General features: G+C 37.2%; 56 protein-coding genes, 1 riboswitch and 2 other annotated features (1 of these 59 running past the window's edge). Of the genes, 3 read left to right on the top strand and 53 right to left on the bottom strand.

Translation table 11 applies throughout. The annotated features are described in order from the left end of the window. From DW761_RS05415 to DW761_RS05395, 5 genes are all read right to left on the bottom strand, one after another. Positions 1-1,747, bottom strand: partial view of a RelA/SpoT family protein gene (locus DW761_RS05415; RefSeq protein WP_117516664.1) — the 5' portion only. Its footprint begins 455 nt before the window's first position; the window shows 1,747 of its 2,202 coding nt (coding positions 1-1,747); it begins with the start codon at positions 1,745-1,747; the stop codon falls past the left edge of the window. Positions 1,748-1,788: 41 nt separating this feature from the next. Continuing rightward, positions 1,789-2,304: an adenine phosphoribosyltransferase gene (locus DW761_RS05410; protein WP_117454579.1), complete on the bottom strand. Its 516-nt coding sequence runs from the start codon at positions 2,302-2,304 to the stop codon at positions 1,789-1,791. Positions 2,305-2,357: 53 nt separating this feature from the next. Next, positions 2,358-3,968, bottom strand: coding sequence for a single-stranded-DNA-specific exonuclease RecJ (locus DW761_RS05405; protein WP_117516661.1), 1,611 nt, complete (start codon positions 3,966-3,968; stop codon positions 2,358-2,360). A 93-nt stretch (positions 3,969-4,061) separates the two neighbouring features. Then, on the bottom strand, positions 4,062-6,347 hold the full coding sequence (secD, locus tag DW761_RS05400; protein ID WP_117454581.1) for a protein translocase subunit SecD: 2,286 nt from the start codon (positions 6,345-6,347) through the stop codon (positions 4,062-4,064). Continuing rightward, positions 6,344-6,634 (bottom strand): post-transcriptional regulator, encoded by a 291-nt coding sequence (locus DW761_RS05395; RefSeq protein WP_117454582.1) that lies wholly within the window; start codon positions 6,632-6,634, stop codon positions 6,344-6,346. The genes secD and DW761_RS05395 overlap by 4 nt, the downstream gene beginning before the upstream one ends. A gap of 196 nt (positions 6,635-6,830) precedes the next feature. Here DW761_RS05395 and DW761_RS05390 point away from each other — a divergent pair, with 196 nt between their 5' ends. Then, positions 6,831-8,132, top strand: coding sequence for an oligosaccharide flippase family protein (locus DW761_RS05390; protein WP_117516659.1), 1,302 nt, complete (start codon positions 6,831-6,833; stop codon positions 8,130-8,132). Here the strand turns inward: DW761_RS05390 and DW761_RS05385 are convergent. After that, positions 8,113-8,775: a DUF421 domain-containing protein gene (locus DW761_RS05385; protein WP_117454584.1), complete on the bottom strand. Its 663-nt coding sequence runs from the start codon at positions 8,773-8,775 to the stop codon at positions 8,113-8,115. The genes DW761_RS05390 and DW761_RS05385 overlap by 20 nt on opposite strands. Before the next feature lie 51 nt (positions 8,776-8,826). Between DW761_RS05385 and DW761_RS05380 the strand changes: the two genes are divergently transcribed. Next, on the top strand, positions 8,827-9,192 hold the full coding sequence (locus DW761_RS05380; RefSeq protein WP_233513030.1) for a TIGR04086 family membrane protein: 366 nt from the start codon (positions 8,827-8,829) through the stop codon (positions 9,190-9,192). Here the strand turns inward: DW761_RS05380 and ruvB are convergent. From ruvB to DW761_RS05290, 18 genes are all read right to left on the bottom strand, one after another. Then, entirely contained in the window at positions 9,189-10,202 is a 1,014-nt protein-coding gene (ruvB, locus tag DW761_RS05375; protein WP_117454586.1) for a Holliday junction branch migration DNA helicase RuvB, read from the bottom strand. The genes DW761_RS05380 and ruvB overlap by 4 nt on opposite strands. A 3-nt stretch (positions 10,203-10,205) precedes the next feature. Next, positions 10,206-10,787 carry a Holliday junction branch migration protein RuvA gene (gene ruvA / locus DW761_RS05370; protein ID WP_117454587.1) on the bottom strand — a complete coding sequence of 194 codons (582 nt, stop codon included), beginning with the start codon at positions 10,785-10,787 and terminating at the stop codon, positions 10,206-10,208. 16 nt (positions 10,788-10,803) lie between these two features. Further along, a complete protein-coding gene (locus DW761_RS05365; RefSeq protein WP_199485594.1) occupies positions 10,804-12,198 on the bottom strand; it encodes an MATE family efflux transporter in 1,395 nt (464 codons plus the stop codon). A gap of 76 nt (positions 12,199-12,274) precedes the next feature. Further along, a complete protein-coding gene (locus DW761_RS05360; protein ID WP_117516655.1) occupies positions 12,275-12,841 on the bottom strand; it encodes a hypothetical protein in 567 nt (188 codons plus the stop codon). Next, the gene (locus tag DW761_RS05355; RefSeq protein ID WP_117516653.1) at positions 12,838-13,428 is read right to left on the bottom strand and encodes a hypothetical protein; all 591 of its coding nucleotides are present in this window, start codon (positions 13,426-13,428) and stop codon (positions 12,838-12,840) included. Before DW761_RS05355 ends, DW761_RS05360 begins: the two co-directional genes overlap by 4 nt. 75 nt (positions 13,429-13,503) lie before the next feature. After that, on the bottom strand, positions 13,504-14,061 hold the full coding sequence (locus DW761_RS05350; protein ID WP_117516651.1) for a nucleotidyltransferase family protein: 558 nt from the start codon (positions 14,059-14,061) through the stop codon (positions 13,504-13,506). Further along, the gene (locus DW761_RS05345) at positions 14,051-16,327 is read right to left on the bottom strand and encodes a xanthine dehydrogenase family protein molybdopterin-binding subunit (protein ID WP_117516649.1); all 2,277 of its coding nucleotides are present in this window, start codon (positions 16,325-16,327) and stop codon (positions 14,051-14,053) included. The genes DW761_RS05350 and DW761_RS05345 overlap by 11 nt, the downstream gene beginning before the upstream one ends. Beyond that, on the bottom strand, positions 16,324-16,788 hold the full coding sequence (locus DW761_RS05340; RefSeq protein WP_117454592.1) for a (2Fe-2S)-binding protein: 465 nt from the start codon (positions 16,786-16,788) through the stop codon (positions 16,324-16,326). Before DW761_RS05340 ends, DW761_RS05345 begins: the two co-directional genes overlap by 4 nt. Beyond that, positions 16,779-17,549 (bottom strand): FAD binding domain-containing protein, encoded by a 771-nt coding sequence (locus DW761_RS05335; RefSeq protein WP_394336549.1) that lies wholly within the window; start codon positions 17,547-17,549, stop codon positions 16,779-16,781. Before DW761_RS05335 ends, DW761_RS05340 begins: the two co-directional genes overlap by 10 nt. A 5-nt stretch (positions 17,550-17,554) precedes the next feature. After that, positions 17,555-18,325: an ABC transporter ATP-binding protein gene (locus tag DW761_RS05330; protein ID WP_117516645.1), complete on the bottom strand. Its 771-nt coding sequence runs from the start codon at positions 18,323-18,325 to the stop codon at positions 17,555-17,557. Continuing rightward, a complete protein-coding gene (locus tag DW761_RS05325) occupies positions 18,322-19,290 on the bottom strand; it encodes a FecCD family ABC transporter permease (RefSeq protein WP_117516643.1) in 969 nt (322 codons plus the stop codon). The genes DW761_RS05330 and DW761_RS05325 overlap by 4 nt, the downstream gene beginning before the upstream one ends. Before the next feature lies 1 nt (position 19,291). Next, entirely contained in the window at positions 19,292-20,290 is a 999-nt protein-coding gene (locus DW761_RS05320) for an ABC transporter substrate-binding protein (protein ID WP_117516642.1), read from the bottom strand. Next, entirely contained in the window at positions 20,287-20,805 is a 519-nt protein-coding gene (locus DW761_RS05315; RefSeq protein ID WP_117516639.1) for a nucleoside-triphosphatase, read from the bottom strand. Before DW761_RS05315 ends, DW761_RS05320 begins: the two co-directional genes overlap by 4 nt. Beyond that, positions 20,795-22,114 (bottom strand): uracil-xanthine permease family protein, encoded by a 1,320-nt coding sequence (locus DW761_RS05310; RefSeq protein ID WP_117516638.1) that lies wholly within the window; start codon positions 22,112-22,114, stop codon positions 20,795-20,797. Before DW761_RS05310 ends, DW761_RS05315 begins: the two co-directional genes overlap by 11 nt. Positions 22,115-22,170: 56 nt before the next feature. Next, positions 22,171-22,272: riboswitch (purine riboswitch) on the bottom strand. A gap of 30 nt (positions 22,273-22,302) precedes the next feature. Further along, positions 22,303-23,055, bottom strand: a complete 753-nt coding sequence (gene xth / locus DW761_RS05305; RefSeq protein WP_117454599.1) for an exodeoxyribonuclease III — start codon at positions 23,053-23,055, stop codon at positions 22,303-22,305. Between the two features lie 115 nt (positions 23,056-23,170). Further along, positions 23,171-23,767: a DUF4352 domain-containing protein gene (locus DW761_RS05300; protein WP_117516636.1), complete on the bottom strand. Its 597-nt coding sequence runs from the start codon at positions 23,765-23,767 to the stop codon at positions 23,171-23,173. 91 nt (positions 23,768-23,858) lie between these two features. Then, a complete protein-coding gene (locus tag DW761_RS05295; protein WP_117516634.1) occupies positions 23,859-24,566 on the bottom strand; it encodes a protein kinase domain-containing protein in 708 nt (235 codons plus the stop codon). Positions 24,567-24,663: 97 nt separating this feature from the next. After that, positions 24,664-25,719, bottom strand: coding sequence for a serine/threonine protein kinase (locus tag DW761_RS05290; protein WP_117516632.1), 1,056 nt, complete (start codon positions 25,717-25,719; stop codon positions 24,664-24,666). A 65-nt stretch (positions 25,720-25,784) separates the two neighbouring features. Between DW761_RS05290 and DW761_RS05285 the strand changes: the two genes are divergently transcribed. Then, positions 25,785-26,204, top strand: a complete 420-nt coding sequence (locus tag DW761_RS05285; protein ID WP_117454603.1) for a hypothetical protein — start codon at positions 25,785-25,787, stop codon at positions 26,202-26,204. A 39-nt stretch (positions 26,205-26,243) separates the two neighbouring features. Here DW761_RS05285 and DW761_RS05280 read toward each other — a convergent pair whose 3' ends face one another. The 29 genes from DW761_RS05280 to mnmA all read right to left on the bottom strand — a co-directional run bounded on the left by DW761_RS05280 (position 26,244) and on the right by mnmA (position 57,544). After that, complete coding sequence (locus DW761_RS05280; protein ID WP_117516631.1) at positions 26,244-28,010, bottom strand: DUF885 domain-containing protein; 1,767 nt, start codon at positions 28,008-28,010, stop codon at positions 26,244-26,246. A gap of 98 nt (positions 28,011-28,108) precedes the next feature. Beyond that, positions 28,109-29,398 carry a GTPase ObgE gene (gene obgE, locus DW761_RS05275; RefSeq protein WP_117454605.1) on the bottom strand — a complete coding sequence of 430 codons (1,290 nt, stop codon included), beginning with the start codon at positions 29,396-29,398 and terminating at the stop codon, positions 28,109-28,111. A gap of 60 nt (positions 29,399-29,458) precedes the next feature. After that, a complete protein-coding gene (rpmA, locus tag DW761_RS05270) occupies positions 29,459-29,743 on the bottom strand; it encodes a 50S ribosomal protein L27 (protein ID WP_117454606.1) in 285 nt (94 codons plus the stop codon). Positions 29,744-29,745: 2 nt separating this feature from the next. Next, on the bottom strand, positions 29,746-30,060 hold the full coding sequence (locus tag DW761_RS05265; RefSeq protein ID WP_117516630.1) for a ribosomal-processing cysteine protease Prp: 315 nt from the start codon (positions 30,058-30,060) through the stop codon (positions 29,746-29,748). Between the two features lie 3 nt (positions 30,061-30,063). After that, positions 30,064-30,375, bottom strand: a complete 312-nt coding sequence (gene rplU, locus DW761_RS05260; RefSeq protein WP_117454608.1) for a 50S ribosomal protein L21 — start codon at positions 30,373-30,375, stop codon at positions 30,064-30,066. Positions 30,376-30,388: 13 nt separating this feature from the next. After that, positions 30,389-30,463, bottom strand: a sequence feature (ribosomal protein L21 leader region). Positions 30,464-30,571: 108 nt separating this feature from the next. Next, on the bottom strand, positions 30,572-31,051 hold the full coding sequence (locus DW761_RS05255) for a GNAT family N-acetyltransferase (protein ID WP_117516629.1): 480 nt from the start codon (positions 31,049-31,051) through the stop codon (positions 30,572-30,574). A 6-nt stretch (positions 31,052-31,057) separates the two neighbouring features. Further along, positions 31,058-34,129 carry a DNA polymerase III subunit alpha gene (gene dnaE, locus DW761_RS05250; protein ID WP_117516628.1) on the bottom strand — a complete coding sequence of 1,024 codons (3,072 nt, stop codon included), beginning with the start codon at positions 34,127-34,129 and terminating at the stop codon, positions 31,058-31,060. Between the two features lie 50 nt (positions 34,130-34,179). Beyond that, positions 34,180-34,830 carry an HAD family hydrolase gene (locus tag DW761_RS05245; protein ID WP_117454611.1) on the bottom strand — a complete coding sequence of 217 codons (651 nt, stop codon included), beginning with the start codon at positions 34,828-34,830 and terminating at the stop codon, positions 34,180-34,182. Between the two features lie 49 nt (positions 34,831-34,879). Beyond that, entirely contained in the window at positions 34,880-35,827 is a 948-nt protein-coding gene (locus tag DW761_RS05240; protein ID WP_117516627.1) for a DHH family phosphoesterase, read from the bottom strand. Continuing rightward, entirely contained in the window at positions 35,827-37,023 is a 1,197-nt protein-coding gene (locus DW761_RS05235; RefSeq protein WP_117516626.1) for an acetate/propionate family kinase, read from the bottom strand. Before DW761_RS05235 ends, DW761_RS05240 begins: the two co-directional genes overlap by 1 nt. A gap of 14 nt (positions 37,024-37,037) precedes the next feature. After that, complete coding sequence (ylxM, locus tag DW761_RS05230) at positions 37,038-37,352, bottom strand: YlxM family DNA-binding protein (protein ID WP_117454614.1); 315 nt, start codon at positions 37,350-37,352, stop codon at positions 37,038-37,040. Then, complete coding sequence (gene ftsY, locus DW761_RS05225; RefSeq protein WP_117516625.1) at positions 37,345-38,322, bottom strand: signal recognition particle-docking protein FtsY; 978 nt, start codon at positions 38,320-38,322, stop codon at positions 37,345-37,347. The genes ylxM and ftsY overlap by 8 nt, the downstream gene beginning before the upstream one ends. Then, a complete protein-coding gene (locus tag DW761_RS05220; protein WP_117516624.1) occupies positions 38,322-41,264 on the bottom strand; it encodes a chromosome segregation protein SMC in 2,943 nt (980 codons plus the stop codon). Before DW761_RS05220 ends, ftsY begins: the two co-directional genes overlap by 1 nt. A 165-nt stretch (positions 41,265-41,429) precedes the next feature. Then, positions 41,430-41,933: a flavodoxin family protein gene (locus tag DW761_RS05215; protein ID WP_117516623.1), complete on the bottom strand. Its 504-nt coding sequence runs from the start codon at positions 41,931-41,933 to the stop codon at positions 41,430-41,432. Positions 41,934-41,949: 16 nt separating this feature from the next. Further along, positions 41,950-43,152 (bottom strand): L-serine ammonia-lyase, iron-sulfur-dependent, subunit alpha, encoded by a 1,203-nt coding sequence (locus tag DW761_RS05210; RefSeq protein ID WP_117454618.1) that lies wholly within the window; start codon positions 43,150-43,152, stop codon positions 41,950-41,952. A 2-nt stretch (positions 43,153-43,154) separates the two neighbouring features. Then, complete coding sequence (gene holA / locus DW761_RS05205) at positions 43,155-44,114, bottom strand: DNA polymerase III subunit delta (protein WP_117454619.1); 960 nt, start codon at positions 44,112-44,114, stop codon at positions 43,155-43,157. Positions 44,115-44,159: 45 nt separating this feature from the next. Beyond that, a complete protein-coding gene (locus DW761_RS05200; RefSeq protein WP_233513029.1) occupies positions 44,160-45,947 on the bottom strand; it encodes a ComEC/Rec2 family competence protein in 1,788 nt (595 codons plus the stop codon). Between the two features lie 185 nt (positions 45,948-46,132). After that, positions 46,133-46,597: a ComEA family DNA-binding protein gene (locus DW761_RS05195; RefSeq protein ID WP_117516621.1), complete on the bottom strand. Its 465-nt coding sequence runs from the start codon at positions 46,595-46,597 to the stop codon at positions 46,133-46,135. Between the two features lie 80 nt (positions 46,598-46,677). Beyond that, on the bottom strand, positions 46,678-47,157 hold the full coding sequence (gene greA / locus DW761_RS05190; RefSeq protein ID WP_117454622.1) for a transcription elongation factor GreA: 480 nt from the start codon (positions 47,155-47,157) through the stop codon (positions 46,678-46,680). 29 nt (positions 47,158-47,186) lie between these two features. Further along, positions 47,187-47,819 carry a uridine kinase gene (gene udk, locus DW761_RS05185; RefSeq protein ID WP_117454623.1) on the bottom strand — a complete coding sequence of 211 codons (633 nt, stop codon included), beginning with the start codon at positions 47,817-47,819 and terminating at the stop codon, positions 47,187-47,189. Positions 47,820-47,828: 9 nt separating this feature from the next. Continuing rightward, positions 47,829-48,899, bottom strand: coding sequence for an endolytic transglycosylase MltG (gene mltG / locus DW761_RS05180; protein WP_117454624.1), 1,071 nt, complete (start codon positions 48,897-48,899; stop codon positions 47,829-47,831). Next, on the bottom strand, positions 48,877-49,137 hold the full coding sequence (locus DW761_RS05175) for a DUF1292 domain-containing protein (RefSeq protein ID WP_117454625.1): 261 nt from the start codon (positions 49,135-49,137) through the stop codon (positions 48,877-48,879). Before DW761_RS05175 ends, mltG begins: the two co-directional genes overlap by 23 nt. Before the next feature lie 41 nt (positions 49,138-49,178). Further along, positions 49,179-49,592 (bottom strand): Holliday junction resolvase RuvX, encoded by a 414-nt coding sequence (gene ruvX / locus DW761_RS05170; protein ID WP_117454626.1) that lies wholly within the window; start codon positions 49,590-49,592, stop codon positions 49,179-49,181. Further along, on the bottom strand, positions 49,592-49,849 hold the full coding sequence (locus tag DW761_RS05165; RefSeq protein WP_117454627.1) for an IreB family regulatory phosphoprotein: 258 nt from the start codon (positions 49,847-49,849) through the stop codon (positions 49,592-49,594). The genes ruvX and DW761_RS05165 overlap by 1 nt, the downstream gene beginning before the upstream one ends. Before the next feature lie 59 nt (positions 49,850-49,908). After that, positions 49,909-52,536: an alanine--tRNA ligase gene (alaS, locus tag DW761_RS05160; RefSeq protein ID WP_117516620.1), complete on the bottom strand. Its 2,628-nt coding sequence runs from the start codon at positions 52,534-52,536 to the stop codon at positions 49,909-49,911. 36 nt (positions 52,537-52,572) lie between these two features. Continuing rightward, positions 52,573-52,773, bottom strand: a binding site (T-box leader). Between the two features lie 33 nt (positions 52,774-52,806). Next, positions 52,807-53,922, bottom strand: a complete 1,116-nt coding sequence (locus tag DW761_RS05155) for an AI-2E family transporter (RefSeq protein WP_117516619.1) — start codon at positions 53,920-53,922, stop codon at positions 52,807-52,809. A gap of 22 nt (positions 53,923-53,944) precedes the next feature. Then, the gene (locus tag DW761_RS21150; RefSeq protein WP_178695204.1) at positions 53,945-54,121 is read right to left on the bottom strand and encodes a hypothetical protein; all 177 of its coding nucleotides are present in this window, start codon (positions 54,119-54,121) and stop codon (positions 53,945-53,947) included. Between the two features lie 43 nt (positions 54,122-54,164). Next, the gene (locus DW761_RS05150; RefSeq protein ID WP_233513028.1) at positions 54,165-56,339 is read right to left on the bottom strand and encodes an ATP-dependent RecD-like DNA helicase; all 2,175 of its coding nucleotides are present in this window, start codon (positions 56,337-56,339) and stop codon (positions 54,165-54,167) included. A gap of 50 nt (positions 56,340-56,389) precedes the next feature. After that, complete coding sequence (gene mnmA, locus DW761_RS05145) at positions 56,390-57,544, bottom strand: tRNA 2-thiouridine(34) synthase MnmA (RefSeq protein ID WP_117516617.1); 1,155 nt, start codon at positions 57,542-57,544, stop codon at positions 56,390-56,392. Positions 57,545-57,671 lie beyond the last annotated feature (127 nt).

Here is a 57,671-nt window from a genome sequence, read left to right as displayed (position 1 = left end):
GTTTACGATCCTGTCGGTTAAACATACGCTGTAATTCTTCATTATCAATAGGAACACTTGTTTTGTGTTTTACCAAACGATCAATAACAGCTGGCAAAGATACCTGTTTTACCCCAATCGCAAACATCAGATCCTGATAAGAATTAAAGCTTAAGCTTCCGGCGATACTTTCTACTTTCTTTTGATCGGTATAAGTTTCTACATCAAGATTACGTTTTTTCAGTTCATCCTGAAGCATTTCTTCCCCTTTTTTGATATCCAGATTGCGTCGTTCATTTTCCTGTTTTTGGAAGAAAGAGCGTATCTTATTTCTGGCATGTGCACTTTTAACAATTTTGATCCAGTCTTCACTTGGCCCAGGTGATTGTTTACTTGTACGAATGGATACAACATCGCCTGTTTTTAATTTGGTATTTAAAGGTAACAGCACTCCATTGATGGTTGCGCCAACGGTATGATGCCCCACCTCTGTATGTACACGATATGCGAAATCAATCGGTGTAGAACCATTTGGCAAAGCAATTACTTTTCCTTTTGGTGTCATACAGTATACATTCGCTTCAAAGATATCCTTTTGTAGAAGATTCATATACTCCATAGAATCATCATTGACATCATCACTCATCACACTGAAATCTTTCAGCCAGTGCAATTGTTCTTCGATTTCTGACTGGTTGACTTCACGTCCGCCATTCATATTTTCCTTGTAACGCCAATGTGCAGCAATCCCTTGCTCCGCTACTTCATCCATCGATTCTGTACGTATCTGTATTTCAAATATATTGCCATCATCCGCAACGATGGTACTATGTAAGGATTGATACATATTCATCTTCGGCATAGCGATATAATCTTTGAAACGACCAGGTATCGGGCGGTATTTCGCATGTATATACCCTAATATTTCATAACATGCCGTATCACTGTCTGTAATGATACGAATCGCCAATAAATCTAGAATTTCTTCAAACCGTTTATTTTTAGTATTCATCTTTTTATAAATACTGTAAAGATGTTTACTACGTCCAAAGATACGATATTGAATATGATGATCATCCAGCAGATCACTGATTTCTTTGATCATCCGCTGTACCTGTTCATCACGCTCTGCTTTACGTTTTTCTACCAATCGCGCAATTTCATAGTATTTCTCTTTATTTAAGTATTGGAATGATAAATCCTCCAGCTCATTTTTGATATCGCTGATACCTAGACGATGTGCAATTGGCGCATAGACATCTAATGTTTCTGCGGCAATCTTTTTCTGTTTTTCCGGCGTCATATATTGTAATGTTCGCATATTGTGCAAACGATCTGCCAATTTAATCAAAATGACACGCACATCTTTTGCCATCGCAATAAAAATCTTTCGATGGTTGCTGGCAAGATATTCTTTTTCATCCTTAAATTTAAGATTCCCTATTTTTGTGACAGAATCCACTAAAGATGCCACTTCATTTCCAAACATCTCTGTGATTTCTTCTAGTGTAACATCGCAGTCTTCCACCACATCATGTAAAAGACCAGCCGCTATCGTTCTAGGCCCTGTCCTTAACAACGACAAAATGTACCCGACTTGTATCGCATGGATAATATATGGTTCTCCACTTTTACGATATTGTCCGGTATGATTCTTCTCAGCACATAAATATGCCCGTGTGATCAGATCGATGTTTTCTTCTTTTTTGATGTACTTTTTAACTTCCGACATCATTTCGTCAAAAGTTACCACCTGACTACTTACCATACACTTATCACCCACATTCTAAAAAAGGGGAACACCCCTTCTTATTCGTAAGACATCAAAGCAAATACAGGATATTCCTTTAAATGCTCTCTGCCGTTTAATCCAGCCAGTTCTATCAAAAAGGCACATCCGGCAACGACACCACCCAGCTCTTTTACCATCTGAATGGTTGCATCCACAGTACCACCGGTTGCAAGCAGATCATCAACGATCAACACACGCTGTCCTTTTTTGATACTGTCTTTATGTACCTGCAGCTCATTGCTGCCATATTCCAGATCATAAGAAACACTGACTGTTTCTCTTGGAAGCTTTCCTGGTTTACGAACAGGAACAAAACCGATTCCAAGTTCATAAGCAACCGGACATCCAAAGATGAATCCTCTTGATTCAGGTCCAACCACAACTTCTGCATTTACTTCTTTTGCGAATGCAATGATTTCATCACATGCTTTTTTAAATACATCACCATCTGCCATTAATGGTGTTACATCACGAAATAAAATGCCATCCTGTGGAAAATCTGGAATATCCGCAATATAATCTTTATAATTCATAAAGTAATAGCCTCCTTAAAATACTTCTTCATTATAGCAAATTTAAAAGGCATTTAAAATGCCTCTCTTACAAAAATATTCACTTTTTTCTTTCCCATGAAACGATTTATGGAAATTGTTCCAATAAAATTCATAGATTTTCTTTCAAAAAATGTATCATATGCTGTCTTATCATGAAACAATACTGCTTCTACTGTTTCATTGATGACCCATTTGACATGCTCTCCATTTCCCATTGGCTTGATTTGTTCAACCGCTACATTTTGAAGATAGAATAATGGTTCATCAAAGCCATGGCCAAAGGGTGCTAGTTTCTGCAGGCTTTCTACCTCCAGAATACTGACCTCCTGAATTGTTAAAGGAATGACTTCATATTCATCTTCACAAGGTGTGATACAGGTTTTGGCTTTTTCATTTAAATAATCCTGTACATCCTGTTTATTTTCAATTCGAAAGCCAATACCAGCTGCTGCTTTATGTCCTCCATAACTGTCTAATACATCCATACATTCATCAAAAAATGTGGTTAGATCCAGATACCCTTGTGATCGGATACTGCCTTTTAATAATTCTTCATGTCTGCTTAATACCATGACCGGCTTTTTGATCTCTTCTGAAAGTTTTCCTGCCACAAGGCCTACAATACCTTCATGGAAACTGTCATGATACAACATCTGAAAATCATATTCGGGATGAATTAATGATTTAGCTGTTTCTACCATTTCATCACTCATTTTTTTACGATGTTCATTTAACTGCTGGATTTGTTTGGACACACGCTGTATTTCTTCTGCATTTTGAAGCAGTAAATATCTGACCATATTATTCACATTGACCTTATCTGCTAAACGCCCCATGACGTTTAATTTTGGTACGACCTGAAAAGCAATCAATGTTTCATCCCATTTGGGATAACGATCATTTGCTAATGCCTGAATTGGTTTACAGACACCCTGTTTTAAATACTGGATTCCAATACGTACAATATCTCGGGTTTCATTTTTTAATGTCATTACATCCGCAATAGAGGCAACTGCTGCCAGTACAATGTGTTCTTTGATATCTCCCAATAAAGCACGGGATATCTCTAAAGCCACACCAGCACCGCTAAGATATTGAAATTCCTCGCCCATTGTAAATGGGTGTAACAGTAAAGAAGCTTCTACTTCCGCTTCTTCCATATCGTGATGGTCAGTGACAATGACATCCAATCCCCGTTTTTTTGCCTCTTGTAAAGCATCAAAAGCTTTTACTCCATTGTCTACTGTAATTAATAAACGATATCCTTTTTCATCTGCCATCTTCACGGTATCAGGATGTAAACCATATCCTTGTTTAAATCGATCAGGTATATAAAAGCCACAGGCAATGCCAAACTGGCATAAGGCATCAAATAATATCGTCGTCGCACAGATGCCATCAGCATCATAATCGCCACAGATCAACACTTTTTCATGATGGGCTTTTGCCTGCTTAATACGTGCAATGACTTCTGGCATATGTATTGCACACATCGGATCATGTAGGATGGGGGCAGATAAAATCTGGGATATCTGTGTATAGTCCAACTGTTTAGCGGACAACACTTTCGCACATAGATGGGAAAGATGTAAGGTGTTTTGTATTTCTTCTGTTTTTGATATATCTTGTAATGTTATTTTCATGTAATTTATCACCTTGTCTATTGTATCATAATTCTTACAAAAACTCGTCAGAAATGCTAAAAGAAAAGATGGCGCATGTCCATCTTATTCGTTTTAGTAATCATTCATTCCTGGAATGATCATTTCTTCTATATCTTCTTTTTTACGTTTTTTCTTTGTATGCTTCTTAGGTTTGTGGTGGATACGAATCTGATACCACAGCTGTGCTGCGATAAATAAAGATGATCCAGCACCAAAGAACAATCCTATGAATAACATCAAACAGAATGTATTGATGGCATTACTTCCCATCAACAACAATGTGATAACTGGCATCATCGTTGTTAATGTAGAAAGAATAGAACGTGTTGCTGTCTTCTGCAATGCATCATTGACAATTTCTTTATATCTTTCTTTTGTGATAACTTCATGCTTATTAGCTTTTACATTGTCACGTATTCTATCAAATACAACAATTGAGTTATTAATAGAATAACCAATGATCGTTAGTAATACCGCGATAATTTCTGTATTCATTTCCAAACGCAGAATTGCACAGAATGCTATCATGACCAACAAGTCATGAATCAGGGCAACGATACCACTGATTGCATAATCCCATTTGAAACGGAATGAGATATAAATCATAATACCGATCCATGCCAGAATAGAAATCAAGAATGCATTTTTCACTAACTGACGTCCAATAATTGGTGTTACAGTATTGTCGTTTACATCATGATGATAAATATCTTTCAGACTTGCTTTTACGCTGTCCATTTTTTCTGTTTCAATTGCTTCTTTTACGAATACAGTTGCAGTTGTATCGCCTTTTCCATTGATCTTAATACTCTTAGTATTGATACCAAGATCTTTTAACTGGTCTTTTAATGTAGATGCGTTAATTGCATCATCACTTACCACTGTGATTTTTGTACCACTAGTAAAGTCAATACCAAGATTTAAGGCTTCATTGCCATTAAAGCCATTGAAAGCCATAAAGCCAATACCAATCACCAACACACTGATTGTCACAGTAATAAAGTATCTTGCTTTTCCAACAAAATCAAATTTTGCGAATTTTCCATAATAGAAACGTTCTTCACCTTTGTTTACATCTGGAACACGTGTTTCTTTTACGCCAAACAGTTTTAATTTACCATCCAGACATCCACTGTCAACTAACATCTTTAAGAAGAATTTTGCCACAAATACGATCAATAACAATGTAGAAATTGTAGATACGATCAACATTGTCGCAAATCCTTTGACACTTCCTGTACCTAATAAATACAGAATCAGTGCGGAAATAAAAGTTGTGAACTGAGCATCAAAAATAGTAATAAAAGATTTACTTGTTCCTTCATAGAAGGCTGTTTTTACACTTCTTCCAGAATACAATCCATCACGGATTCGTTCAAATGTTAAGATATTGGAGTCTGCCGCCATACCAACACCCAACACTAATGCAGCAATTCCAGATAGTGTAAATACACCACCCATCAGATTATAAATCAGGAATACAACAAATACATAAACAGCAATGGTGATTGCGGAAATGATTCCTGGTAACTGATAGTATAAAATCATAAACAACATAATGGCAATTACGCCTACTGCACCAGCCATCATTGTGGATTCAAAAGCATTCATACCATAGTCTGCTGTTACTGCATTGGTATATTCTTCACTCATCTTCACTGGCAAGGAACCAGAATTGATCAAATCTTTTAATTCTGTTGCCTCTTCTTTTGTAAAGTTACCAGAGATTTGTACAGTATTGCTGTTTAACCCTTCTTTTACAGTTGCCGCAGAAACATAATTTGGTTTTTCTGTCTTGCTTTCTGCTGCATAAGAATCTTTAGTTTCATCAAAGTCTAACCATGTTACCATCAGGTTGGAGCCAGTGCCCATTGCAGCAACCTTCTTTGTAGCTTCATAGAATTTCTCTGTATCTTTTACTTTTAAATTTACAAGATAACGGCCATACTCATCTGTTCCAAGTGTTGCGCCGCCTTCTTCAAGTACGCTGGCATCCATCAACAGATTGTCGTTGATATCACGGAATGTCAGGTTAGCTGTTGTTGAAATGATACGTCTTGCTTCATCTGCATCTTTAACACCAGCCAATTGTACACGAATCTGATCATCACCTTCGACTGTGATTTCAGGTTCGTTGACACCTAATACGTCAATACGCTTGTTAATGGATTCTGCTACAGCTGTCATATCCGGCAATGTTTTGCCTTCTAACGGTGTGATTTTATAAAGAATTTCAAAACCACCCTGCAGATCCAGTCCCAATCTCATATTTTTTGCAATCCATGGACTTCCAAAAATCATCATTACCACAACGGTCACAATGGAAATACCAAAGACTACCAAACGGGATTTTTTCATTGCTTATCTCCTCCAAACAAGTCATCAAAGTCATTAATCTTCATTTTAGAACCCGCAATGATCGCCTCTGTAGACAAATAGGCAACCACTTCGTTTGCATCGATTTTCATTACATCATCTATGGCTTCATGAAAGCTTTTGGGCTTTTGAAACTTCCATTTTGCGATTAATGCACTTTCTACATGCTGATATGTTAAAGAAGACAACTGAGTTCTCTGAAGTTCGCTTGTTTTCAGGGTAATCGCTAATTTCAGATATTTATCATCAATGTTATTCTGAATCTCCATAGTCTCCTCCTCAATATCGCTGTTTAATATTATAGCATTATTTTATTTGATTGCACATTGTTTTTTTAAATTTTACATATCCTTATGTATCTTGCACTCATGTACCATCCTATGTATACACACTTTCTTTTATGTATATGTGCCATTTACATATTTTAAAAATCTGTTCATATACTATATCGAAAGCAGGTGCTTTATGAAAAAAACGATCATCCGATCTACTTTCTATCTTGTCATATTATCCGTTATCGCCAAGGCATTATCCTTTATTGTCCGCATCCTATTAGCCCGCAAGTTAAGCGGCGATGCTATGAATTATTATTCCCTCGCCTCTTCTACCATGGTATTTATGATCACCCTAGCTCAAATGGGTATTCCCAATGCCTTAAGCAAGGTCATTGCCCAAAGTCACAATCCTCATAAGCCATTAAAGGCAGCTATTTTTTTATCTGTCTGCAGTAATGTGATTATTATCATGCTATTTCTGTTTGCCATTCCTTTTATGGCACATGTGATATTAAAACAGGATGTGATTCTGCCTGTTTTATATGCAATATTGCCTTTGATTCCGATTGTTACGATATCCGGCATATTAAAAGGGTATTTATTTGGCATACAGCGTCATATGTCTGCGACTGCATGCCAGTTGTTTGAAGAAGGCAGCCGTATTATCTTTCTGTTAATCATCTTTGATCGATATCCTTTGCTGGATGCTGTATCCATGGCACGTTTGGCGATGATATCCATCAGTGTTGGCGAAGTATTCAGTTCTATCTATATGTTGTTATCATTATTGATAAAAAAAAGAACACCGCTTCATGTTCCTGCCTTATTCCATGATCTGCAACGAAAAAACTTTGATGAAGTCTTACATGTATCCATTCCTATGACAGGCAGTCGCCTGATTGGTTCGCTTACCTATTTTTTAGAACCGATCGTCATGGTTTATGGTTTATCTGCCCTACAATCCCAGGCGATGATCAATGCCTATGGTTCTGTGAATGGCTATATTCTTCCCATCATCACCATGCCTTCCTTTTTGACCATTACCTTAAGCAACTTTTTATTGCCTTCTTTTACGTATCATTATACAAGACATCATGAAGCACAGGCGAATAAGCTGTTTACAACTATTTTAGGATGTTGTTTTCTTGTGGGGATGGAATGCAGTGTCATTTGTTATTTTTATAATGAAGAATTGTTACAGCTGTTTTATCATACAAATAAAGGCGCATTATTATTGAAGCAGATGGCTTGGCCTTTTGCATTATACGCCTTGCAACCACCTTTATCCAGCATGCTTCATGCCCTCTCTTTAAGTAAAAAAACCGTATCAGATACCCTGGCAGGTTCCCTGATACGGATTGGCTGTGTTGCTTTTCTTTCTTCCCAAATTGGTCCTGCAGCATTAAGTATAGGGATCACTGCTGGAATGCTAGTCACAACCCTTATGCATGCATTTCGTTTGTTCTTTTCCTTTAGAAAAGCGTATTCCTAGATTTTATTTCTTTTTTAATCACAAAAAAGCCATTCTTCTGCCAAAGGCATAAAAACACATCAGACATGTTTTCTATGCCTTCTTTTTCCAGCTCTCGCTTTAACCAGGCACTGTCTTTATGTAAATCCTTTAATGCTTTCTCATTCACAGTTCCATCACTGATCAAAGGATCTGGATGTTTGACTTTACATTTATCCTTGGCAAGAATGCTTAATGTGCCATTATTTTCTAATACCGCAAAAGCAACTTCATCTGGAGAACACAGATCCTTGCTTCTGATCTGACTCATTAAATCATCCATGCTGTAACGATTTTTTTGCATAGCTTCCTGATTTATATGACCATTATGAATCAAAATAACATCTTTACCATCAAATACATCTCTGGCTTTTTTACTTTTCAATAAGAACCAGGAAATAACGATTTGTAAAAACGCCAGTGTAAAGATAGGTACCAGTGATTTCATAATACTTTCATCCGCATCTGTAATACTGATAGCTAGTAATTCACTCATAACCAGATAAATGACGATATCAAATACACTCAATTCCCCTACCTCTCTTTTTCCCATTAAACGTAATGCAATCACGATGACGATATACACCACAAAACATTTGACCATTAAATTAAGATATTCCTGCATTTGTCTTCCTCCTTGCATAGTTGACCACATTCACACATAGAATACATTGAGGTGAAACACTTGAAACAGATATGTAAAATATCATTGGAGTCTGTTGCACTCCTTTGTGCATCCACATTGTTATTTTCTCTTATTTTTGCGGCTTTATACTATTTTATGCTGATATCTACCTCTACCTTCCATATGGCTAACTGGATAAGTGGGGTAATTGCGTTTGTGATTGGTGGTGTTTTTCTGGGGATATTAGCACAAAAAAAAGCGTTGTTACACGCTTTTGTGATTGCTTTATTGCTTTTTATTTTATGTATGTTGCTTTCTCATAGCTATGAATTTATGTCTATTTTACAAACATTGAGTAAATGTTTGGCATATATTCTTGGCTGTATGATTGCCTATGCAAAGTTTAAAAAGGCTTAATCCTCCAGCACAAACAGACCTTCTCGTAAGTCATAGCCTAAATGCTGGTATGCTTTTTCCGTCACAACACGTCCTCTAGGTGTACGGTTGATAAAACCAATCTGTAAAAGATATGGTTCATACACATCTTCCAGCGTCATTGTTTCTTCTCCAATACTGCTGGCAAGAGCATCCAGACCAACAGGTCCACCTTTGAAACGTTCAATGATACCCTTAAGATATTTATGGTCAACGGCATCTAAACCTAAGTGGTCAACTTTCAGTTTATCAAGTGCCATTGCGGCGATTTCTAATGAGATATAGCCATCATTCATCACCTGTGCAAAATCTCGCACCCTGCGAAATAAACGATTGGCAATACGTGGTGTTCCTCTGCTTCGTCTAGCGATTTCCAAGACTGCTTCTTCATCGATATCGGTATCCATGACACGAGCAGTTCTTCTTAAAATCTGCATCAGTTCCTCCAACGTATAAAATTCCAATTGTGAAACGATACCAAAACGATCACGCAAGGGAGCTGTTAAATCACCTGCACGTGTCGTTGCACCTACCAATGTAAACGGTGGTAAATCCAAACGAATGCTTCTTACGGATGCACTGTCTTTTCCTACCACGATATCAATGCAGTAATCTTCCATGGCAGGATACAGAATTTCTTCTACCTGTTTAGGAAGACGATGAATTTCATCGATGAATAACACATCTCCAGCTTCTAATGTAGATAAGATTGCGGCTAAATCGCCGCTTTTTTCTATGGATGGTCCACTGGTTGTTTTGATATTGCCACCCATTTCATTTGCCAGAATATAGGATAAAGTTGTTTTCCCAAGTCCTGGAGGGCCATACAACAATACATGGTCCAATGCTTCATTTCGCTGTTTGGCTGCTTCAATAAAAATTGACAGATTTTCTTTTAACTGTGTCTGTCCGATATATTCCTTCAGGCTTTGTGGACGCAAAGACGCATCTTCATCAAAGCTTTGATGTTCATTTGATAATACTCGCTCCATTTGCTAGACTCCTTTTCTTTTCGCTAACATTGTCAAAGCGCTTCTTACATACTGATCAGAAGTTTTATGATCTAACGCTAATAATTCTTTTTTGATGCTGTTTAATTCACTTGTCTTATATCCCAGTGCTTTTAAAGCCTCGATTGCATCCGCAAGTTCCAAGTTTTCTTCTACTTCGATTTCACTTACTTCTTCCACTAATTTGCCTTTTAAATCTAATACAATCTGGGAAGCTGTTTTTGCGCCGATGCCAGGCAGTGATTTCAATTTCTTCACATCATTTTGTTCGATTGCCATGATCATTTCCTTCGCAGGACATACGCCCAGCATTGCTAAAGCGGTTTTTGGTCCTACTCCCTTAACTGATATCAGCTGTAAGAATAAATCATGTTCCTCCATCGTTGTAAACCCAAACAGGGTCAGTGCGTCTTCACGAACATGCATATATGTATACAATGTCACTTCGGCGTTTAATTTCACTGCCGCTGGATTAGAGATATATACACGATATCCCATCCCGTTATTTTCAATAATCAAAGAATCATTGGTATAGCTGTGTATTACACCTTTTATAAATGCTATCATACTTATCACCTGCCCTTTATTGTACCATAGACATCTCTTCAAGACTAGCGATTCTGTCATCTCTTGCTGGAAGTTTTCGATACACACTGACAAGCATCGTAAGAAAGCTTGCACTTCCTCCTATAAAATTACTGATCGGCTCTGCCAGAAATACGCCCATCACACCAAGGGATGGTATGGTAGGAAGCCATAAAGTCAATGGCACTACGATGATGACTTTACGAAATAAAGAGAAGAAGATTGCCTGTCGGCTTTTATTTAAAGCCACAAAGCTTGATTGTCCACAGAATTGAAAAGCCATCATAAAATAGCCAAAATAATACAACCTTACTGCCGGTACACCTTTTTCAAGCAGTAATGCATCATCATTAAATATTTTAATAAAGATATCTGGTATCGCCAGAGTGATTAACCACATGATCACCATATAGCTGACACAGACGACACTCATAAAACGAATACATTTTTTTACCCGGCTAAAACATCCTGCACCATAATTAAAGCTCATAACCGGTTGGGAACCATTGGTGATTCCACTAACCGGCATTGTGATAACTTCACGGATGGAATTTAAAACGGTCATGACACTGATGTAAATATCCCCGCCATATTGTTGTAAGGTCGCATTACATACAATTTGCACAAGGCTGTTTGTGATAGCCATGACAAAGCCAGACATTCCTAGTGTTATAATTTCTTTAACAAGACAAAGCTTTAGATGCATGGATTCACGTTTTAGTTTTATAATCGTATCCCCACCGCTTAGAAAATACAATACCCATAGCGCAGATACAAATTGTGAAATAATTGTCGCAATCGCCGCACCTTTGACACCTAAATCAAAGACAAAGATAAATAATGGATCTAATACCAAATTTAAAATGGCGCCTATGAGTACCGTATACATACCCGTTTTACCAAAGCCTTGTGCATTGATAAAACTATTCATACCCAAAGAAATCATCACAAAGATACTGCCACATAAGTAAATAGAAATATAATCGTTGGCATATGAGAATATCGTATCACTCGCACCAAATAGATAAAGGATTGGCTCCTTAAATAAAAAGATCACAATGGTCAATATAACGCCACATATAATTAATAACGCAAATGAATTCCCCATGATTTCTTCTGCTTTACTCTGATTGTTTTTTCCCCGTTCAATGGAAAACAGTGGTGCACCACCCATACCAATCAGATTCGCAAAAGCTATGACAATTGTGATAATTGGAAATGTGATACCCACCCCAGCTAATGCATGGCTCGCCACATGTGGCAAACGACCGATATACACACGGTCAATGATGTTGTATAACACATTGATGAGTTGTGCTAATGTCATCGGCACTGCCAGATTCAGTATATTTCTTGAAATCTTTCCTTTTGTAAAATCATTTTTTTCCATCATAAAACACTCTTTTCTATCCAAATTTACGTTTATTATATCACGTATGTCAATCGTATGATAAGGAAAGAAAAAAGTGTTACAGTGAATCAACGATCATTTCAAATAGCTGGCCCAAGTGAAATATTCCTTTCGATACGCCATAAAAGAAGTTTATGATCAAAATCATGATTGCCACCAGCATCAAACTACCTGCAAGTGAGCTTGGCAGCTTACAGAAAAAAGATATACACAATAAGATCATCATGGCGATATTAACACTGATCAGCTTACGATATAATGTTTCTTCATATCTTCTTAACACATGCAGAAAATTGGTTAGGTTTCCATATTGGTCTTCAATACCCAGACTTGTAATATCCTTTGTATTAAATGGATGCTGTGTTATAATCACTGCATCTTTTATTTTGCGTTTATGATTATGTAAGTCTGTTTCAATTGCTTCTATCCCTTTATGATATACAACATCATTTATATATCCATAAGCTTTTAAGCTTTTTAAACGTTCTAACTCCATAGCAGAGTCCACACATACGATCATTTTTTTATGATGATCTGCAAAATACTGGAATAAATCCTCTACTTCTTCACAATGCATGATATAGGCATCGACATATATCCATTGTTTCCACGTAAAGTTGATCATGAAAGCTCCCACCAGTCAAACATTTCCAATAGAAATGCACCAACGGTATACACACCGCGATACAAACCAAAAAGAAAACTTATGCCAATGCAGATTGCGCACATAACGATATATAAAGGACCATTTGGCATTGTCAATACTCCATGATATACAATCTGTGTGATGATAAATACACAAAGCAAGACAATGGTTGTCAAAATGGTAAACAACATACGATCATACAAAAATTTATAATGGATAAAACGTTCCGGACTGCCATATTCCACAATGGTATCCACCTGTTCAACGCCAGGCATCCATTCATGTGGATCACCCATAATCGATACACACAGCGATTGTTTGATCTTATGATATTTTGCGATATCAGGTGTCATCCCCCATATTCCGATATCCATATTTTGAACAGCATATGCCATATAATCAAACAGCTCATGCTTTCTCATTTCTTCTTCCTCTTGTTCATCCTTGACTACTAACACCATTTGTATGTGACGTTTGGCAAACAGCTGAAATAAATCTTCTGCATTGGATGCTAAAAATACATCCACACCAATATACGCACGTTTTTTCCCTGCAAAGTTAATCATACCCGACCCTTCTTTCTGCTTTATATAAAGTATATACCATAAATAGCATATGCACAACAAAAAAATCTGAAGACTTTAAAAAATCTTCAGATTTGCTTTTGTATCAACATCATATAGCTCATGCTCATCTACTTCCCACAATATGCATGCTTCTTTATGACGATGCACCACTTTTTTTCCACCAACATCTCCCACCAGCGATAAAAGCTCTTCATAATACACAGCTGGAAAAATAATTGGGTTTTTTATAATACCATGTGTAGATGCACACAGAATATGGGTGCCATCAAAATGCTCACATAACGCTTTGATGCTGTCGGTTTTCAACCATGGCTGATCTCCTGCCAAAAACATACAGCCATCAGATGTTAAACTTGCTTCTAATCCAAGATGCAGGGAATATGAGATTCCTTTTTCAGGACTTGGATTATATACCACAACAAAGTCGTATTGCTTCGCTAATGCTTCTACTTTTTCGTATTGTGTCACAACAATAACTTGATCAAAACATGCTTTGGGGATATGTTGAAACACATGCTCCACAAGAGCGATTCCATGATATGGATATAACAGTTTGTTTTCCTGAAACCTTGTACTGTTTCCAGCAGCTAAAATGACTAAATTAATCTTCATCCTGTTTCAGTAATACTTTTTCAGCAGTGATTGGCAAGGTTCTTACATGCATGCCACTTGCATGGGCAACGGCTGAAGCAATCGCAGGAGATGGCGTATTGATGACAACTTCTCCAATGGATTTTGCGCCAAATGGGCCACTGTCTTCATAGCTGCTTTCAAAATCTACACAAATTCTTCCTACATCCAAACGTGTCGGTATCTTGTATTGCATAAAGGAGTTATTACGCATTTTTCCTGTATCACTATAAGTAACATCTTCATATAAAGCCATTCCTATTCCTTGTGCGATACCACCTTCTACCTGAATTCTGGCAAGGTTTGGATTGATGATAGTACCACTGTCCACAACCGCAACATAATCCACCATAGTGATTTCACCTGTAAGTTTATCCACGTCAACCTCGGCAATACCTGCCATAAAAGGAGGTGGAGATGTTGGTGAACAATGGGATGCATTTGCAATCAGACAAGCACCTTTGCCACCCGCAAAACAGATATTCGCAAAATCTGACAAGCTCATTTCTTTACCATCTTCAATTGCATATATTTTTTTACCATCAAAGCTGATATGTTCTTTTTCTACATCCATCAATACAGCTGCTTCTTCTATGATTTGTTTCTTTAAGACTTCACAGGCTTTTACCACAGACATTCCTGTCACATAAGTAGTCGCGGAAGCATAAGAGCCGGTATCATATGGGGATGCATCGGTATCTACACCTTGTGTTACAATCTGATCAACATCACATTCTAAACATTCTGCGGCCATCTGTGCCAAAATTGTATCACAGCCCGTACCCATATCTGTCGCACCGATTGCCAGAGTATAAAAGCCATCATCCTGTAATTTGATAATAACAGAAGCGATATCCACATTTGCGATTCCACTTCCCTGCATAGACAAGGCAACCCCTAATCCACGCATCTTATCTCCCATATCACGCACGATGCCTTTTTCTTTCCAGCCAATCATATCCATGGCTTTCTTCAGGCAGCGATCTAATGCACAGGCATTTAATTGTTCTCCATAATACTGTGGCATGACTTCGCCTTCTTTAACCATATTCATAAAGCGTAATTCACATGGATCCAAATGCAAAGCTTCCGCAAGTTCATTGACTGCGGATTCCACCGCAAACTGTCCCTGCGTTGCGCCATATCCTCGATATGCCCCTGCCTGCATCGTATTGGTATATACAACATCACAATGGAACCGTGATGCTAGCATATGATTATAAATTGGCAAGGATTTATGACCACTTAATCCAACGGTTGTAGAACCATGTTCTCCATAAGCTCCGGTATTGGACAACGTATGTAAATCAATCGCAAGGATTTCTCCGTTTTGTTTTGCGCCAATCTTTACATGCATTTTCATTTCATGACGGGAATTGCTGGCAGTAAAAGTTTCTTCTCTTGTATAAACGATTTTACTTGGTTTCTTTAATTTCCATGTCACAAATGCCGCAAAGATTTCACAACAGCCTGTCTGTTTTGCGCCAAAGCCTCCACCGATTCTTGGTTTTACAACACGTATCTTTGTTTTAGGAATACCCAAAGCATTTGATAACATACGGCGAACATGGAAGGGCACCTGCGTAGAGCTGACAACATTCAAACGATCAAATGCATCTACATAGGCATAAGAACGAAATGTTTCCATCATTGCCTGCGCATTGGCTTTGGTATGGTAATCACGTTCAAGAATGATATCACACTGATCAAATGCAGCATCTAAATCACCAACAATACTTTCATCGTGTGAACAGATATTACGCATACGCTCATTTCCAATTTCACAAAGCGTTTTATAATTATCTTCTGCATGTACGATGACTTCATTATCAATTGCTTTTGTAAAGTCAAGAACAGCATCCAGCACTTCATATTCAACTTTGATTAATTTTAATGCTTTATTGACACATGCTTCATCTTTCCCTGCAACGATAGCAACTTCATCCCCTACATAACGAACAACATCTTCCAAAATCTGACGATCATATGGAGATGGCTCTGGGAAGGTCTGCCCAGCTAGGGTAAAACGCTCCTGTGGTACATCTTTATAGGTATAAACAGCTTCAATACCAGGCACTTTTTCCGCAAGTGTGGTATCGATCGATTTAATTTTTGCATGGGCATGAGGAGAACGTAGTAATTTAATGATCAGACAGTCTTTTAACGCAAGATCATCACAATAAACCGGCTTCCCGCTTAATAATGCATATGCGTCTTTTTTTACGATGGGCTGATTCACATATTTCATGCTTTCCCCTCCTTATCTCTTGCCAGGTATTTTTCAACAGCACGCAGCTGTCCCATATATCCTGTACAACGGCATAAGTTTCCGGCAAGGTAATGATTGATTTCATCAACATTTGGATGATCTAATTCTTTATCCATGGCAAGTACGTTCATGATAAGTCCAGGGGAACAAAAGCCACACTGTTCTGCGCCTTCATTTGCCATAAATACCGCAAACTCATGTGCTTCCTTTTCCAAGCCTTCCAATGTTGTGATTTCATGCCCGTTTGCACGTGCCACAAGCATGCCACAGGATAGAATTGGTTTTTCATCCATCCAGACAGTGCATAACCCACAATTACTTGTTTCACAGCCTCTTTTCACACTGTAACAGCCATGATCTCTTAAAAAATCTAGCAGCAGCATATCATCCTTGATATCCTCTTTGATCATGGTACCATTCACTTTGATCATTACCTGCATACACATCCTCCTAACTGCTTCATTGCTTTTTCCAAGAATGCATTTTTTAATGCTATACGATATGCCTTACTACCACGCATATTATCCGCAAACAAATCATCACAAATACTTTGTTTCATCGTTTCTACATCACAATCCAGCGGGAAATCAAAACGCATGGCACGTTTTGGTCTTGCGCCAATACTGATACGATAAGCATCCTTTGTCTTTGCGATTGCCATATTCAAGGTAGAAATATCTGTCGCACTTTTTCGCATACACAGAAATAATGTTTCTAATTGCTCCTTGCGAATATAAATATGTGTTAAGATATCACGTTCATATTTCATTTGAGCATAGTCTTTAATATTGACTTTTCCTGCATGATACAGATATACATCACAATCCAAAACAAGTAAAACACTTAGAATATCAGAGAATCCAAAACGTGAATACAGCGAACCACCCAAGGTTGCCATATTACGAAACTGCACCCCTACGATATCCTGAAATGCACTTTGAAACAGCCCGTTGGTAAGTGCATTAAGACCTGGATGTACTTCCAGTTCACGAAGCGTTGTCATTGCGCCGATTGCAAAGCCATGTTCATCTTCTTTGATTTGATCCAGTCCTAAATCAGATAAATCAATACCTGTTGGAATACTTCGCTCCTGCATCTTCAACCACATCATTCCGGCGATGATCTGATTATTTTTGTTTTTGGTTAAAAGCGTATATGCTTCTTCCAGACTTTTTGGTTTCACATATTGTAAAATTTGCAAATCACTCACTCCTTCCATATTAGAAATCCTTTTTCTATCATATTGCTCATTGTAAAATGATTGCCATATAATTCATTATAATATCGCAGACATTCTTTTTCCATATCATTTGTTTCTTTTTTTAAATGTGCCTTTAATTTACCTTTATGTAACAGGATGATCTCATCCCCATATTGCAAGGCAAGGTTAGGATCATGAATCGTTAATACAATGGTTTTTCCTTCTTTACATAATCGCCTTGTTTCCTGTAAGAACATATGCTGACGTTTAAAATCCAGATAGGTGCATGGTTCATCCATGATCATTACACAGGCATTTTGAAGGAAGGCTCTGGCAACATAGACCATTTGTAACTCTCCACCGCTGATTTCATCCAGACGTTTTCCTTTGATATGTGTTAAATGAAATTTTTCCATCAAAGCATTTACCTGTTCGTATTGGGCATTTGATGGAACCTCAAAAATTGATAAATGACGTGAACATCCTGCCACGATACAATCCTCTACGCGCATATCCATTGCCAGTTCTTTGATCTGGGGTACATATGAAAATATCTTAGCGCGCTCTTTTTCTTGCATATGGGATATATGCTGATGCTGATACAGGATATCTCCCGTATACGGAAGCTGTTGCAGCATACTCTTGATCAAAGTTGTTTTCCCACTGCCGTTTTCACCTAATACCATTAAGATCCTGCCTTGTGGTATTTGAAAGCTGATATCCTGTAAAATCTTTTTGTTAGAAAGTGTGACAGAAACATGTTTTACATCAATCATATAGGAAACCTGCCTTTCACAAATAAAACGATCAAAAAGACTGCCCCAAAGAAACTTGTCAGGATACTGATGGGCAGCTCCATCGTGAAAAGACTTCTTGCCAGCGTATCACATAACAATAAAAAACAAGCACCACATAAGAATGTGATTCCCATATTCTGATAAAGTGCTTCCTTGCGCAGCAATCGGATAATATGTGGCACCAGAAGTCCCACCCAGCTTACCATGCCGGCAATCGATATCACACAGGATACCATTAAAGTTGACAAAAGCAATGCCGCAAAGCGGATACGTTTTGCGTTGATGCCCAGCGTATTTGCTTCTTCTCCAAATGATAACATTTGAATCTGCCAGCGCAAGATGTACACCCCAAGAAAACTAAGTGATACGATAACTGCCGTGATACCTACCTGTGTCCATGATGCATCATTAAAGCCACCCATCAACCAGTATTCAATACTTGCTAACTCATGCATAGGATCTGCATTGATTTTTAAAACCATTAAAGCACTGGTCATCATCGCCTGCATGATCAATCCAGCAATCACCAAATTTAAAATACGATTTCCTTTGACTTTGCCTGCCAGATAAATTGTAAATAATACAGTCGCAAGTCCTGTGATAAATGCAGATAGTTCAATCAGATAAGTGTTTTGGGAAAACAATATCGCAATAACTGCGCCAAGAGAGCACCCAGAGCTGGCACCAATCACATCACCTGATGCTAAGGGATTCTTAAAAATCGTCTGATAGATGATACCCGATAAAGCCAGGGCACCTCCACATAAACAAACAAGCAGGATTCTTGGCATACGGATATTCCAGATTACACTTTGTATCATGGCATCCCCTTGACGAAACAACGCTTCTATCATCTGAGAAAGTGATAAAGGATAACGCCCACAAGCAAAAGATACCAGTATCAACCCTGTCAATAGCGCAAGAAATCCTGCTTTCTGTTTCATATTATAAGCCTAAATCCTTTGCGTCTACATCGATCTGATAAAACTTTTGATAGAAGACTTTTGCTTCCTTGATCACATCCTCTTTAGAAACCTTTTCTGGATATAATACGGATGCCATATATAATTCTCCTAAGCAGGAAGAAAGATTTGGTGTATCCCATGTTTCCAGTTTGCTTGGAAATTCATATACCTGTTTATCTTTCACTGCCTTTATATCACGATACGCTTCATCATCATAGAAGCCATTGATATCTGCGCCTTTATTCTCCACAAAGATATATGCTGGATTTTTCTTCAATAATTCTTCCTTATTGATTTTCATCCATGTACTGTCTTTTCCTTCCTTCATCACATTGACACCGCCAGCTTTTTTTATCAGTTCTCCTTGAAACATGTGTTCCCCACTTGCTTCCAACAGTTCACTTCCAGCAAAATAAACAAGCTTGTCTGGAGCTGTATCCAATTTTAGATATTTTGCTTCTAATTCATCACGGTATGTAAAATATGCATCTGCTTCATCTTTTGCGCCTGTTACAGCAGCAATGATCTTGATTGCTTCATCATAATCACTCATTGTTTCTGGATTCAGAATAATGACCTTCATACCTAATTCTTCCAGTTTATCAATATAGCTGGATAAGCTGTTTGGTAAAAAAACAACATCCGGTTTGGCTTTCGCACATTCTTCTACGTTGAATGATTTTTTATTGCCCATTGCTGGTAAATCTATGACCTGAGGGGCTGCTTTTTTATAAATCATACGTTTATCAGCTTTCATCTCCACACCGACTAACTTATCTTCCTGTCCTAGTCCTATCAATGTAGAAGTAGCGATATAGTATCCACTGACTACTTTTTCAGCTGGCTTTTCTAATGTTACTTCACGACCCGCCTGATCTGTAATCGTAATATTGGATGTTTTTGAAGCTTCACTTTTCCCACATGCTGTTAATGTCAATAATAAACAAACAGCGAATAGTCCTTTACATAATCGTTTCATGATCTGTCCTCCCAAATTCTTTTTGCACTTGCTTTGATATCCTGATATGACAATTTATCAAAATCCAGAATAACAACATCATCACGCATTTTTATTTCCTGTATATATTGTATCTCACATTTCTTTAAAACACCAAAGATATCTCGTTTTTCTGCGATGCTTTTTTTTAATTCAGATAGAAACAGCTGTTCATCTTTTTCTAATCTTCCTATTTCATCTAAAATCAAAACATGAGCAGGCAGCTGTCTGCTTTTCCTTAAAATTTCTGTGCCAAAGGTGTCAAATATTCCAGGAATCACTTCATTATATGTATCATGCTGAATAGAAAAACGCTGATCATTTTCTTCAACATCTACGAATGCATGAAGATAAAATCCCTTCCGTATGCCTTGTTCATAAAAAGGAAGTGTCTGAAAGCCACATGTGCTTAACTGACACTCCTTGATGATCTCATTGATACAGAAAGACTTGCCTACGCTCTTCTCTCCTGTCAAAAAGACTTTTTTATTTTTCATTTGAAACTTCGTTTTTATCCTTTGGCAAAATCAAATTCAATATGGTTGCGATCACAAACGTCATAATGATACCATTCTGTGCAAAGATATTTCCTACCCAGCTTGGCAATTGATCCAATACTGCAGGTACATTACCAATACCAACACCCAAACCAATCGCTAATGCGATGATCAAACCATTACGTTCATTTAAATCACAACGTGCAAGTGATTGGATACCACTTACTAAAATCATAGCGAACATGATAACTGCAGCACCACCCAATACAGATTGTGGCATGATAGAGAATAAAGCACTCAACTTTGGACAGAATCCACAAAGAATCAAGAATACTGCGCCCGTCATGATGACAAAACGATTTACGACTTTCGTAACTGCGACAAGGCCTACATTCTGGGAGAAAGAAGTATTTGGTAGTACCCCAAAGATAGAACCTAATACACTTCCCAAGCCATCTGCCATAACACTTCCCTGTAATTCTTCATTGGTTGCTTCACGTCCCAAACCACCATTGGCAACACCACTTGTATCACCGATAGTTTCAACAGTTGTCGCAATAAACATGATACCCATGGCGATAATAGCCTGTGCATTGAATTCAAACGCAACTGGCATAAAGGCAGGAACAGCGATCCATGCAGCTTCTTTTAACTGTGTGAAATCTACCATACCCAAACAGATTGCTAAAATATATCCGGCTACGATTCCAATCAGAATAGAAGCATTATTGATAAAGCCTTTAAACTGTTTTGCAATCAGAATAACAATAATAACGAATGTACCTACCATCAAATGGTGAACACTTCCAAAATCAGCAGCTCCATTGCCACCACCAAAATAATTGATACCTACTGGCAATAATGATAAACCGATAGAAATAATTACCAGACTTGTCACGATTGGTGGAAACAGTTTACGAAGCGGTTTGATGAAATATCCCATTACCATTTCAAAGATACCGCCAACAAAGCTTGCGCCCATCAGTGCACCATACCCAAATGCAGCACCAATTGCTTTCGCAGTACCGATAAATCCTGAACTAGTACCCATAACGATTGGCAATCCACTACCAATCTTCCAGAATGGATATAGCTGAATCAATGTAGCTACCCCAGCTACAAACATTGCATTCTGAATCAATGTCATCTTTAATGCACCACTCATCTGTAACATACCACAAATGATAATTAGTGGTGATACATTTCCCAAGAACATTGCCAGAATATGCTGAATACCTAACGGCAGTGCCTTTCTTAAAGGGACTGTCCCATCTAATTCATAGATGGTGTCTTTTTTCTTTTCTTCCATATTTTCTCCTTTACACATAAAAAATTCTCGTACACTACGAGAATCAACACATCTTCATAAAAAAAGCGTTGATCCATAGTCCTCAAAAGTACGGTCTGAGGGTAGAAACGCTTGCACCATCACAGCAAGCTTATACGAAACAACGCAATTTTACCATAGATTGTAAAAAAACTCTACTGCTTTATTGTTTAAAAATCAATTTCTAAAGAAACCGGACAATGATCACTGCCAAATACATCTGTATGAATTTTTGCTTCTTTTATTTTATCTTTACTTTCTTCACTGACAAGGAAATAATCAATTCTCCATCCAGCATTCTTTTCTCTTGCTTTAAAACGATAACTCCACCAGGAATATTCTACTTTATCTGGATATAAGTAACGATAGCTGTCCACAAAACCACTATTCTGCAAGATTCTCATCTTCTCACGTTCTTCATCAGAGAACCCTGCATTTTTACGATTTGTCTTAGGGTTTTTTAAATCAATTTCTTCCTTGGCAACATTCATATCACCACATACAATAACTGGCTTGGATTCATTTAATTTATGCAGATATGTCTTAAAATCATCTTCCCATACCATACGATAATCTAAACGTAATAAACCATCTTTTGAATTTGGCGTATACACCGTCACAAGATAAAAATCTTCATATTCACATGTAATCACACGACCTTCATGATCATGTTCTTCAATACCTAAACCATATGTCACATGGATTGGTTCCTTTTTTGTGAAAACCATTGTACCGCTATATCCTTTTTTCTCAGCACTGTTCATATATTGAAAATATCCCGGTGTTTCAATTTCCAATTGACCCGGCTGCATTTTTGTTTCCTGTAAGCAGAAGATATCTGCATCTATTTCCTGAAAGAAATCCATAAACCCTTTACCCATACAGGCACGAATTCCATTCACATTCCATGATACCATTTTCATAAAGTCTTACCTCCATCATCTGGTATTATGATAACGGATTTTGATTAGAAATGCCAGTGTTATACATAGAAAAAATCCGCTATTTATTTCATTCAATAGCAGACTTAAGCTTTTTCTAATTTAATTTAAAATATCCTTTCTCAGTTCCCCATGCACCTGTTTGAACTTGAAGTTGTAAATTAGATGATTTTACTGTGTTTTCTGAGATATCAAATATCACTTTTCCTGTTAAAGAAGCATCTGGATTGATTTCCTTAAATATAATGCTGTCATCTTCAAGATAAATTGCATCTCCTGAGTCAGTTTTAAATGTTTTACTACCATCTACTAAGTTGAAGAAAGAATCTGCAACTGTCAATGACTTATCTCCATGATTTGTGATTTTTACAGTAAGTATCATAAATTCATTTTGTGCAGCTACTCCAGAATATTCATCACCAATATGATCTGTAACATCTTTTGATACAACTGTATATTCTACTTTTCCAACCTTCTGAGTATCGCCAATCCCATATACTTTTTCTTCTTTCTGTTCTTCTTTTTTTTCTTCTTTTTGTTCTTCTTGGTTATCTTTTTTATCCTCATTTTTTGAAGTTTCTTGTTGCTTTTCTTCTTCCTTTTTTTCAGAATCGCCTCCTCCAGCAGCACCACCAATTACACCGATTGCTAATAAAACAATTAATGCTATTTGCCATTTCTTTAATTTTTTCATTTCATTCTCCTCGCTTTCCTTTGATGAAAAAACTTTTTACATGATTAGTATAATAAGTTGTTGATTTTTTTTGGTATGCCATTGGCATACTTTACCATTTTTTATGATGAAAGCTTTGTAAGAAATCTTTTTTCATATCCTCCACACAAAAATAACGCTTTGATATATCTAACTGTGTACTGATATTCACAACAGGAGATAACACTTTTTCTATCTGATTTCTCTCTTCACTGACTTCTATTATTTCCTTCAACAATATTCCCAAAGCATAAATATCACTTTGTTGGTTTGATTTTCCCTGATATTGTTCTGGTGCAGCATAGCCAATGCTTCCCCGTTTTAATATATCCAGACAATCTGCATAATAGAGTTTGGAAATCTCAAAATCAATCAATGTGATATGTCCCTGATAAATCAAAATATTTTCTGGCTTGATGTCACGGTGAATGATTGGTGGAGATAGATTATGAATGTGAGAAATCACAGAGAATAGCTGAAGCATGATGGATTCCAATTCTTTGGGATAAAGTTTTCGCTGACTGATTTGAAAATCCAAGGTACACCCATTGATGAATTCTTCGATTACAATAGTTTTATCATAGCTGTAAGTATAATCCATGACGTTTGCTAGATTTCTGTGTGGGTGTTGTTTCAAAGCTTCATATAATTCAAGATCTTGATGATTACGAATAACCTTTTTTACATAGAACAGATTTTCAATCATATGCTGTACCAAAAAGATATCCTTTTCTTCACTATGAAATAGCAAAGCAACTTCATCATATAATTCCTGCCTCATCACACAACCTCATTTCATACCTTTGAAAGTATAATCAATTATTTCCATAATTTGGTATGCTCAAAGCAGACAAAAAAAGCCTGTATCAACGTACAGGCTAGATTATGTTATCCAGTATTGTGGATAACATGGCTAAGATAAAAATGATGACAAAAGAAGCTAACATCCATACCAGAATACCATTCATCATCCTGATCACTTTATACTTTGATTTATAAAATGGTAAAACTTCTAAGATGTTTCCTACATTCATTGGGACCCACATCACAAGGATCAATACGATACAAAAGGCTGCCCGCAACAGAAATAACTCTATGGCTGAGGTCTGATTTTTACTTTCCATTTGCATCGATAATATAATACATAATCCATAGGCGATAAAGATTCCCGTCTTTTTCACGAAAGATTCCCCTTTTATAAAACCTGGTATACTAAAGGCGGAAACTGGCTGTGTTGTAAACTTTTTTCCAGAACACCTATCAAAATCTCTTTTTAACTGTTCCACGCTTTGATATCTTTGACTAGGCTCCATTTCCAGGCAACGTTTAATAAGTGCGTGATATCGTGATTCAAGTTGTGCTTGCTCCATAAGCTCCTTCATCAAAACACCAAGTGCATATATATCACTTCGCTGATCAGATTGTCGAAAGCCATATTGTTCAGGTGCTGCATAACCAACACTGCCGATAATCTGTGTATCACGGCGTTTCCCTTCCTGATATTTACGGGCAATTTCAAAATCAATCAATTTCACATGACCTTTTTCCAGCATGATATTTCCAGGCTTGATATCCCGATGAATAATAGGTGGTGTCATATGATGTAAATGAATCAGAACATCAAAAAGCTCTGAACAAATCTGTTGAATTTCTAGTGATGATAAATTTCTTGCACTTAATGCATACTCCAAAGTTGTGCCATTGATGAATTCTTCAATTAAGATGAATGCATCTTTTCGTTGTTCATAATCTATCACATTTGCCATATTAGGATGAGGATGTTGCTTCATTTGTTCATAAATGGTGATATCCTCAATTGGTGGACAGATTTTTTTCACATATAAAACATGTGACAGCTGGTCACGAACTAAATATATCTTTTTTTCGTTTGTTTCATTCAATAAGGTAATGATTTCATACAGAGATTCTCGCATGTGTTTTCCTCTTTTTCTTGCTTTATTTCAAATTTGATTATATCATATAATACAGGTGATTATGAATGGAAACTAGAGATTTAGAGGAAATACTAAAAAAAGCAAGCGTTCTGGAAAAGGACCGTGTCTTATCCAATATACAGGAAATATCCTTTGTGGATTATATTAATCAGTTGATGATTGATAAGAATTTAGAAAAATCTGATATCATACGTGACAGTCAGATTCCAAGGACTTATGCTTATCAGATATTTCAAGGCAGTAAACAGGCAGGACGTGATAAAGTTATTCAGTTAGCTTTTGCGATGAAATTAGATTTAGATGAAACCAATCGTTTCTTGACAATTGCGCATCACAATCATTTATACGCAAAACAACAGCGTGATGCGATTATCATTTTTGCGATATCCAAGGGTTATGATCTGATGCAGACAAATGAATTGTTGGATGAATTTCATCACGAATTACTTGGTGATTTCAATTAGAAAAACAGCGAATGAATGAATCGTTCGCTGTTTTTTCTGTTATTTTGCATTTTTAATATATTCATCTACATTGCTTTGTACAACACTAAATGGTGCACTTCCACTCTTCAATAATGCTTCATGGAAATCTTTATCTTTAAACTTGTCACCAAGTTTTTCCTGTGTCTTTTCTTTGATTGTTGAAAATTCTTTATATCCTACATAATAAGGCTCAAATGCAGCTGGATTTGCCTGTAGCTGAGCATACTGCTTCTTCATACCATCTTCATCAGCCGTTAAGCCCATACTGTTAAAATAATCTGAGAACTGCTTGAAATCCCAACCTTCATAATGAATACCGATATCCGCAACAATGACTGCAGAATAGCTGGCTAATTCATTTAATTTGATCATTTCCAACACATCCTGATCAATATCCTTCAGATATTTGAATGCATAATATTGTGAATAAACTGCCCATCCTTCGGTATAAGCACTAGAAGAAGCCATCGTTTTACACCAGTTTGGCAAGCTTGATTCATACATATAAGCATATTGGAACATGTGTCCAGGGAAGCCTTCATGTGCAACTGTATAATAATTGTTAATCGTATTTACATCCCCTGTTTTAGGGTTTACACGCAGCTGTTTTGGTGTTGTGCCATCTAATGGAGGTATATTGAAATAGGCTGCTACTCCACTTGAAGAGGCGATTTCTTCATTGATTGGTTCAATTTCATAATCTAAATCTTTTACTTCAGGGAAATCATCTGCCAGTTTAGGACGGATATAATCTAAAATTTCCTTATAGCTTTTAAATGAAGTGGTAGGTAAATCCCCCATAACTGCTTCTAAAACTTTTGAATTTTTCATCATTAATTTTCGCATATTATCAAGTTGTTCATCAAAATCACTTGACATCATCTTCTTTACATCTTCTACCGATTTATCAGAACCGATGCTAGCTTTTAGCAGCAAGGCATAATATTCTTTACCATTTTCAAATTTTGCATAACCTTCATTATTATTTGTTTTTTTCACATCTTTCATCAATTCACTGATTTCTGTATATGCTGGAAGGAAAGAAGAAGTAAACGCATCTTTTAATTCCTTCTTGTATTGGCTTGCTTTTTGATCATCAAGTTTTAATGCATCAATCGATGTGTTCATAGAAGTAAGGATACTGCTGTTTTCTCCTGCTTTTATGATATTGTCACAATACTCTTTTACATCTTCTGTATCTGTCATTAACAGACCTTTTTCAGCCTGAGTTCTTGTGTATTGAATGATACTGTCCATATAAGGCTTTACATCTTTCACAAGTAAGATCAAATCCTTTACATCCTGTTCATCACGCAATGTCCAATCAGAGAATAATGTTGGCAACTGATAATGGATGCCTGTCATACTGCCAAATAATTGCTGATAATAATCAAATTTTTCATCATTTAATGCTTTATCAATTTCTTCCTGATACGCATAAGTATCATAAATCTTTTGTTGTTCATCAGTTAAATGACTGCGTTTGAATTTCTCAAATGCATCCCAGCTTTTCTTTGCATTTTCTAAAGCTTCTTTTTGACTTTCTTCATCTACACGTGTTCCAAGATTTACTTCTACCTTAGTTTCATCCACACCATATTTTTCAGGCTGTTCCAAGTATACGTGCATGGTTGTATAATCTGATTCCATTGCTTCTACAAATTCTTTTTCGATAAAAGCATCAAATTCTTTTTGTTCTTCTTCATGATTTGTAGAACAACCAGCTGTAGAAAAAACAATCAATGCCGCCAATACGAGTGAAGATATTTTTTTAAACTTACTCATAAATTTCCTCCTTATTTTCTTTTATTATACTTTATTTTCTAATGATATACAACTACAAAAAAAGTACCCTTATATAGGATACTTTTAGCTTTTATGAATTATTCAACAAATTCAAATTCTATATCACAGATAGCAACACTATCGCCATCTTGACAACCGGCATTACGTAAAGCTTCATCAATGCCCATTTTACGCATTTTACGTGCAAAACGCATGATATCTTCATCATTATCCAGTTTACTCATCTTAAAGGCTTTTTCTAATTCATCCCCAGTCAACTCCCATTGACCATTTCCTAAGTTATGTATTTCAAAGGCAGGCTGTTCTGGTTCAAATTTATATAATACACCTTCTGCTTCTGCGTCCACATCTTCATCATTGAATAATGGGAACTGTGGTGTAGTTTCTAGCAGATCAGCTGCACGATATAATACAGGCTCCAGTCCTTCTGCAATAATTGTTGTTGTTTCAAAAACTTCAACATCTGGATATGCTTCTTTGAATCGTTTCAGATTTTCTTCAGCATTTTCTAAATCCATTTTATTTGCGATAACGATTTGTGGACGTTCCATTAAACGATATTCGTAATTAGAAAGTTCTTCATTGATGATACGATAATCCTCTACAGGATCTCTTCCATCGTTTGCGCCCATATCTACCACATGAATGATAACACGGCATCGTTCGATATGACGTAAGAATTGATGACCTAAACCTTTCCCTTCGCTTGCACCTTCAATTAATCCAGGTAGATCAGCCATAACAAAGCTTCTGCCATCTGGTACCTGTACCATTCCAAGATTTGGCGCAATCGTTGTAAAGTGATAATCTGCGATTTCCGGTTTTGCTTTTGATACTACACTTAATAGTGTTGATTTTCCAACGGATGGAAATCCTACCAGCCCTACATCCGCTAATACCTTCAGTTCCACCTGAACATCAAGCTCCTGTCCTGGTTCCCCAAGTTCACTGTATTGTGGTGCAGTATTTTTACTGGATTTAAAATGGAAATTTCCACGTCCGCCTTTACCGCCTTTTGCAACAATTTCCTTTTGACCTTTTCTAGTCAGATCCGCAATGATTCTTCCGGTTTTTGCGTCTTTTACAAGTGTTCCAAGTGGTACTTTGATGACACAGTCTGATCCATCAGCACCATGCATCTTTTTGGTTTTTCCATTACCGCCATTTTCCGCAGCCATTTTTTTATTATAACGAAGATCCAATAATGTCGTTTTTCCTTCATCTACCATAAAAACGATATCACCACCGGCTCCGCCATCACCACCGCTTGGTCCGCCATATGCTACATATTTCTCTCTACGGAATGCCACAATGCCATCTCCGCCTTTTCCTGCTTTTACATGCACCTTGACTCTGTCTACAAACATACACGACACCTCCTTACTATTCTGTCCAAAAATAAAATCCCCAATCGGGGATTTCTTACATTAAGCTGCTGGATATACAGACACTTGTTTTTTGTCTTTACCTAAACGCTCAAATTTAACAACACCATCCACTTTAGCGAATAATGTGTCATCTCCACCTTTGCCTACATTTGTACCTGGGTGAATTTTTGTTCCACGCTGACGGTAAATGATTGAACCTGCAGTACAGTGCTGTCCATCAGCAAGTTTCGCACCAAGACGTTTAGATTCTGAATCACGACCATTCTTAGTAGAACCTACTCCCTTTTTAGATGCAAACAACTGAATATCTAATACGAATTTCATAATCACACCTCCTGTTCGATTATTGTGATATATTGACTATATGTTTCTTGTAAAGTCTTTAATTGATATATCAGAGCCTCCAATAGTATCTGATTATGATCACAGACTTTTTTAACCAAAATTTCCACGTGTCCTTTCTTCATTAGAAAGTCACATGTTTCGGGGGCCATTTCACCTAAAGCATTCATCATTCCAACAACAACACTACTTGCTCCAGCACATACCAGATCTTGTCCTTCTTCGGCAAAATCCGCATGTCCCTTCATCGTAAGTGATATCACTTTGTTTTCTTTATGCTTTACATTGACCTTTACCATAAATTAAGCCTCGATTGATTCGATAGTTAATTTTGTGTATGGCTGACGGTGTCCCTGTTTACGGTGAGAGCTACCTTTTTTAGCTTTGTATTTGTAAACGATAATTTTCTTAGCTTTACCCTGTTTTTCAACCTTAGCATTAACCTTCACACCTTTTACGTATGGAGTACCAACACGAGTTGTTCTATTTGAATAAGCTACTACTTTGTCAAATACTACTGAATCTCCTTCCTGAACATCCAGTTTTTCAACAAAGATTACAGATCCTTCTTCAACTTTGATCTGCTTTCCACCTGTTTCGATAATTGCGTACATAATCGCACCTCCTTCTTGTTTTAAGACTCGCCAAATAAGGTGATGAATATCATACTTAATACCTTATGATGAGCGGTTGTAAATCCAATTAGGACATACAACACGTAGTATATTACCATATTTGTTCACATAACGCAAGGTAATTTTTGCATTTTTTCATGTGAAATTCCCCATTATACGCACTTTTTTATAATTTTTAAAACTCCAGGATCATATCATACCAAACAGCATTCCCATGTGTAGAATCACTGATTCCCATATTGCGATATCCAAAGCTTTCATAAAAACCAATCAGATGTTTTTTACATGTTAAAATCAAGCCTTTTCTTCCCTCTGCTTTTGCCTTTTTTATGAACGCATGCATGAGCAGTTTGGCATAACCCTGGTGTTGATAATCAGGATGTACATCTAATCCAAATACGCTTTGATAATCTCCATGGGGATCATGTTTTTGCGCATCAGCATATAAATCATCTGTAATGGTTTTTTGATTTGTGATACAGCCATTGATCATGCCGATGATATTTTCTTCAACTTCTAACAATAGAAAGCTGTTTGGAAATGTCTGTATCCTTTGTTTAAGCGAACTTTCATCAGCAGCTTCCTCTTTGGGAAAGCATAGTGCTTCAAGGGAAGCTGCAGCGGATAAATCCTGTGGTGTTACTTCTCTAATCATTCTATCTTACCTTTCAATTTTCGTCAGTTTTTTTACAAGACAGGAATTTTCTTTATCAATCACACCTTCTACATAAAGATAGTTTCCTTTTACCAGATTTTTTTCATGTACCTCGTATATATTCGGCATGCATACCAGATCGAATTTTCCTGTTTCGTCATTTACTGCCACAAACATCATCATATGCCCGTTTTTCGTACGAAATGGCTTGCATTTTTCTATCTGACAGATAAACTTCACATACCCTCGCCTTTCTTTAAAGAATACGATAGGGCGAAGCTGTGGATCGATTTTGTTTCTTAATTCTTCAATTGGATGTGTTGTCAGATAAAAGCCAAGGTATTCTTTTTCTTTTTCTGCACGAACAGATGTATTTTCTTTTAGATATGTCATGGCTGGTTTACTAACAAGATCAAAATCCAATAATATTTGATCTTCATCTTCGATTTTTACCAAGTCCCCATAACGAATTGCGTCATCCAGACTTGCGACCATGGAAACACGGTTGATTTTAAAATCATCCAGTGCGCCTGCATGAATCAATGCTTCCATCGTTTTTTTATTGATACGATATTTCATCATGCGTGCCACAAAGTCAAAGAAATCTAAATAAGGACCATGTTTTTTTCGTTCCTCGATAATTGGCTGTGCTACTGTTCTGCCAATTCCCTTGATTCCAATAAGTGGATAGCGCAAAGCATCCTGTTCAATATGATACGTCAACTCACTTGTATTGACATTTGGCAACAGAATTTTAATATTTCTTTTCTTTGCCTCAAATACATAAGCGTTGGTTTTACTATCAGCCCCAATCACACTGTTTAATAAGCTGTTAAAGAAATATAAAGGATAGTTGGCTTTTAAATACGCCAGCTGATAAGCAATCATTCCATATGCCACACTGTGAGAACGGTTAAATCCATAATTGGCGAATTTCATAATCAAATCATATACATGCTGTGCCAGCTGCAAGGTGTAGCCTTTTGAAACAGCACCCTTGATAAAATCTGCTTGTAATTTGATTAATTCATCACCTTTTTTCTTACTGATTGCTTTTCTTAAGTTATCAGCTTTCCCGAGTGAAAAACCTGCCATCTTTGTGGCTACCTGCATGATTTGTTCCTGATAGATCATAATGCCATAGGTATTTTCAAGAATGGGTTTAAGATCTGGATGGATATAATCGATTTTTTCTGGATGTTCTCTGCGGTCTAGATATTCTGGGATATTTTCCATTGGACCTGGTCGATATAAAGCTATCGTTGCGACAATATCTTCAAAGTTACGAGGTTTCATCTTACGAATCAAATTTTTCATTCCATCACTTTCCAGCTGAAATACCCCGATGGTATCCACATCACGAATCAATTGATATGTCAATGCATCATCTAACGGTATCTTCATGATTTCTAGTTTTTGCGCTGCTGTTTCATTGATATGATGAACGATTTCATCAATAATCGTCAGATTGCGCAATCCTAAAAAGTCCATTTTGATCAGGCCCAGTTCCTCGAGATATTCCATGGTAAACTGACTGGCCCGTACGCCTTCATCCACATCAATCAGTGGGCAGACATTGTCAATATTTTCATTTGATAAAATGATACCAGCAGCATGTAAAGATGCATGTCTTGGCAATCCTTCCAGGCGCAAAGCTATGCGGAATAATCGTTTATATTTTTCTGATGAATTGATGCGTTCTTTGAATTTTGCACTTTCTTCATATGCACCTTTTAATGTGATTTTTAAACGGTTTGGTACCAGCTTGCATAAGATATCAATTTCACGTAATGGAAAATCCATCGCTCTGCCTACATCACGCAACACCTGCTTTGCGGCAAGTGTATTGAATGTGATAATATGTGCTACACGATGTGCGCCATATAACTGTGTTACATAATCAATGACTTCATCACGCCGGTTATCTGGAAAATCGGTATCAATATCAGGCATGGATACACGCTCAGGATTCAGAAACCGTTCAAACAAGAGATGATATTTGATAGGATCGGCATGGGTAATGCCCAAACAATAGGCCACAAGAGATCCGGCTGCACTGCCTCGGCCAGGACCGATATAGATATCCTGGGTTTTCGCAAAACGGATAAAATCCCATACAATCAAAAAGTAATCTGCATAATGCATAGAGATGATGACATCTAATTCATAATTTAAACGCTCGATATATATTTTGGGAATGGATTGAAAATTCATACGCTTCGCTAATCCCTTATGACATAACTGACGTAAAAATTCTTCACTGCTGATGCCATAACGATTGGAGAACTCTGGCAGAACAGCTTTTTTCAGATTCATTTGCACATTGCACATCATTGCGATTTCTTCTGTCGCAATCAATTCTTCATCATCATATAAGGCTTTCATTTCATCAGGTGAGCGAAAATATCGTCCAGAACTGCTGTTTAATGTTTTATCATCTAAGGATTTTCCTTGATCAATGGCACATAAGGTACGATAGCATTCTTCATCCTGCATATCTTCATAATACACGCGTGATAATGCCGCAAAAGGAATCCCGACTTCACGACAGATTTCTTTTAAAATCTGATTTTTCTTTTTTAAAAGACCAGAATCATTTCGGGCAATGGATACATAAAAGCTCACAAAATATTGTGTACAGGCATGTAGATATTCTTTTAAACGATCTCTTTTCTCCTGTAACAGCATGGTTTCCATTGCATCACTGTCCCCACCAGTTAATACAACGCAATCCTTTGTATAAGTGCTTAAGTGTTCAATATCAATTATTTCATGTTCTTCTGTATTCAAATATGTAGATAATTTTAATAAGGACACATATCCTTCATCATTTTTCGCAAGCAGGACAAAATTGAAGACATCGTCATCGTATAAGGCATCTACTTCCAGCCCAAAGATTGGTTTTATGCCCTCTTTTTGGCAGGCATGATAAAATGACATTGCGCCATGCATAACGCCTTTATCACAAAGCGCCACTGCATCATAGCCATGTTTTTTTGTATTTTTTATAATTTTATCAATGGTCAGTGTACTGTTTAATAATGTATAACAGCTTCTGACATGTAAATGTACGCTCAATGTCTTCACCTCACTCTTATTGTAACATAATTCGCAAGATTATGTATACTTTACGCTTCTTTTTTGATATATTCTAAAAAAGCAGGGATATCTTCTATGATCACATCTGCGCCGGCTTCTTCAAATTCTGTTTTGTTACCATAGCCATATAAAACCGCAATACAAGGTAATCCATTTTCTTTTGCGCCAAGGATATCATGTTTACGATCACCAACCATGATAGCATCTTCTTTTTGAATGCCATGTTTTTTTAAGGCATAGGCAATGACATCACCTTTTTTACTGCGTGTACTATCCATACTTGCGCCACAAATATCTTCAAAATATTCTCCTAATTGAAAGTGTTCCATAATCTGTTTGGCAAATACTTCTGGTTTACTGGTTGCGACATAGCATTTCTTTCCCTGATTCTTTAATGTTTGTAGAAGTTTTGTGATGCCTTCATATACCTCATTTTCAAACAAACCGGTAACTGAAAAGTATTCACGATAATATGTGATTGCTTTCTCTGCATCTTCTTTACTCATATGGTAATATTCCATAAAGCTGTCTAATAAAGGCGGTCCGATAAAGATACACAGATCATCCAGATGAGATACATGAATATCAAATTTGGATAAGGCATACGCAACTGATTTTGTGATTCCCTGTTTTGGATCTGTCAGGGTACCGTCCAGATCAAATAAATATACTGATTTCATAAGTTTTTTCCTTTCTTCTGATATAAGAAAAGGGCAAAAATCTGCCCTTTTATGCTTCATTGATACGATCAAGAATTTCTTGAATGATCGTTTGAATTTCTTCATCATCAAGATTTTTTACACCACATGCGAATCGGTGTCCACCGCCATGATGCTTCATTGCGATATCGTTGATGGTTATGTTTCTTGAACGAAGACTTCCGTTGTATCGTTTGATTCCCTGTTCATCAATTTCTTTTTCCACGAATAGTGCCCATGCTTTAAAATCATAAACTCCACCGAATACAAACACTTTTTCTTTTGCTTCATTAAAGGATAAGCCAAAGCGTTCATAGTCTTCTTTGTGAACGATGATATATGCTAACTGGCCACCTGCCACCTGGCAGTTGGAACGCAAGAAATTTTCATAATGAAACTGTTGTAACGATGTAGAGAAGTTTTCTTCATTAGAACGCTGTACATCCACCCCACAGGATAACAGATATGCGCCTGTGGAAAGGGTTTGAGGTGTAGTGGAAGGAATAGAATAACGTAATGTATCCGCAATCAAACCACTATATAAATATTGTGCAGCAGTTTTTGATAACGTCATGCCTTCTTTCAAAAACATGGTTGCCAAGATTTCACAGGTAGCCCCTGCCATATCTTCAATATATTCTTCATCCGCAAATTTTTCTACGAAAATATGGTGATCGACTTTTAAGCGATATGCAGCAGTCTTCCATCTTCCATCATCAATTCTACTGCCATTGGCAGTATCTAATATGATTGCTAATGATTGCTTCACAATTTCATCATCTACAATATCACTCTCAGGAAAATTTGAAACTTTACTGCCATCATCATTTCCTAAAGCATATACCTTTTTTTCAGGGTATGTATCATTGATCCATTGTTTTAGTCCATATTGTGAACCAAGTGCATCTGCATCAGGTGAAACATGACGGTATATGGTAATGATATCATAGTCTTTGATTAGTTCTAATATTCGATTCATTATGCATTCATTAAACGGTAAGTATCACGAGCAATCATCAGTTCTTCATTCGTAGGGATCAACCATACCTGAATGTTACTGTCTTCTGTTGAAAGCAGAACTTCTTTGCCTCTGGATGTTGCGTTTAATTCCTGATTTAATTTTACACCAAATGCTTTTTCTAAACGAGCACAGATCAGTTTACGCATATTTGTATCATTTTCACCAATACCACCTGTGAATACGATTGCATCTGCACCACCTAATTGTGCATAATATCCACCAACTACATTGATTACACGGTTTACATAAACTTCTGTTGTTAAGATTGCGGCAGGATTTCCTGCTTTACAAGCATCTTCGATATCACGTGCATCTGAGCTAATGCCGCTTACACCTAACATACCTGATTTCTTATTCATGACATCATCCATTTCATCTGGTGTCATACCTGTTTTCTTCATCAAATACGTAACGATTGCTGGGTCGATATCTCCACATCTTGTACCCATCATAACGCCTGCAAGTGGTGTGAATCCCATAGAAGTATTCACAGATTTACCACCATCTACCGCTGTGATGCTTGCGCCATTTCCTAAGTGACAGGTAATGATTTTTGTATCTTCAATGTTTTTATTCATCAATTCAGCACAACGCAAGGATACATATTTGTGACTAGTACCGTGGAAGCCATAACGACGTACTTTATAGTTTTCGTAATATTCCATTGGTAATGGATAGATATAGCTTTCTTTTGGCATTGTCTGATGGAAAGCTGTGTCAAATACAAATACATGTTTGCAATTTGGCAGATTTTCCTTAAATGCGTTATATCCAATAAGTCCTGCTGGATTGTGTAAAGGCGCTAAGTCATTTAATGAAGCAAACTGTTCTACTACTTCATCTGTAACAGGTACTGATTCTTTGAAGATTTCACCACCGTGTACTGCACGATGACCAGCACCAACGATTTCATCTAAGCTTTCTACGATTTTGTATTCTACAAGTGCTTCCAGTAATAACGCAACTGCTTTTGTGTGATCTGGGATTGGTAATGTTTTCTTGATCTTTTCACCATTTACCTTGATGGTAAACATTGCGTCCTCGAAACCGATTTTTTCTACGATTCCACTTGTCAAGACTTCTTCGCTTGGCATTTCAAATAACTGAAATTTTAATGATGAACTTCCTGCGTTCACTGAAATAATTTTTGCCATAATTTCCTCCTGATTTATTCGATTCTTTCCAATTCTTCTATCAATGATAGAACGTTATCGTTTCCGACCGTTTTTATTTTATCATAAATTTGACGTCTTGTTTCATAATTCTTCACAAGATGCAGTTTTTTTTCGTAATCCAATAGGATTTTTTCGCTTCGCTTCACATGATCGCTTACTGCTGCTCTGGATATATGTAGTGTTTCACTGATTTCAGAAAGTGAAAAATCCTCTTTGAAATACAGCGACATAATCTCTTTTTGTTTATCCGTTAGTAGATTTTCATAAGCATCCAGTAAAGCATTCATTTCTTCCGTCTGCTCAATCATCCTCTAACAAATCCTCACAGATGCCATACAGATAGGAATCAATATCAAATGGGCGTAAGTCATCTTCTTTTTCACCCAAGCCGATGTATTTAACAGGCAAGCCTAATAAATCACGTATCGCAATAACGATACCGCCTTTGGCAGTGCCATCCATCTTTGTTAAAATGATGCCGGTCACATTGGTTGTTTCTAAGAATATCTGTGCCTGTGAGATTCCATTTTGACCTGTTGTCGCATCTAATACTAGCCACACTTCATGTGGTGCCCCTGGAATTTCACGTTCACAAACACGACGCATTTTTTCCAGTTCCTTCATCAAATTGGCTTTGTTCTGTAAACGACCAGCTGTATCGCCAATCAATACATCCATCTGGTGTTCCTTGGCATAGCGACAGGCATCTACTAAGGTTGCACTAGGATCGCCACCTTCTCTGCCTTTGATACATGGAACATTTAATTTATCTGCCCATTTGGCTAATTGATCGATGGCACCGGCACGGAAAGTATCCGCAGCAGCCAGCACAACGCTTTTGCCTTCTTCCTGAAACTGTTTGGTTAGTTTTGCGGTCGTCGTCGTCTTTCCACTGCCATTGACACCAACCATTAAAATCACGGTAGGACCATCACTATTTTCATGAAATGGTTCATCTTCTTTTTCACAATACATATCATGCATGACTTCAATCAGACATTCGCTGATTTCATGGAAGCCTTTCAATTTTTGATCCATGGCACGATTTTCTACTTCATCCACGATTTTTTGAGCGGTCTTGATTCCGATATCCGCTTCCAAAAGCACGATCATCAATTCTTCAAGAAATTCTTCATCTACACCGCTGAAGCCTAATGCCAGCCGGCGTATCCTTTCAGAAAAGGATTTTTTGGTTTTATCCAGTCCACTTAAATAACGGTCCTGGTCTTTTTCCTGTTTACCGGAAAATGTTTTTTTCAATTTTGAGAATATACCCATTATGCTTCCACCTCTTCTTTCTTGTCCACCATATTGATGGCATCCTGTAATTTTACCTTTAACAGCTGGGAAACACCGTTTTGCTGCATGGTTACCCCATATAAAGCATCACATTGTGCCATGGTTCCCGGACGATGGGTCACAACGATAAACTGGCTTTCCCCGCGAAACTGGGTAATATATTTTGCGAATCGTTCTACATTTGCCTGATCAAGAGCTGCCTCGACCTCATCAAAGATACAAAGCGGCATCGTTCTGGCTTTTAAAATAGAGAACAATACACATATCGCAATTAATGATTTTTCACCACCGGAGAATAAACGGATATTCTGCACTGTCTTTCCTGGCGGACGTACTTCAATATCAATTCCGGTATTTAAGATATCACTTGGATCTACCAAAAACAATCTTGCACTTCCCCCGCCAAACAATGCACGAAATACATCATTTAATTCGTTATTGATCTTATCAAACATCTCTTTAAATTGATGAATCATAATTTCATCCATCTCATCAATGGCAACCATGATTTTATCTTTTGCCGCTATCAAATCGGCTTTTTGTTTTGTCAGGAATTCATAACGTTCATTGATTTCTTTATATTGCTGTGGCGCATCTAGATTGACATTTCCAAGGGATGCGATTTCCTGACGCAACTCTTTTACACGAATACGTGCTTCTTGCATATCGGTATCCATCTTTTGAGATTGCGCATATTCAAAAGTCATCTCATATGTTGCGCTTAAGCGCTCCATACTGGTTTCTAAACGTGTTTCTGCTTTTGCCTGGGATACTTCGATATCACGCATATCATTTTGAATGACATTTAATTCCCTGCGCAGTGCTCTTACCTGTTGTTCCTTGCGTTCAACCTCATTGCCGACTTTCATACGGCGTTCCCGCTTGCTTTTGATTGAAGAACTAACTTCATCGATCATACTGTGTGCTTTGCTTAAACGAACAATCAAATCATCTTCCATCAATTCAGAATCAACACCTTTATCTTCATCTGGCGCAACACTTTCATATTCTTCTTTTAAATGCTCCAGTTTTGACCATTTGGCTTTTACAATTGGATCAAGTTTTGCCAAAGATATCTGTATCTGGACACTTTGTGCATTGATTTGATCCTTTTTGGATTGTAACGCTGATAATTGTACTTTTAACTGATCTGTTTTTAGACGCTGTCCTTCCAGACTTTGCATCACACTGTTTAATTCTTTCTGGATCGTCAGTGGTGTTGCATTGTTTTTCTGTTTACCACCTGTCATACTACCGCCTCGATTGACGATATCCCCTTCCAGGGTAACGATTTTATATCCATATTTCAGCATCTTTGCGATTTCATTGGCATTGACAAGGTTATCGACGATAATCACATTGCCAAACAAAGAATCACGCAAATCATTAAAACGTTCTTCATTCTCCACAAATTCACTTGCGACACCCAAAAAGCCTTTCAGATTCTGGGCTAACATATAATGTTCTTTCATCATACGACGAGGGCGCATGACTGATAATGGCAGAAAAGTAGCACGTCCACTTTGATTCTTTTTCAAAAAGGATATCGCATGGCGAGCACTTGCCTCATCCTTTGTGACAATATGATACATTGCGCCTGCCAAAGCATTTGATATTGCGGTTTCATAATTGGTCTGTGGTTTAAATATCTGGGATACCACACCTTCAATTCCCTGTAATGTATTTCTGGCTTCCAAAATAGAACGTACCGCCTGTTGGTGATTAAATGGCTGACGTGCCAGATTTTCTAATACATCTTTACGATTTTCCAAACGATTTAAAATCGCAGAAGCCTGTTGGTTTTCACTTAAGCTGAAGCTGATATCACTTTCTACTTTTGAAAGTTCTTCTTTCTTTAACGCAAAATCCGTTTCCAGATCCTGTAAACGTTTCCGACGGTCTTCATATTCAAAGCTTGCTTCTTCCACCATGGCTTTTAATTCTCTGGCTTTTTCTGCATTGCTTGCGGATTCTAAAGCATATTTACGCTTTTCATCCATCTCAATTTTTCGTGTTTCTAACAGCCGTACCTCTTCATTTGCTTTTGTGAAGCGTTCTTGTAGCTTATTGACTTCACGATCCAGCTGATACATCTCATTACGTAGTTCATTAATTTTATTGTCTTCTACCTGAATCGTAGTTTCATGCATTGCTTTTTGTGTATCCATATCAAATGCCTTTTTCTTCAGCTCATCGATATCTTCACTCAGCTTTTCAATCTCATCTACCAGAACACTGACTTCAATAACTTCCAGTTCTTTTTTCTTTTCCATATATTGTTCGGCTTTTTTAGCCTGACGTTTTAAAGGATTTACCTGGCGTTCTAATTCCACAATAATATCCTCTAAACGCATCAGATTTTCCTGTGTACGATTCAGTTTTGATAAAGATTCATTCTTTCGTTTTTTATATTTTGCAACACCTGCCGCTTCTTCAAACAGCGCACGGCGTTCTTCTGGTTTTGCATCCGCAAAAGCTGAAATATTTCCCTGTGATATGATCGATAATGAATCACGTCCAAGTCCGGTATCCATAACCAGATTGACGATATCTTTCAAACGACAAGGTGCCTTATTGATAAAATATTCCCCTTCTCCACTTTGACGATGCAGCTTTCTAGTAACTTCTACTTCTTCAAAATCGACATTCAATATATGTTTTGAGTTATCAAAGACAAGTGTGACTTCTGCCATATTGACCGCTTTACGCTGGGTGGAGCCACTAAAGATTACATCGCTCATACTGCTTCCACGAAGTGATTTTACACTTTGCTCCCCTAGCACCCAGCGAATGGCATCATTGATATTGCTTTTTCCGCAGCCATTAGGGCCTACGATACCAATCACATCACTGTCAAAATTGATAACGGATTTATCCGCAAAGGACTTAAATCCTTGTAATTCTATCCGTTTTAAAAACATTCGGATCTTCCTTTCATGATCAATTGACCTAGTTTTACATTCCGTTTTATTATATCATAGTTTTTTGTATGAAAGAAGTCTATCGCAAGAAAACTGCCATAAAACTATCGCAAGAAAACTGCCATAAAACAAAAGAAGCCGCATATTCATGGCTTCTTTTCATCACTATCCTAATAAAGATTTAGCGAAACGTATAGCATTAGCGATATCTTGTTCGTTTGGATGATGAATTCCTTCTTCATAAGCTTCTAACTGTGCTTTTAAATGAATATCATCCGGTGTCTTCTTTAACATTTCACGATATCGTTCCATTGTTTTTTCGCCAACGCTGCCCTGGCATAAGAAATGTCCGATTACATGAACACCCTGTGCCTGTTCTTCAACCTTCGCTTTTACCATATCATAATATTTTGTGTTTTCTTTTGCACCCAATGTGCCAAACAATGCAACTTTCTTATCCATCATGTGTTTTAATACTTCTTTACTCTTATCATCGCAAACACCTTTATCAACCCAGTATCCGATCATAAAGAAATCGAAGTTATCCATCATGGATACACGGAATTCATCCACAGAAATTATTTCTGTATCTTCCATTTCGTTCGCAATCGCCTGCGCAAGTTTTTTGGTATTACCTGTAAGTGAAGAATAAATTACCAGAGTTTTCATACGTAACGCTTCCTTTCTATTTCACTGGTACAATTGTAGCCAACCCGCCAAGACTTGTTTCTTTTAATTCAATAGCAAGTTTTTTACCTGTATAGTTCATGGTGTTGACCACCATGTCAAAGCTGACTTTATGATCTCTTAGACCATTTAATCCTTTCGCAAGGATTGCTGCATCCACAGAACGTAAAACACCGACAGCATTTCGTTCGATACATGGGATCATCACATATCCGCCAACTGGATCACATGTTAATCCTAAATGATGCTCAATACCGATTTCCGCAGCATATTCAATCTGTGCACTGTTTAATCCATGAAAATATGCCACCATGGCAGCACCCATACTGACCGCAGCGCCAATCTCTGCCTGGCAGCCTCCCTGTGCACCTGATATCGTCGCATTCTCTTTGATCAAATTGCCAAATAATCCAGCAATCTTTAACCCATTGCGCATTGCTTCTTTAGAGTAACCCAGATTACGATGATAATAATAGACAAGGGATGGCATGATGCCACTGCTTCCAAGGGTTGGTGCTGTAACGGTAACATTTCCGCTTGCATTTTCCTCACTTGCGGCATAGGCATATGCACTTAACAACAGCTTTTCTTTTTCAATGGCACTCTTACAGCTGTCTGCCTTTGCTTTTAAATCCCCTGCAACACGTGTCAAATGCAGACTACCTGGCAATTCTCCAACCTTGGATAATCCACGATCCACAGTTTCTAACATCGTTGTCATAATTTCATCCATGTAATCATCTAATGGATCATATTTATTTACATATTCCCACAACTCCATATGATATTGGTCACAATAATCCAGAATATCTTTTAATGTATGATGTGGATATACATCTTTACCTTCTGTTTTTTCCTGTCCTTCAATGCGAATGGCACCACCGCCAATGGAATAAACGATCCATTCTCCAAGATTTTGATCCTGTGCATCAAGTGCAATCAACTTCATTGTGTTGGGATGTTTTAAATCATGTCCGGTTTTGAAGAATACAGAACAATTTTTGGGCTTCATGGTTTCAATGATAATGTAATCCGTCAAGTGTCCTTTTCCCGTCAATGACAAAGATCCATAAAGCTCTACTTCAAAATGATCTGCTTGTGGAAATGCTTCTTTAAACAGTTTACTGGCCCTTTGTGGCCCTAATGTATGTGAAGATGAAGGACCTGGTCCTATCCTGTACAGCTCTTTTAATGATTTCATATCTATATACGATCTCCTTGCAATTCTAATAAAAACATCTCAAATCCCAGTTTTTTATCCAGCTGTCCACCCTTCATTTTCTGATCAAGAACAGCTAATTTAGAAAGGATATGAAGCAAATAAGGTGTGGATAGTTTTCTTGCATTCTGCATGGTTATCTGCACACGGTAAGGATGTGCGCCAAGCTTGGAAACAATCATATCTTTTCCAGCTCCCTGATCCATGAGCACTTTTACCTGATACAGAAAGCGAAACTGTCCTGCGAGTAAAGCAGTCAGATAAATGGCGTCTTTATTTAATACACAAAGGTCATACCATAAGCTGAACGCTTTTTTTAAATCACGATCAACGACTGCATTCACCAGCTGAAACACATCATCCTCTAATGGACGATTAACCAGCTGTTCCACAACGCTGACATCGATTACACCACCAAATAACTCCAGTTTTTCCATTTCTGCTTTGATACTACGAATATCCAAAGGAAGCCGTTGATCCAGTTCTAAAAACGCATTTGGTTCCACAGAAAGATTTCGACGTTTGATTTCTTCCCGTATATAGTTTTGTTTACCTAAAGCATCCAGTCGGTGAAACTGTAATACTTTACAGGTCTTTTGCATCTTTTTTACGATCTTCTTTCTGGCATCCATTTTCTCAAAACTGCCAGTAAATATCAATATCGTAGATTCCATCGGGGCATCCAGATATTTATCCAGCAAAGAGATATCCATGTCCGTATCATTCACAGTAGATAAAAAATTGGCATTTCGGACAAGAATGACTTTTTGTTCAGCAAAGAAAGGAATCGTTGTCGCATCTTCCATAATGGTCTGCATATCACTTTGCAAAGCATCATACGTGATCATATTCAGATCATCCTTCTCAATGTGATGCTGTTTTAAGATACGCGATAATGCGCTTTCTAATTCATATTGTTCTTCACCATATAACACATAATTCATTCTTATCACCTAATTTATTATAACATCATGAACCCAAATACTCCATCATTTCTTTTGTTCATTTTGTGTGTTTTCAAAGATATGGTGGATACAGCCAAACTCACGATCCGCTGTTTCAAAATATGTAAGAACTCCCTGGAAACGAATCGATATACCACCTTGCTTTTTTGTGATCAAAGGATAGACATGTTCCTTTTTCAAAAGATCCAATACTTCTTTATGCGGATGGCCATAACGATTGTTTCTGCCAGCGGATATCAATGCGAGTTTTGGGCGATAATGATGGATAAAAGAGGGTGATGAAGCGGTATTAGAACCATGATGTCCTAATTTTAATACATCAACTTTTAAATCAGCATACTCCTTTAAAATGGCAGCTTCTGCGCCATATCCAGCATCTCCCATAAACAAATATCCAACATCATACATTTCAAAATATGTAATGATACTGTTTTCGTTGGCATCTTTCCCAATATAGTCCTGAATCAGAAAATGAAATGGGACACCTGAAACTTCAATATCTTTTTGTTTTTCTGTAATGATTTTATGTATGGGAATCAGTTTTTTCAGCTCTTTTACTCCCCCACTATGATCATAATCCTCATGTGTAACGATGAGTGCATCAATCTTATGTATACCACGTTTTTGCAGGACAGGTAAAATGATGTCTTTAGGTATATCTTTATATAGACTGCCCATTGCGTCAATCATAATTACCCCCTGATGAAATGGCAGTGTGATCACTGTACAATCCCCCTGTCCCACATCGATCATATAAATCTCCCCAAAAGGATTCAGATAACAGCCAAACTGTGAAAATAGCAATAATAAAGCAAATTTCACAAATGGATACTTTTTATCTTCACTGATGTATCTTACAAGTGCATAACCCCATGCCACAAGCCACCAAAGGGCTGGCACATACCAGAAAGTGAAATGAAAAGATGAAAGATATTCCAGACTTCTGACTCCCATAGACAATAAAACGGAAGGAATCGGTAAAGCAATCATCAGGACAGCCAGCAAATACAAGCATGCGGACAGATAACGAAAAATCGAAAACAACAGGATAGATACAATATCGATCTTTTGCATACAAAAAAATTGAATCGGGATCAACACAAGCAATGATATGACCTTTTTCTTTCGTTTTTGTAGCTGAAAAACAGATACCAGATAAAACGCCACAGGTATGAGAAATGATAATTCAAGTGCCATGTATGGGGCAATCATAAGAATTAAAAACATACTACAGCCTAGCCGATCCTTCATATCCATATGAGGAAATAAGAAACGAATCAATTGAAAACTGAGGACACGAAGCATTGTAGGGGATAAAACAGTTGCGTAAGCATGTATGCCCATACCAAAGAAACAAAGTAATTCCAACGTCTGTTTTTCAAAGAATAATGACAAGAAAGAGCGTATCATCTGCCAAAGGGTTGTGATATGCATTCCACTTGATGTGATAAGATAACTTTCCTCCTCTTGCCGGATACCAAAGAGCATAGAATTTAATAAAGAACGTGTTGTTTCATCTTTTGACTGGATATAGCGATAAAGATCATGTGATAAACCTGTTCCCTCTTTTATGACTTCGTAATTCTTCACATCAACCGCATATTGAATATTTCTGTTTTTACACCACGCAGGAAAATAAAATTCTGGAGGATTATGTACGCCATCGATCAATTCAAAATTGCCTTGTACTTTTATTACATCCTGAAAAGATACGTCTTTTACATTGTATAAAAGAACTTTTTGATGATCACATTCTCCAATCATATAAGAGCTTTTGATTTCCTGAATCGTGATGATCTTACTTGTTGGCATTTGCTGGGTATGTGGTTGGATACGAAATATCGCGCCTATCAAAAGGATAAGAAACAATATATGTCCCTTTTGAAAATGGCGAAAATGAAACACACACGCAACAAACGTTAAAAATATAGAAGCTAACAGGGATTGGGATATGATCATCCCCCAGATCAGCAATGATAAAAACAACCAGCTTTGTTTCATAGGCAGATCATATTCTGTATTTTCGCATACATGGCATCTCCGATACCCTTTACTTCTTTAATTTCTTCTAAACTTTGAAAAGGTTTTTCCATTCGATAAGCAACAATACGTTTGGCTATCGCAGGTCCAACGCCCGGTAAACTGTCTAATTCCTCTTCACTTGCGGAATTAATGGAAATAAGTGCTGTTTCTTTTATCTCTGGAATCACTAAGACGCTTTCATCAGGAAGATCCAAGCTTAAGTTTAAAGACGAGGTATCTGCATTATCTAAACAGCCTTGCGCTTTTTTTAAAATATCTTCTACACTTGCATGGACATCTACCTCATACACACCTGGTGCTTGGATTGCACCCTTGACTTCAATACTTTTTGTTTTAGATTCATATTGTGACATATCCACAAATTGATATCTGGAACAAAGTAATAATACAAAAAACAAAACGACCATCATTTTCTTCATAAAAAAAAACACCTCCTATGTATATATATACGTAAAAGGGAGGTGAAAATCCTAAAAAAAATCCGATTTTTTCGGATTTTTTATTTTAAAGCAATAATTTTTACATCATATGGTTCTTCAACGTTCTCAATGGTAACGATGTCACCGGCTTTATTATCCATCAATGCAGAAGCAAGTGGTGTGATATTACTCAATTTTCCATTTAATGGATCTGATTCGATAGAACCTACAATGGTATATGTTTCTTCTTCATTTGTATCCATATCAAGGATTGTCACGGTAGAACCTAAGGTTACGGTTTTGTTTGCGACAGATGATTTGTCTTCACTGATGATTTCAGCTTTGGCAATCATAGATTCCAATTCACGAATTCTTGCTTCTACACGAGCCTGGTGATCACGGGCTGCATCATAGTCAGCATTTTCACTCAAGTCACCCTGTGCACGTGCTTCCTGTAATTCACGAATAACTTCATCACGTACAACATGAATCAGATTATCCTGTTCTTTGACTAATTCATCATAACCTTCTTGCGTTACTAAAAATTTTTCCTCAGCCATAATTGTTATTTCACTCCTATCGCATGGTATTATACCATGTTTTTCTTAATTATACTACTAATTTTTGTGATCAGAAGATCGATTGCGACCAAGTTATGGCCACCTTCGGGAATAATGATATCTGCATAGCGTTTGCTTGGTTCCACAAAGCGTTCATGCATCACACGAACCGTAGTACTGTATTGTTCTATCACAGAATCAAGGGTTCTTCCTCGTTTTTTAACATCACGTTTTAATCGCCTGATCAAACGGACATCCGCATCTGTATCAACAAACACTTTAATATCACACAACTCACGAAGTGCTTCATCTTCTAAGATAAACAGACCTTCTAAAACGATGACATCACATGGATAAATCGTTTCTGTAAGAGCACTTCGATTATGTTCCACAAAATCATATGTTGGTTTTTCTATCATTTCTCCATGTAAAAGCGCTTGTATATGTTGAGCCAGCAAGGCATTATCAAAAGCAAAAGGATGATCGTAATTTGTCTTTATTCGTTCTTCCATCGTTTTATCACTTTGATCCTTATAGTAATCATCCTGACGAATAATGGATACCGATGCACTATCCTCAAAGATTTCTTTTAATTGCCTGGAAATGCTTGTTTTCCCAGAGGCACTGCCTCCTGCAATTCCAATCACCATTGTTTTTTTCATACCTGCCTCTTATTTACGAAGATTGTATTTATCAATATTTGCTTCCTGTTCTTCTAATGTTTTAGAATAATACACTTTGCCATCTCCATGAATATCTGCCACAAAGTACAAATAATCACTCTTAGTTGGATGTAATGTAGCAACAATTGCATCTTCCCCTGGATTTTCAATTGGACCAATTGGCAAGCCTTCATGGATATATGTATTATAAGGAGAATCAATGTTGGTATTGACTTCACAATCATCCGGACTGGTTAGTTTATCATACATTGCATAACATACCGTTACACTGGAACCTAACGTCATATTCTGATTCAGACGATTATAGAATACCCCGGCAATCATCTTCATATCTTCTGGCTTGCTTGCTTCATACTGCACAATACTTGCCATTGTGATAATATCGTGAAGACTTTTACCGCTTTGCTTGATATCATCTTTATATTTATCATAAATACTCTGGAAATGATTCAGGAATGTTTCTGTGACTTTTTTACCATCCGCATCTTTTGCGAATGTATAGGTCTGTGGAAACAGATACCCTTCCAGTTTTACCCTGACCTGATCATTTAATACATCGTCCTTTAAGAATGTGTAGGTTTTCATTAATTCTTTGATATACGCATCATCATTCCATAAAGCAATCAGATCTTCTGCTTTTAATCCCAGTTTTTTTTCAATCTCTACTGCCATATCCTTTGCCCACATGCCTTCTCTAAAAGTAATCATCACTTCATCGCCTTTGGCTTTGTTGGCATCGTTTAATACTGTCAGGATTTCTTTGGTACTCCAGCTTTTATCAAGCATAAAATTACCTGCTTTTACATCCTGCAAACCATTTAGTTTTGCATATAGCTTTGTGATCGTCGTATTGCGAATCAAATCTTTTTCTTTCAGATTTGCGGCAATCACAGACATGCCTTCTCCATTTTTGATTTCAAAAGGAACCTTTTCACTGGTTGTGGTTACAGACTTCAGATTTTGTGTATAAAACAAAAAACCTCCCAAGCCAAGTGCAACAACAATGGCAGCAATCACTGCGATAATCGCTATTTTTTTATTCTTCAGCTGCTTCTTCATCTTCTGCGAATGCTCCTATGACTTCTTCCACCATTGCCCATTCTTCATCAGTTTCGATTGGCAATAAGTTTCCTTCATCATCATAGCGGGAAGCAAATACTTCTCCATCTTCATTGTCTGGGTCTTCAAATACAACGTATTTGTTTCCCTTTTCTTCATCATCAAATGTAAACAGAATCTCCATACGTTTTTCATTTCCGTTTTCGTCTGTTACATATAAACTGCTTGTGTCTAACATTTTCTTTCCTCCTAAAATTCTTAGGGGCTTATCAAGAGCCCCTAATATTTACTATCTAAATAGCTTTGTAAAATCTGTACAGCCGCCATCTGATCAATGACTTTTTTTCGTTTCTTACGAGATACATTGCCTGCAATCAATATTTTTTCTGCCGCAACGGTGGTTAAACGTTCATCCCAAAGCACGACTTCTATACCTAGTGTTTCCAGTTTTTCTTTAAAAGCATAGCTGATTTCACCGCGAATGCCAACATCCCCGTTCATGTGTTTGGGAAGACCAAGAACAGCGGTTGTAATCTGAAATTCTTTGATGTATTTTTTTACCTGCTCAAAAGCAGAATCATAATCATCACTTTCAAAGCGAAGGGTTTCTACCGGGCGCGCAATCATGCCAAGTGCATCACTGACACTGACTCCCAGTGTTTTACTTCCTAGATCCAATCCTAATGTACGCATTATTTATCATCTTCCAGATATGCTCTCACCAGTTCTTCAATGATTTCATATCGTTCCACACTTTGAATAACCGTACGTGCATTGTTATGTGAGCTGATATATGCAGGATCATTGCTGATCAGATAACCGGCAAGCTGATTTACTGAATTATATCCTCTTTCATCCAATGCATCTTTTACTAAGCGTAATACATGCTTGATATTGTCCCTTTTTAAATCATCTGATTTAAAAGACATCGTTTCCGTAACATCTTTCATCGTATTACCTCCTTTGTTCATACCCTTATTTTAGCTTATTTTAACGCAAAATGAAACCCTTATGACAGGATATTTACAATTTCACGCATTGCATCATCAATTTTAGAAGTATCCTTGCCACCAGATTGTGCCATGTCGTTTCTTCCTCCGCCTTTACCATCACAGATAATCGCAGCACTACGTACTAAATCACCACATTTGATACCGCCTGCAACTGCTTTTTCATCTGCGCCGGCAACAAATACAACTTTATCATTTTGTACACTGCCAAGGAATACGACCACATTTTCTTTTTGTGACTTGATAGAAGATACGATATCTTTCATCGCTTTGGCATCAACACCATCTACACGTTCTACCAATACATTTCGGCCGTTTATTTCTTTACAATGATGGATCATATCATTTGCCTGTAAAGAGAACATTTTTGCCTGTAAAGCAGCAAGTTCTTTTTTCAGCTGAGCATTTTCATCTAACACCTGTACAACTTTTGTTTCAACATTGGCAATGCCTTTCATTTTTAAATCAGAAGCAATTGCATGTAGGGTATCATTTTCTTTTGCGAATTCTTCATATGCACCATATCCTGTTTTTGCGGTAATACGACGTATTCCTGAGCCGATACTTTCTTCGCTGATGATCTTGCATACACCAATTTCCTGCGTATTATTGACATGGCATCCACCACAGAATTCTTTAGATACATCACCCATGGTAACAACGCGTACCACATCTCCATATTTTTCATCAAATAAGGCTGTAGCGCCTGATTTCTTCGCTTCTTCGATTGGCATTTCCACCTTGCTTACGGCGTAGTGACCTGCGATAAATTGATTGACAATATGTTCGATTTCTTTTAATTGTGCATCGTTCACTTTTTCAAAATGTGTGAAGTCAAAACGCAGATATTCATCGCTGACAAAACTTCCTGCCTGCTGGATGTGGTTGCCAATTACTTGTTTTAATGCACTCTGTAGTAAATGTGTACATGAGTGGTTATTGGTAATGATATCACGTTTTTGATTATCTACACGCAAGGTAAAAGTATCATTGACATGCATGCTTCCAAATGCGATTTTTACTTTATGCAGGTGCTGTTTGTGAGGCGCCTTGATTGTGGTTTCTACCATTGCTTTACAATTATCGTTTTCAATTTCTCCACTATCACCGATCTGTCCACCACTTTCAGCATAGAAAACCGTTGTATCAAATACAACATCGCCCTCATCATTGATCTCATCGACTTTGACACCATCTTTGAATAAGCCGATAACTTTTGCTTCTACCACTCTTTGATCATAACCAATAAAGCTGCTTTCTAAAGTGAAATCCATCAAATCTTTAGATTGTGAAGACATAGATTGTGCATCTTCACGCGCATTACGTGCACGTTCTCTTTGTTTTTCCATTTCAGCATCAAAGCCTGCTTCATCAATTGTATAGCCGCTTTCTTCTGCGATTTCTTTGGTTAATTCTAATGGGAAACCATATGTATCATATAATTTAAATGCTGTTACACCATCGATCAGTTTATCTTGTGCATGTGCTTCCATAACATCTTTTAACAGTTTTTCACCATCAGCCAGTGTCGCATGGAAACGTTCTTCTTCAGCTTTTACCAGTTTTGCGATATAATCTAATTTTTCTTCCAGATATGGATAGTAATCTTTCATGATTTCATAAACCACTGGTACCAGTCGATACATAAATGCGCCTTCGATTTTTAACTTTTTGCCAAAACGAACAGCACGGCGCAGCACACGGCGTAAAACATAGCCACGACCTTCATTAGCAAATAATGCGCCATCAGCTAATGCAAATGTGACTGTACGGATGTGGTCTGCGATAACACGAAATGCCATCTTATGTTCTGCATCTGCATAACGACACTGTGTATATTTTTCTGTTTCATAAATAATTGGCAGGAATAGATCTGTGTCAAAGTTTGTTTCTCCACCTTGAACAAGTGCAACCAAACGTTCTAATCCCATACCTGTATCGATGTTTTTCTGTGGCAGTTCTTTATATTCGCTGCGTGGTAATTCTGGTTTACAATCAAATTGTGAGAATACAACATTCCATACTTCAATATAACGATCATTTTCCAATTCTTCAAAGAACAGACGTTCTCCCAATCCTTCAGGATCATACGCTGGTCCACGATCATAGAAGATTTCACTGTCTGGTCCTCCAGGCCCTTCTCCGATTTCCCAGAAGTTATCATCTGTTTTTAAGATATGAGATGGATCCACACCACATACCTGTGTCCAGATACGATATGCATCGTCATCATCTGTGTAAACAGATACATATAATCGCTCTTTATCAAAGCCAATCCATTCAGGGCTTGTTAGAAACTCCCATGCGAAAGGAATTGCTTCTTCTTTGAAGTAATCACCAATAGAAAAATTTCCCAGCATTTCAAAGAATGTATGATGACGTGCGGTCTTTCCTACATTTTCAATATCATTGGTACGAATAGATTTCTGTGCATTGGCAATTCTTGGACTTTCTGGTTTTACAGAGCCATCAAAATATTTCTTTAATGCTGCTACCCCTGCATTGATCCATAAAAGCGTTGGATCATCATGTGGAACAAGGGATGCGCCTGGCTCAATCATATGGCCTTTTGATTTGAAATATTCCAGAAATAACGCTCTAATCTGACTACCTGTCAACTGTTTCATAAAAATTCCTCCTTACAATAAAAAAATCGTTCCATGCATAGGAACGATAAATTGTTTTCTTACCGCGGTACCATCCTAGTTCACTCAAAAAGAGTACACCTTAATTTCTTCATTAACGCCGAAGATCCGCGTATCCACTCCCAAGCAGCCTTCCATAAGTCCTATACAAAAGCTTTCACCAACCGCTTTCTCTCTACCGTATTCTTCCTATGTACTCCTCTTGTTCATCGTGTTTTTATGCGTTTCAATTATAACAAATCCATTCTTTTTTTACAAGGATTTTCTTTCCATCCGCCCTTCCTTTTCTTCCTGTTTCATGGCTTCATCAAAATCCTGCCAGATATCATCCCATTCTCCTACCCGATCACTGGTTTTTGCATGCAGATAACTTCGTATGGCAATTTGTGCAATACTGGCAAAAATAGGAGATAAAATGACGCCAATCACCCCAAATAAAGCTTCTCCGATAAAGATGAACACAAAAGATAAAATCGGGCGTACATTCATGGTATGATTAAAAATCAAAGGTTGAATAATATTGCTTTCCAGCTGTTGAATACTCCAGACGATGGCAAATGCAAGCCATGGAAATACTGGATAGCTTAAAGCGGCCACAATAGCGATCAAGATAAGACCAAGCGTAGCGCCAACATAAGGAAATAAATTTAAAAATGCCAAAATGATTGCGTATAAAAAAGCATTGGGAAAATCAAAAAAGTATAAAGTAATGCCGACACTGATCATGATGAAGAATAAATCTAATAGCGTTCCTACCAGATACTGATAGACGATATTGCTCATCGTATGATAGAAATTAGAATACCGCTGATAATCTGTAAAAAGCTTTTTGGCACTGCGTTTCCAATAATCAAGATCTAAAGATAAAAAGAAAGCGGTGAAAAAGGCAATTCCATAATCTGTGAATGTATTCATGGTTGTTTTTAAAGAGTCAATCACAACCACATAGCCTTCCTGCACATATTTATTTTTAAAATCTTCCATATTCCCATAAACGATATGATATTTTTCAAGAAACTGTTCTACCTTTTCAACCCAGTTTGGTAAAACTTCCATAAAATCCACCATCTGATGATACAACAAAGGTATCAAACAGATAACAAATAAAATGAGTGATACAATGATAAAAGTATAAACAATAAAAACAGCAATCTTGGCTGAAACATATTTTTCTAATTTATCAATAAAGGGCTGTAGAAACAAAGCAATCAAAACACCGCCAAATACAGGCATCATGCTTTGAAAGATAGATGTCATCCATGGGTAAAGTGCTAACTGTTTCAATAACAGAACCAATAAAAGTGCAGATAAAAAGAAAGGTATTAATTTTTTTGCGTATGTCAGGATTTGAGTAAAGGCATGTTTCATAAAAGAAAAACCCCGAATGGGGTTAATCCATATCCATACATTCGCAAATCGTGTCACCTGCATGGTGCAGCTTTTTCATCATTTTACGCTTTGCTTTTTTTGACTTATGACAGATTTCTTCTAATTCATCTTCCTCATTGTAGCCAATATAAATTCCAACAAGCATACTTAAAGCTGCAGTTACGATATATTTATTCATGTTATCACTCCTGACAATCTTATTATGGAGTGTAATTTACAAACTATCCGAAAACAGATAAGATTCTTTGCGTCAGTGTACTTTTTCTAACGTGTCTGTCCGCTACCTGAATTGCATGTTGAAACAATTCCATATCGCCTAGTAAAACTAGGCTTTTTTTCGCACGAGTGACAGCGGTATAAAGCAATCGCTTCTGAAGCATATAGCGATAATCTTTTACAACCGGCAAAATCACGATTGGATATTCACTACCCTGACTTTTATGAATGGATATACAATAGGCATGTGAAATATTATAAAGATTTTCTCCGCTATATTCTACGATATGATCATCAAACTCTACCATTAACTTGTTTTTATTTTGAACATCCTCGCTTGCGTAAATGATTTCTCTTAATATTCCAATATCTCCATTGCTTACCTGATCATCCGGCTGATTTTTCAACTGTAAGATTTTATCTTCTTCTCGAAATATTCGATAACCTACCTTTAATTCACGTTTAAACTCATCTGGTGGATTCATCATTTGTTGTAAAGCATTATTTAAAGCATCAATACCAGCTACACCCTGATACATTGGAACGAGCACTTGAATATCCTTTGTATCATAGCCTTTGCTTAGCGCATTGCTAACTACCTGATTTACAAGATTACGGACTTCAAAATTCTGACAAGGAAAAAATGCAATATCCTGCATCTGATCAAAAACAGGTGTTTCATTTTCCTTGATCATATGCGCAAGAGCGACTACATCGCTGCCTTCCTGTTGACGAAATATTTTTTCTAATCTTGTTAATGGAAAACAATTGCTTTCAATCAAATCCTTTAACACACAACCAGGTCCAACACTTGCTAACTGATCCTCATCCCCGATAAGTAATATTTTCTTTATATCCCGACATGCCAATAATAAATTGTAAAACAGCCATTGATCAACCATGGAAAATTCATCAATAATCAATACATCCGCCTGAATCGGTTCTGTTTCATTTACTAGAAATGTATTGCTTTCTAAATCCCATTTTAATAATGAATGAATTGTGACAGCTCTTCCATCACTTAACTGCGCCAGACGTTTTGCGGCACGGCCGGTAGGTGCGCATAATGATATGATTTGATCTGGATAATACTGCTGATACAAGGATAAAATTCCTTGCACAATGGTTGTTTTACCGGTTCCGGGTCCTCCTGTAATGATAGAAAAAGGCTCTTTAAAGAAGCTTGATATCGCTTGTTTCTGTTTTTCTTCATAAGAAATATGTAACTTGTTTTCAAGTATTGTGATATCATCCTGCAAATGCGTGATATCTACTTGCTCCATTTCTTCATATGGAAAATTTCCAAGAAATACAGCAATGCCTTTTTCAGCATCATATTGGGTATTATGATAAATACGTTCATCCTCCATCATTAATAAACGATCCGCAAACAATTCTTGAAGATATGGCTCTAAATCAATCTGTTCCATGCCATAGCGCTTTTTCAATTCTCTGGAAATTTGAGATGCACTTACATAAGTATCTCCATTCGACATGCATATATCTAATACAGAAGATAAAATTGCTGCCTTGATCCGGTAAGGATGATCAATAGAAAAAGATAACTCCATTGCGACCTTATCAGCAGTCGCAAATCCAATACCATCAATATCTTCCACCATTTGATAAGGATTCTCTTTCACAACCTCTACCGCTTCTTTTCCATAAGCTGCTTCTAGTTTCATAATATTTTTTACGCTCATTCCAAATTTGGAAAAAAACACGATAGAATCATCCAGATCCCCATGCTCTCTGATTCCCTGATAAATGGCATTGCGTTTTTTCTCATTCATACCTTCAATGTCATCCAGCACATGAATATCATCTTTAATTTTCAATAACGCATCTTCACCAAGATGATCCACAATCTGTTTTGCGGTTTTCTTCCCAATACCAGGAAATGCGGCACTGGAAAAATAACGAATCAGACTGTTCTCATCATTTGGCATCATTTTTTCATAACTGATTACTTGAAATTGCATACCATAACGGACGTGTTCCTTATATTCACCCTGCAAAGAATAACGTTCCTCTTCAACTAGCTCCTTAAAAATGCCTGTTGCTGTAAATTCTTCTTCCTTTGCATCATAGGTCACAAATTTCGCAACCGTATAACCATTTTCTTCATTTCGAAATATCGTATATAGATGCCTTGCTTCTAATTTTTGGTATTCTTCCAAACAAATACCCCCTTTCATGATAGAAACACTCTTCTATAAGAAGAGTGTACTTATTTATTTTCACGATTTTCTATTTTAGACTGCATGCTTTCCTTATCTTTGAAAACATCCTCAATAACACCACCGCCCAAACATTCTTCATTCAGGTAGAATACAGCTTCCTGTCCACAAGTAACACTGGATACGCCTTGCGGATAGGTCACAAAAACGGTTGATTCATCAATAAAGCGAATGGTAACATCATTGTCTTTTTGTCGATATCTAAATTTTGCAGTGCATGCCAATTCTCCTTCAGGTTTTTCACTTGGGAACCAGTTAACACCACTCACAATACAGCTGTCTGTATACAGCCAGTCACTTTCATTTCCATTTGTCACAAACAAGATATTTTTCTTGACATCTTTTCCAACCACAAACCAAGGTCCCCGTGTACCACCAATACCAAGTCCTTTACGTTGTCCAATTGTATAATACATGACACCAATGTGTTTGCCTAAGACTTCCATAGTTTCAATATCCACAATATCGCCATCCTGGCTAGGAAGATAGTTTTTTAAAAACTCACGAAAATTACGTTCGCCAATAAAACAAATACCTGTGGAATCCTTTTTGGTTGCGACACTCTCCAATGCAAGTTTTTCTGCAATCTCTCTGACTTCATGTTTTTCTAAGTTTCCAATTGGAAACAATGTATGACGCAATGCTTCTTTCGGCATCTGACATAAAAAATATGTCTGATCCTTATTGTTATCAGCACCTCTTAGTAAACGACTGTATTCATCACCATGTTCTACCTGTGCATAGTGTCCTGTTGCGACTGTATCAAATCCCATACTTTGTGCATACTTAAAAAATGCATCAAATTTTATATATTTATTACAGAGTATATCTGGATTTGGGGTCCTACCTTTTTTATACTCATCAATAAAGTATGTAAATACATGATCCCAATATTCTTTCACAAAGTCTACGCGATATAATGGAAGTTCTAATGCGTCCGCAACTGCTTTTGCATCTGCATAGTCTTGTTCCTGAGGACACACATCATCCTGAATTGTCGGATTTCCCAATATATCGTTATTGGCATAAGAATCCCAATTACGCATAAATGCACAGGAAACATCATATCCCTGTTCTTTTAATATATATGCTGCTACTGCGGAATCTACTCCACCAGATAAACCTAACAATACCTTTTGTTTCATACTTATCACCTGCTTTATTATAACGTACTGTTTAAAAAAAAGAAACCATATATTTGATATCTTTCATATATTTAGAAAATAAAAAAAAGCCTCACAAATGTGAGGCAAACAGACCTGGCAACGTGCT

Origin of the sequence: Absiella sp. AM29-15 (genome assembly GCF_003434225.1) — a bacterium.
Classification (GTDB): Bacteria; Bacillota_I; Bacilli_A; order Erysipelotrichales; family Erysipelotrichaceae; genus Hoskinsella; species Hoskinsella hominis.
This window is presented reverse-complemented; position numbering and strand designations above follow the sequence as displayed.

Coding starts and splice junctions, on each gene's coding strand:
- DW761_RS05355 (WP_117516653.1), bottom strand. CDS start 13,428: ATGATTAACTTTGCAGGGAAAAAACGTGCGTATATTGGTGTGGATGTA.
- DW761_RS05235 (WP_117516626.1), bottom strand. CDS start 37,023: ATGGCAAAAATTATTTCAGTGAACGCAGGAAGTTCATCATTAAAATTT.
- mltG (WP_117454624.1), bottom strand. CDS start 48,899: ATGAAGAAGCAGCTGAAGAATAAAAAAATAGCGATTATCGCAGTGATT.
- DW761_RS05290 (WP_117516632.1), bottom strand. CDS start 25,719: ATGCGAGAATCTCTGTATGAAATCATTACCTTATTGAATGAAACAAAC.
- DW761_RS05360 (WP_117516655.1), bottom strand. CDS start 12,841: ATGATCAACTTTACGTGGAAACAATGGATATATGTCGATGCCTATATC.
- DW761_RS05300 (WP_117516636.1), bottom strand. CDS start 23,767: ATGAAAAAATTAAAGAAATGGCAAATAGCATTAATTGTTTTATTAGCA.
- DW761_RS05340 (WP_117454592.1), bottom strand. CDS start 16,788: ATGCAGGTAATGATCAAAGTGAATGGTACCATGATCAAAGAGGATATC.
- DW761_RS05195 (WP_117516621.1), bottom strand. CDS start 46,597: ATGAAGAAAATGATGGTCGTTTTGTTTTTTGTATTATTACTTTGTTCC.
- DW761_RS21150 (WP_178695204.1), bottom strand. CDS start 54,121: ATGAATAAATATATCGTAACTGCAGCTTTAAGTATGCTTGTTGGAATT.
- DW761_RS05265 (WP_117516630.1), bottom strand. CDS start 30,060: ATGGTAAAGGTCAATGTAAAGCATAAAGAAAACAAAGTGATATCACTT.
- DW761_RS05245 (WP_117454611.1), bottom strand. CDS start 34,830: ATGAAATCAGTATATTTATTTGATCTGGACGGTACCCTGACAGATCCA.
- xth (WP_117454599.1), bottom strand. CDS start 23,055: ATGAAAATGGTATCATGGAATGTGAATGGAATTCGTGCCTGTATGGGT.
- DW761_RS05320 (WP_117516642.1), bottom strand. CDS start 20,290: ATGAAACGATTATGTAAAGGACTATTCGCTGTTTGTTTATTATTGACA.
- obgE (WP_117454605.1), bottom strand. CDS start 29,398: ATGTTTGTAGACAGAGTCAAGGTGCATGTAAAAGCAGGAAAAGGCGGA.
- ylxM (WP_117454614.1), bottom strand. CDS start 37,352: ATGATTGAGCAGACGGAAGAAATGAATGCTTTACTGGATGCTTATGAA.
- DW761_RS05315 (WP_117516639.1), bottom strand. CDS start 20,805: ATGAAAAATAAAAAAGTCTTTTTGACAGGAGAGAAGAGCGTAGGCAAG.
- DW761_RS05390 (WP_117516659.1), top strand. CDS start 6,831: ATGAAAAAAACGATCATCCGATCTACTTTCTATCTTGTCATATTATCC.
- rplU (WP_117454608.1), bottom strand. CDS start 30,375: ATGTACGCAATTATCGAAACAGGTGGAAAGCAGATCAAAGTTGAAGAA.
- ruvX (WP_117454626.1), bottom strand. CDS start 49,592: ATGCGTACATTAGGATTGGATCTAGGAAGTAAAACACTGGGAGTCAGT.
- alaS (WP_117516620.1), bottom strand. CDS start 52,536: ATGAAACAGTTGACAGGTAGTCAGATTAGAGCGTTATTTCTGGAATAT.
- mnmA (WP_117516617.1), bottom strand. CDS start 57,544: ATGAAACAAAAGGTATTGTTAGGTTTATCTGGTGGAGTAGATTCCGCA.
- DW761_RS05280 (WP_117516631.1), bottom strand. CDS start 28,010: ATGAGTAAGTTTAAAAAAATATCTTCACTCGTATTGGCGGCATTGATT.
- DW761_RS05220 (WP_117516624.1), bottom strand. CDS start 41,264: ATGTTTTTAAAACGGATAGAATTACAAGGATTTAAGTCCTTTGCGGAT.
- DW761_RS05215 (WP_117516623.1), bottom strand. CDS start 41,933: ATGAAAACTCTGGTAATTTATTCTTCACTTACAGGTAATACCAAAAAA.
- DW761_RS05385 (WP_117454584.1), bottom strand. CDS start 8,775: ATGCAGGAATATCTTAATTTAATGGTCAAATGTTTTGTGGTGTATATC.
- DW761_RS05200 (WP_233513029.1), bottom strand. CDS start 45,947: ATGCCAACAAGTAAGATCATCACGATTCAGGAAATCAAAAGCTCTTAT.
- DW761_RS05310 (WP_117516638.1), bottom strand. CDS start 22,114: ATGGAAGAAAAGAAAAAAGACACCATCTATGAATTAGATGGGACAGTC.
- DW761_RS05325 (WP_117516643.1), bottom strand. CDS start 19,290: ATGAAACAGAAAGCAGGATTTCTTGCGCTATTGACAGGGTTGATACTG.
- DW761_RS05285 (WP_117454603.1), top strand. CDS start 25,785: ATGGAAACTAGAGATTTAGAGGAAATACTAAAAAAAGCAAGCGTTCTG.
- secD (WP_117454581.1), bottom strand. CDS start 6,347: ATGAAAAAATCCCGTTTGGTAGTCTTTGGTATTTCCATTGTGACCGTT.
- DW761_RS05345 (WP_117516649.1), bottom strand. CDS start 16,327: ATGAAATATGTGAATCAGCCCATCGTAAAAAAAGACGCATATGCATTA.
- DW761_RS05365 (WP_199485594.1), bottom strand. CDS start 12,198: ATGATGGAAAAAAATGATTTTACAAAAGGAAAGATTTCAAGAAATATA.
- udk (WP_117454623.1), bottom strand. CDS start 47,819: ATGAAAAAAACAATGGTGATTGGAATTGCAGGAGGCAGTGCCTCTGGG.
- DW761_RS05155 (WP_117516619.1), bottom strand. CDS start 53,922: ATGAAACATGCCTTTACTCAAATCCTGACATACGCAAAAAAATTAATA.
- holA (WP_117454619.1), bottom strand. CDS start 44,114: ATGAATTATGTGTTATATGGTGAAGAACAATATGAATTAGAAAGCGCA.
- ruvA (WP_117454587.1), bottom strand. CDS start 10,787: ATGATAGCATTTATAAAAGGTGTAATACACAGCTATACCAATGATTCT.
- DW761_RS05330 (WP_117516645.1), bottom strand. CDS start 18,325: ATGATTGATGTAAAACATGTTTCTGTCACACTTTCTAACAAAAAGATT.
- DW761_RS05210 (WP_117454618.1), bottom strand. CDS start 43,152: ATGAAATCATTAAAAGAGCTGTACAGGATAGGACCAGGTCCTTCATCT.
- ruvB (WP_117454586.1), bottom strand. CDS start 10,202: ATGGAGCGAGTATTATCAAATGAACATCAAAGCTTTGATGAAGATGCG.
- rpmA (WP_117454606.1), bottom strand. CDS start 29,743: ATGAAATTCGTATTAGATATTCAGTTGTTTGCATCTAAAAAGGGAGTA.
- DW761_RS05175 (WP_117454625.1), bottom strand. CDS start 49,137: ATGTTAGACACAAGCAGTTTATATGTAACAGACGAAAACGGAAATGAA.
- DW761_RS05240 (WP_117516627.1), bottom strand. CDS start 35,827: ATGAATCGAATATTAGAACTAATCAAAGACTATGATATCATTACCATA.
- DW761_RS05410 (WP_117454579.1), bottom strand. CDS start 2,304: ATGAATTATAAAGATTATATTGCGGATATTCCAGATTTTCCACAGGAT.
- DW761_RS05295 (WP_117516634.1), bottom strand. CDS start 24,566: ATGAGGCAGGAATTATATGATGAAGTTGCTTTGCTATTTCATAGTGAA.
- DW761_RS05395 (WP_117454582.1), bottom strand. CDS start 6,634: ATGGAGATTCAGAATAACATTGATGATAAATATCTGAAATTAGCGATT.
- greA (WP_117454622.1), bottom strand. CDS start 47,157: ATGGCTGAGGAAAAATTTTTAGTAACGCAAGAAGGTTATGATGAATTA.
- DW761_RS05405 (WP_117516661.1), bottom strand. CDS start 3,968: ATGAAAATAACATTACAAGATATATCAAAAACAGAAGAAATACAAAAC.
- DW761_RS05165 (WP_117454627.1), bottom strand. CDS start 49,849: ATGAAAGATGTTACGGAAACGATGTCTTTTAAATCAGATGATTTAAAA.
- DW761_RS05350 (WP_117516651.1), bottom strand. CDS start 14,061: ATGAAGATTAATTTAGTCATTTTAGCTGCTGGAAACAGTACAAGGTTT.
- ftsY (WP_117516625.1), bottom strand. CDS start 38,322: ATGGGTATATTCTCAAAATTGAAAAAAACATTTTCCGGTAAACAGGAA.
- DW761_RS05255 (WP_117516629.1), bottom strand. CDS start 31,051: ATGATTAGAGAAGTAACACCACAGGATTTATCCGCTGCAGCTTCCCTT.